This window comes from Paraburkholderia sp. RL17-383-BIF-A (assembly GCF_046028015.1).
In the GTDB taxonomy this organism is placed as follows: domain Bacteria; phylum Pseudomonadota; class Gammaproteobacteria; order Burkholderiales; family Burkholderiaceae; genus Paraburkholderia.
The window spans coordinates 1-57,671 of the sequence record NZ_JARESR010000045.1; the positions used below are offsets into that span (position 1 = coordinate 1).

At 62.6% G+C, this 57,671-nt stretch carries 51 protein-coding genes (1 of these 51 running past the window's edge); 21 read left to right on the forward strand and 30 right to left on the reverse strand.

Annotated features, from left to right (window positions below; all coding sequences use genetic code 11):
- The 3 genes from P0D71_RS32705 to P0D71_RS32715 form a co-directional block, all read right to left on the reverse strand.
- A partial coding sequence (locus P0D71_RS32705; RefSeq protein WP_408483587.1) for a DUF6531 domain-containing protein occupies window positions 1-393 on the reverse strand: 393 nt, incomplete at its 3' end.
- 805 nt (window positions 394-1,198) lie between these two features.
- Entirely contained in the window at window positions 1,199-2,077 is an 879-nt protein-coding gene (locus P0D71_RS32710; RefSeq protein WP_408298229.1) for a lipid A biosynthesis lauroyl acyltransferase, read from the reverse strand.
- Between the two features lie 405 nt (window positions 2,078-2,482).
- Complete coding sequence (locus P0D71_RS32715; protein WP_408483588.1) at window positions 2,483-4,984, reverse strand: penicillin-binding protein 1A; 2,502 nt, start codon at window positions 4,982-4,984, stop codon at window positions 2,483-2,485.
- Between the two features lie 491 nt (window positions 4,985-5,475).
- Between P0D71_RS32715 and P0D71_RS32720 the strand changes: the two genes are divergently transcribed.
- From P0D71_RS32720 to P0D71_RS32730, 3 genes are all read left to right on the forward strand, one after another.
- Window positions 5,476-6,102 (forward strand): hypothetical protein, encoded by a 627-nt coding sequence (locus tag P0D71_RS32720; RefSeq protein ID WP_408483589.1) that lies wholly within the window; start codon window positions 5,476-5,478, stop codon window positions 6,100-6,102.
- A gap of 433 nt (window positions 6,103-6,535) precedes the next feature.
- Complete coding sequence (locus P0D71_RS32725) at window positions 6,536-7,216, forward strand: PspA/IM30 family protein (protein ID WP_011488613.1); 681 nt, start codon at window positions 6,536-6,538, stop codon at window positions 7,214-7,216.
- 88 nt (window positions 7,217-7,304) lie between these two features.
- Window positions 7,305-8,495 (forward strand): tetratricopeptide repeat protein, encoded by a 1,191-nt coding sequence (locus tag P0D71_RS32730; RefSeq protein ID WP_408483590.1) that lies wholly within the window; start codon window positions 7,305-7,307, stop codon window positions 8,493-8,495.
- 129 nt (window positions 8,496-8,624) lie between these two features.
- Here the strand turns inward: P0D71_RS32730 and P0D71_RS32735 are convergent, their stop codons facing one another.
- Complete coding sequence (locus tag P0D71_RS32735) at window positions 8,625-9,314, reverse strand: TetR family transcriptional regulator (RefSeq protein ID WP_408483591.1); 690 nt, start codon at window positions 9,312-9,314, stop codon at window positions 8,625-8,627.
- Window positions 9,315-9,459: 145 nt separating this feature from the next.
- On the opposite strand from P0D71_RS32735, the gene P0D71_RS32740 reads away from it, so the two are divergent.
- From P0D71_RS32740 to P0D71_RS32750, 3 genes are all read left to right on the forward strand, one after another.
- The gene (locus tag P0D71_RS32740; RefSeq protein WP_408483592.1) at window positions 9,460-10,962 is read left to right on the forward strand and encodes a flavin-containing monooxygenase; all 1,503 of its coding nucleotides are present in this window, start codon (window positions 9,460-9,462) and stop codon (window positions 10,960-10,962) included.
- A gap of 92 nt (window positions 10,963-11,054) precedes the next feature.
- The gene (locus P0D71_RS32745) at window positions 11,055-12,041 is read left to right on the forward strand and encodes an alpha/beta fold hydrolase (RefSeq protein ID WP_408483593.1); all 987 of its coding nucleotides are present in this window, start codon (window positions 11,055-11,057) and stop codon (window positions 12,039-12,041) included.
- Window positions 12,042-12,478: 437 nt separating this feature from the next.
- Window positions 12,479-13,882, forward strand: coding sequence for a methyl-accepting chemotaxis protein (locus tag P0D71_RS32750; RefSeq protein WP_408483594.1), 1,404 nt, complete (start codon window positions 12,479-12,481; stop codon window positions 13,880-13,882).
- A 58-nt stretch (window positions 13,883-13,940) separates the two neighbouring features.
- Here the strand turns inward: P0D71_RS32750 and P0D71_RS32755 are convergent, their stop codons facing one another.
- From P0D71_RS32755 to P0D71_RS32770, 4 genes are all read right to left on the reverse strand, one after another.
- Window positions 13,941-14,759 (reverse strand): ABC transporter permease subunit, encoded by an 819-nt coding sequence (locus tag P0D71_RS32755; protein WP_408353218.1) that lies wholly within the window; start codon window positions 14,757-14,759, stop codon window positions 13,941-13,943.
- Complete coding sequence (locus P0D71_RS32760; protein WP_091793673.1) at window positions 14,759-15,688, reverse strand: ABC transporter permease subunit; 930 nt, start codon at window positions 15,686-15,688, stop codon at window positions 14,759-14,761. The genes P0D71_RS32755 and P0D71_RS32760 overlap by 1 nt, the downstream gene beginning before the upstream one ends.
- Window positions 15,685-16,851 (reverse strand): ABC transporter ATP-binding protein, encoded by a 1,167-nt coding sequence (locus P0D71_RS32765; RefSeq protein WP_408187583.1) that lies wholly within the window; start codon window positions 16,849-16,851, stop codon window positions 15,685-15,687. Before P0D71_RS32765 ends, P0D71_RS32760 begins: the two co-directional genes overlap by 4 nt.
- Before the next feature lie 92 nt (window positions 16,852-16,943).
- On the reverse strand, window positions 16,944-18,044 hold the full coding sequence (locus P0D71_RS32770; RefSeq protein ID WP_408483595.1) for a polyamine ABC transporter substrate-binding protein: 1,101 nt from the start codon (window positions 18,042-18,044) through the stop codon (window positions 16,944-16,946).
- A gap of 508 nt (window positions 18,045-18,552) precedes the next feature.
- Between P0D71_RS32770 and P0D71_RS32775 the strand changes: the two genes are divergently transcribed.
- The 3 genes from P0D71_RS32775 (at window position 18,553) to P0D71_RS32785 (ending at window position 21,823) form a co-directional block, all read left to right on the forward strand.
- Entirely contained in the window at window positions 18,553-19,857 is a 1,305-nt protein-coding gene (locus tag P0D71_RS32775; protein WP_091793669.1) for an Nramp family divalent metal transporter, read from the forward strand.
- A 276-nt stretch (window positions 19,858-20,133) separates the two neighbouring features.
- Window positions 20,134-21,462, forward strand: coding sequence for a phospholipase A (locus tag P0D71_RS32780; protein ID WP_408483596.1), 1,329 nt, complete (start codon window positions 20,134-20,136; stop codon window positions 21,460-21,462).
- Window positions 21,463-21,619: 157 nt separating this feature from the next.
- Window positions 21,620-21,823: a DUF1289 domain-containing protein gene (locus tag P0D71_RS32785; RefSeq protein ID WP_091793664.1), complete on the forward strand. Its 204-nt coding sequence runs from the start codon at window positions 21,620-21,622 to the stop codon at window positions 21,821-21,823.
- Between the two features lie 139 nt (window positions 21,824-21,962).
- Here the strand turns inward: P0D71_RS32785 and P0D71_RS32790 are convergent, their stop codons facing one another.
- The 3 genes from P0D71_RS32790 to P0D71_RS32800 form a co-directional block, all read right to left on the reverse strand.
- Complete coding sequence (locus P0D71_RS32790; RefSeq protein WP_091793662.1) at window positions 21,963-22,619, reverse strand: OmpW/AlkL family protein; 657 nt, start codon at window positions 22,617-22,619, stop codon at window positions 21,963-21,965.
- Between the two features lie 70 nt (window positions 22,620-22,689).
- Window positions 22,690-23,880: an NAD(P)H-dependent flavin oxidoreductase gene (locus tag P0D71_RS32795; protein ID WP_408483597.1), complete on the reverse strand. Its 1,191-nt coding sequence runs from the start codon at window positions 23,878-23,880 to the stop codon at window positions 22,690-22,692.
- Window positions 23,881-24,014: 134 nt separating this feature from the next.
- Window positions 24,015-25,439 carry an aldehyde dehydrogenase family protein gene (locus P0D71_RS32800; protein ID WP_408483598.1) on the reverse strand — a complete coding sequence of 475 codons (1,425 nt, stop codon included), beginning with the start codon at window positions 25,437-25,439 and terminating at the stop codon, window positions 24,015-24,017.
- A gap of 174 nt (window positions 25,440-25,613) precedes the next feature.
- Between P0D71_RS32800 and P0D71_RS32805 the strand changes: the two genes are divergently transcribed.
- Complete coding sequence (locus tag P0D71_RS32805) at window positions 25,614-26,810, forward strand: acyltransferase family protein (protein WP_408483599.1); 1,197 nt, start codon at window positions 25,614-25,616, stop codon at window positions 26,808-26,810.
- Window positions 26,811-27,287: 477 nt separating this feature from the next.
- Here the strand turns inward: P0D71_RS32805 and P0D71_RS32810 are convergent, their stop codons facing one another.
- Window positions 27,288-28,880, reverse strand: a complete 1,593-nt coding sequence (locus P0D71_RS32810) for an ABC-F family ATPase (protein ID WP_091793656.1) — start codon at window positions 28,878-28,880, stop codon at window positions 27,288-27,290.
- Window positions 28,881-28,963: 83 nt separating this feature from the next.
- Complete coding sequence (locus P0D71_RS32815) at window positions 28,964-30,049, reverse strand: NAD(P)-dependent oxidoreductase (protein ID WP_408483600.1); 1,086 nt, start codon at window positions 30,047-30,049, stop codon at window positions 28,964-28,966.
- A gap of 173 nt (window positions 30,050-30,222) precedes the next feature.
- Here P0D71_RS32815 and P0D71_RS32820 point away from each other — a divergent pair, with 173 nt between their 5' ends.
- Window positions 30,223-30,429 carry a dodecin gene (locus tag P0D71_RS32820; protein ID WP_091793652.1) on the forward strand — a complete coding sequence of 69 codons (207 nt, stop codon included), beginning with the start codon at window positions 30,223-30,225 and terminating at the stop codon, window positions 30,427-30,429.
- 161 nt (window positions 30,430-30,590) lie between these two features.
- Here the strand turns inward: P0D71_RS32820 and P0D71_RS32825 are convergent, their stop codons facing one another.
- The 4 genes from P0D71_RS32825 to P0D71_RS32840 all read right to left on the reverse strand — a co-directional run bounded on the left by P0D71_RS32825 (window position 30,591) and on the right by P0D71_RS32840 (window position 35,513).
- Window positions 30,591-31,685: a BMP family ABC transporter substrate-binding protein gene (locus P0D71_RS32825; RefSeq protein ID WP_408483601.1), complete on the reverse strand. Its 1,095-nt coding sequence runs from the start codon at window positions 31,683-31,685 to the stop codon at window positions 30,591-30,593.
- 53 nt (window positions 31,686-31,738) lie between these two features.
- Window positions 31,739-32,668 (reverse strand): ABC transporter permease, encoded by a 930-nt coding sequence (locus tag P0D71_RS32830; protein ID WP_091793648.1) that lies wholly within the window; start codon window positions 32,666-32,668, stop codon window positions 31,739-31,741.
- 51 nt (window positions 32,669-32,719) lie between these two features.
- The gene (locus tag P0D71_RS32835) at window positions 32,720-33,826 is read right to left on the reverse strand and encodes an ABC transporter permease (protein WP_091793646.1); all 1,107 of its coding nucleotides are present in this window, start codon (window positions 33,824-33,826) and stop codon (window positions 32,720-32,722) included.
- Between the two features lie 85 nt (window positions 33,827-33,911).
- Window positions 33,912-35,513, reverse strand: coding sequence for an ABC transporter ATP-binding protein (locus tag P0D71_RS32840; RefSeq protein WP_408483602.1), 1,602 nt, complete (start codon window positions 35,511-35,513; stop codon window positions 33,912-33,914).
- A 250-nt stretch (window positions 35,514-35,763) separates the two neighbouring features.
- Here P0D71_RS32840 and P0D71_RS32845 point away from each other — a divergent pair, with 250 nt between their 5' ends.
- The gene (locus P0D71_RS32845) at window positions 35,764-36,696 is read left to right on the forward strand and encodes a LysR substrate-binding domain-containing protein (RefSeq protein WP_074764203.1); all 933 of its coding nucleotides are present in this window, start codon (window positions 35,764-35,766) and stop codon (window positions 36,694-36,696) included.
- Between the two features lie 89 nt (window positions 36,697-36,785).
- Here P0D71_RS32845 and P0D71_RS32850 read toward each other — a convergent pair whose 3' ends face one another.
- Entirely contained in the window at window positions 36,786-38,183 is a 1,398-nt protein-coding gene (locus tag P0D71_RS32850; protein ID WP_408483603.1) for an 8-oxoguanine deaminase, read from the reverse strand.
- Window positions 38,184-38,720: 537 nt separating this feature from the next.
- On the opposite strand from P0D71_RS32850, the gene uraH reads away from it, so the two are divergent.
- From uraH to P0D71_RS32865, 3 genes are all read left to right on the forward strand, one after another.
- Window positions 38,721-39,074: a hydroxyisourate hydrolase gene (gene uraH, locus P0D71_RS32855; RefSeq protein WP_012433320.1), complete on the forward strand. Its 354-nt coding sequence runs from the start codon at window positions 38,721-38,723 to the stop codon at window positions 39,072-39,074.
- A gap of 355 nt (window positions 39,075-39,429) precedes the next feature.
- Window positions 39,430-40,623 carry a urate hydroxylase PuuD gene (locus P0D71_RS32860; RefSeq protein WP_408483604.1) on the forward strand — a complete coding sequence of 398 codons (1,194 nt, stop codon included), beginning with the start codon at window positions 39,430-39,432 and terminating at the stop codon, window positions 40,621-40,623.
- Between the two features lie 46 nt (window positions 40,624-40,669).
- Window positions 40,670-40,948 carry a hypothetical protein gene (locus tag P0D71_RS32865; protein ID WP_408483605.1) on the forward strand — a complete coding sequence of 93 codons (279 nt, stop codon included), beginning with the start codon at window positions 40,670-40,672 and terminating at the stop codon, window positions 40,946-40,948.
- 276 nt (window positions 40,949-41,224) lie between these two features.
- On the opposite strand, the gene P0D71_RS32870 is transcribed toward P0D71_RS32865, so the two are convergent.
- The 12 genes from P0D71_RS32870 to P0D71_RS32925 form a co-directional block, all read right to left on the reverse strand.
- Complete coding sequence (locus tag P0D71_RS32870; RefSeq protein WP_408483606.1) at window positions 41,225-41,737, reverse strand: ureidoglycolate lyase; 513 nt, start codon at window positions 41,735-41,737, stop codon at window positions 41,225-41,227.
- On the reverse strand, window positions 41,734-42,747 hold the full coding sequence (gene alc / locus P0D71_RS32875) for an allantoicase (protein ID WP_408187232.1): 1,014 nt from the start codon (window positions 42,745-42,747) through the stop codon (window positions 41,734-41,736). The genes P0D71_RS32870 and alc overlap by 4 nt, the downstream gene beginning before the upstream one ends.
- Window positions 42,748-42,819: 72 nt before the next feature.
- Window positions 42,820-43,341 carry a 2-oxo-4-hydroxy-4-carboxy-5-ureidoimidazoline decarboxylase gene (uraD, locus tag P0D71_RS32880; protein ID WP_091793633.1) on the reverse strand — a complete coding sequence of 174 codons (522 nt, stop codon included), beginning with the start codon at window positions 43,339-43,341 and terminating at the stop codon, window positions 42,820-42,822.
- Window positions 43,338-44,288 (reverse strand): allantoinase PuuE, encoded by a 951-nt coding sequence (gene puuE, locus P0D71_RS32885; protein WP_091793631.1) that lies wholly within the window; start codon window positions 44,286-44,288, stop codon window positions 43,338-43,340. Before puuE ends, uraD begins: the two co-directional genes overlap by 4 nt.
- A 198-nt stretch (window positions 44,289-44,486) precedes the next feature.
- Window positions 44,487-45,353 carry an aspartate/glutamate racemase family protein gene (locus P0D71_RS32890; protein WP_408483607.1) on the reverse strand — a complete coding sequence of 289 codons (867 nt, stop codon included), beginning with the start codon at window positions 45,351-45,353 and terminating at the stop codon, window positions 44,487-44,489.
- 38 nt (window positions 45,354-45,391) lie between these two features.
- Window positions 45,392-46,873: an NCS1 family nucleobase:cation symporter-1 gene (locus P0D71_RS32895; RefSeq protein ID WP_408353184.1), complete on the reverse strand. Its 1,482-nt coding sequence runs from the start codon at window positions 46,871-46,873 to the stop codon at window positions 45,392-45,394.
- A gap of 362 nt (window positions 46,874-47,235) precedes the next feature.
- Window positions 47,236-47,949 carry a GntR family transcriptional regulator gene (locus P0D71_RS32900; RefSeq protein ID WP_408187228.1) on the reverse strand — a complete coding sequence of 238 codons (714 nt, stop codon included), beginning with the start codon at window positions 47,947-47,949 and terminating at the stop codon, window positions 47,236-47,238.
- Window positions 47,950-48,264: 315 nt separating this feature from the next.
- Window positions 48,265-49,191 carry a muramoyltetrapeptide carboxypeptidase gene (gene ldcA / locus P0D71_RS32905; protein ID WP_091793621.1) on the reverse strand — a complete coding sequence of 309 codons (927 nt, stop codon included), beginning with the start codon at window positions 49,189-49,191 and terminating at the stop codon, window positions 48,265-48,267.
- 28 nt (window positions 49,192-49,219) lie between these two features.
- The gene (tadA, locus tag P0D71_RS32910) at window positions 49,220-49,957 is read right to left on the reverse strand and encodes a tRNA adenosine(34) deaminase TadA (RefSeq protein ID WP_408483608.1); all 738 of its coding nucleotides are present in this window, start codon (window positions 49,955-49,957) and stop codon (window positions 49,220-49,222) included.
- Window positions 49,958-50,025: 68 nt separating this feature from the next.
- Window positions 50,026-50,427, reverse strand: a complete 402-nt coding sequence (locus P0D71_RS32915) for a DnaJ family domain-containing protein (protein ID WP_408483609.1) — start codon at window positions 50,425-50,427, stop codon at window positions 50,026-50,028.
- Between the two features lie 523 nt (window positions 50,428-50,950).
- On the reverse strand, window positions 50,951-51,556 hold the full coding sequence (locus P0D71_RS32920; protein WP_408187226.1) for a 2'-5' RNA ligase family protein: 606 nt from the start codon (window positions 51,554-51,556) through the stop codon (window positions 50,951-50,953).
- Between the two features lie 411 nt (window positions 51,557-51,967).
- Window positions 51,968-52,159, reverse strand: a complete 192-nt coding sequence (locus tag P0D71_RS32925; protein WP_408483610.1) for a hypothetical protein — start codon at window positions 52,157-52,159, stop codon at window positions 51,968-51,970.
- Between the two features lie 6 nt (window positions 52,160-52,165).
- Between P0D71_RS32925 and P0D71_RS36160 the strand changes: the two genes are divergently transcribed.
- From P0D71_RS36160 to P0D71_RS32955, 6 genes are all read left to right on the forward strand, one after another.
- Entirely contained in the window at window positions 52,166-52,408 is a 243-nt protein-coding gene (locus P0D71_RS36160; RefSeq protein WP_459252304.1) for a hypothetical protein, read from the forward strand.
- Window positions 52,409-52,637: 229 nt separating this feature from the next.
- Complete coding sequence (locus tag P0D71_RS32935; RefSeq protein ID WP_408483612.1) at window positions 52,638-53,627, forward strand: HlyD family secretion protein; 990 nt, start codon at window positions 52,638-52,640, stop codon at window positions 53,625-53,627.
- Window positions 53,624-54,568, forward strand: a complete 945-nt coding sequence (locus tag P0D71_RS32940) for an ABC transporter ATP-binding protein (protein ID WP_408353176.1) — start codon at window positions 53,624-53,626, stop codon at window positions 54,566-54,568. The genes P0D71_RS32935 and P0D71_RS32940 overlap by 4 nt, the downstream gene beginning before the upstream one ends.
- Window positions 54,565-55,515, forward strand: a complete 951-nt coding sequence (locus tag P0D71_RS32945; protein ID WP_408483613.1) for an ABC transporter ATP-binding protein — start codon at window positions 54,565-54,567, stop codon at window positions 55,513-55,515. Before P0D71_RS32940 ends, P0D71_RS32945 begins: the two co-directional genes overlap by 4 nt.
- Entirely contained in the window at window positions 55,512-56,648 is a 1,137-nt protein-coding gene (locus tag P0D71_RS32950; protein WP_408187221.1) for an ABC transporter permease, read from the forward strand. Before P0D71_RS32945 ends, P0D71_RS32950 begins: the two co-directional genes overlap by 4 nt.
- A gap of 6 nt (window positions 56,649-56,654) precedes the next feature.
- Window positions 56,655-57,671: the 5' portion of an ABC transporter permease gene (locus tag P0D71_RS32955; protein ID WP_408483614.1), read on the forward strand. It continues 114 nt past the right edge of the window; the window shows 1,017 of its 1,131 coding nt (coding positions 1-1,017); its start codon is at window positions 56,655-56,657; the stop codon falls past the right edge of the window.

A 57,671-nucleotide genomic window follows, 5' to 3' on the forward strand; every position in this document is an offset into this window, starting at 1 on the left:
TTTGTCGAACGGCTTCGACAGGTAGCTACGACTGAACACAAGCGGCGACGTATCGCCGCTTGCAAAGTCAGTTTCAGAGAGAGTCACAATCCCGTTGGCGGGAAACACCGGGTCCGCCACCGGGCAAGTATCGTCAGGCGGGGTTTCGGTTGAGTTGCACCACTGATCAATTAGTGCGAGGTCGTTAATACACGCGTAGTTGCCCATACCACCCGGCGTGTTGCTCGTCACGTCGAGCTTGCAGGTCTTGGAGCCCGGTGTGGCGCCGGACTTCGCGTACAGTGAGAAGCAGTCGTCTGCATTTGCGCTGAACGCAAGTATCAGCAACACGAACGCAGCCATTAGACGGCCCGAAAATCCGGCCGCCTCCCCGTACAGTCTTTGTCTTTTCATTTTTATCCCTATTGGCTTGCTTTGTACTTGTTTGACGCACAAGCAACCTATAGGGACCAAGATGACCGGAAAATCCGACAACTCTTAAAATTACGCGCGACTTGCGTTCACACAAACCCGGACCAGGGAATGCCGACGCAAGCTGTAGGAACCCATAACAAAAATTGTCAGATATCGTTGAGCCAAAGCAAAAGAATGGCGAACCCAAGGCATCCGATTCAGCCATATTCCCCGAGGCAACGAAGAAAAATTTTTGGAGCCCCGAGGACGATTACGACGTTTTGATAGATGCAGAACTGGCGCGCCGCCTTCACTTCAGCAAATAAGCTCGGCATTCTCGCCGTAGAGATCAAGCGCAGATATCAAACTCTAGTGCTGCGCCCGCAGGAAGCGGTCTATAGGAGTGTGTTCGTGCTGTGGTCGAGCGTTCCCGCTGCGAGGGCCGCGCACGGCTCGGTTGATCTTGCGACGAGCGCCACGCGCGATCATGCACCAAGTGGCATTTCGCGCGACTCGCCATCGAAACGGTAGCGGAAGTGGACACTGGTTCCCTTCGCACCAGTATGAACGTGGCCGGGGAAGCGGGTGCCGTCGTCCGAGTGCGGCCATGATCGAAGACCTTGTGCATCGCACGACACTTTATCCACAGTTTGTGTTGACAGACCTGTTGATAACATCCGGAGATACCAGCTAAGTCCTTGGCCGCGCACCACATTCTGCCGCCGACGCGTTTAGCGACGCCGCGCGCTCACCCAAGGGTGAGCGCAGCGACGCGCGCATTGCCGCAGCCCGTCACCGAACAGCATCAATAAACACTCGCCTCACCCGCCGGCCGGTTCTTGAACCGCTTATGCACCCAATAATATTGATCAGGAATCCGTCTAACCTGCGTCTCGAGAAACGCGGTGAGACGCCGCGCGTCGACCGCTACGTCGTCGGACGGAAAATCGCTCAGCGCTTCGAAGATATTCAGCTTGTATCCGCGGTAGTCCGGCAACACCTCCGTGACGAACGGCACTACCCGCGCATTCGCCGCACGCGCCATCCGCGAGACGGAGGTCAGCGTGCAGGCCGGCACGCCGAAGAACGGCACGAACACCGAATCGCGCAAGCCGAAATCCATATCGGCGGCCAGCATTACGGGCTTGCCTTCGCGCAACGTGCGCAACGCGCGCCGCACGCTGTCGCTGCGCGGAATCATCTCGGTGCCGAAACGACCGCGCTGGCGCTTGGCCATCGCGTCGAAAAGAAGGTTCGACATCGGCGTATAGAGCGAGGCGACCGGATGCCGCGTCGAATACATCATGCAGCCCGCCTCGATGCCGACGAAATGGAAGCCGACGAAAATCGTCGGCTGACCCGTCATATCCGAGAGATCGATTGCGCTCTCCACCTCGACGAGGCGTGCGAGCGCCTGCGCATTACCGAACCACTGCGGCCCACGCTCGACATAGCTGCGGATAACGTGACAAAAGTGCGCACGCGCCAGACGTTCGCGCGCCTCGTCGCTCATATCCGGAAAACACAGCTTCAGGTTGGTATGTACGACGCGCCGGCGCGTGCTCGGAATGCGGTAGAGCAACGCGCCGATACCCGTGCCGATTCGTGCGACCACGCTATACGGCAGAAACGCAAACGCGCGCAGCAGACCTGTCATCAGACAGATCAGAATTCGATTTTTCACGAGGCGGGACCCGGTGGATGCTGGATGGCAAACACGCCGCCCGCCGCAACCTCAACATTGCCAACGGACGAAGTGACTGGCGCGCGCGTCATACCGGGTCTCGCGCGGCGCGGAGTTCGAGAATGGACATCCCGCTCGCGGCGAGACGCAGTGGTGCTGGAGGCCGAAACCGTCTAGGGAATAGGCGTCCTTTAGGACCCTTGATAAATACACCGCAGGCGTGATTAAAACACACTGCGCGTGCCGCGCACACAATCCGCTGGGTGGGCCACGCGGCAATCCGAGCGAAAGCCGCGCCAGGCGCCGCTTCGCTTCACTTTCAGAATCTTGCGTGCGCGGACTCCGCCGTGCTCATGCGGCCCGCACACGCCTGCTGCGCCCCACTGAACGTCCCCTTGCGGGACATCAGGGCTTGTTGGACTCGAACAGATCCATGATCTGCTTCTTCTCGTTCGACGAAACGCTAGGCGGTGGCACGACCGGCGGCGTCATGCCCGCGGGTCCCACGCCGCCGACCGCGTCGCTCACGCCCGCGGTCGGATTCGCCGAATCGAGACCGATGCTGGCCACGAAGCCATTGCCCGGCGTCATGTCCGTATAGAACAGCTCGCCGTCGACCGAAGTCACGCCGTCCGGCTGCGCCGGCTCGCTCTGCGGCACGCCGCGCAACGCGCGCTGCATGTACTCCACCCAGATCGGCAAGGCCAGTTGCGCACCGAACTCACGGCTGCCGAGCGTCTTCGGCTGGTCATAACCCATCCACGCCACCGCCACGAGCGATTGCTGATAGCCGGCGAACCAGCCGTCTTTCGCGTCGTTGGTCGTCCCGGTCTTGCCCTGCAAGTCCGAACGATGCAGCGCGTTGGTGCCGGCACCCGTGCCGGCCGTCGCCACCGAATGCAGCAGGCTGTTCATGATGTACGCGTTACGCGGTTCGAGCGTACGCGGCGCATCGCGACCGGCTGTGAGCGGTTGCGCTTTGGAGAGCGGCTCGCCGCGCGCGTCCGTCACCTCGTTGATCAGATACGGATTGATCCGGTAGCCACCGTTCGCGAACACCGAATACGCACCCGCCGACTGCAACGGCGTGACGAGGCCCGCACCGAGCGCCATTGGCAGATACGGCGGGGTCTTGTCGGCGTCGAAGCCGAACCGCTGCGTGACGAAGTCTTGCGCGTACTTGGTGCCGATGAACGACAGAATGCGGATCGACACCAGGTTCTTCGACTTCTGCAACGCAAGACGCAACGGCATCGGACCGTCGGGCTGGTCGTCGTCCTTCGGCTCCCACGCGTCGCCGCCCGGCGTGCTCGACGGGAAATAGAGCGGCGCGTCGTTGATGATCGTGGCCGGTCCGAGACCCTTGTCGAGCGCCGCCGAATAGATGAACGGCTTGAAGCTCGAACCCGGCTGACGCCACGCCTGCGTGACGTGGTTGAACTTGTTCTTGTTGAAGTCGAAGCCGCCCACCAGCGCGCGAATCGCGCCGTCCTGCGGCGTGAGCGACACCAGCGCGCCCTCCACTTGCGGCAGTTGCGTGATCTGCCAGTTGCCCTTGTCGTCGGCGAGCACGCGCACGATCGAGCCGACCTTGATCTTCGTGGCGGCCGTGGCGCGCGCGCTCAATGCGCCGGCGACGAAACGCAGACCGTCGCCGCTGATCGCGAGCTGCGTGCCGTCCACCAGTTGCGCCTTGACCTGCTTCGGATTCACGTCCGTCACCACGGCGGCGATGATCTCGCCGTTATCGGGATGATCGGTGAGCGCGTCGTCGATCGTCTGATCGCGGTCGTCACCCGGCGCGGGCAGTTGCACGAAGCCTTCCGGCCCGCGATAACCATGGCGCCGCTCGTAATCCATCACGCCCTTGCGCACCGCGCGATAGGCGGCGTCCTGGTCGGCGGAGTCGATCGTGGTGGTGACGTTCAGGCCGCGCGTATAGGTTTCGTCCTTGTACTGCGCGTACATCATCTGCCGGACCATTTCGGCGATGTACTCGGCATGCACGCTATATTCGTTGCCCGGATTCTTGGTGTGGATCTCTTCCTTCACCGCCTGGTCGTATTGCTCCTGGCTGATGTATTTCAGCTCGAGCATGCGCCGCAGAATGTACTCCTGACGGATCTTCGCGCGCTTCGGATTGACCACCGGGTTATACGCGGACGGCGCCTTCGGCAAACCGGCCAGCATCGCCGATTCCGCCAGCGTGATGTCTTTCAGGTCCTTACCGAAGTACACGCGCGCGGCAGCGGCAAAACCGTATGCGCGCTCGCCCAGATAAATCTGGTTCATGTACAGCTCGAGAATCTGATCCTTGGTCAGCGCGCGTTCGATCTTGTACGCGAGCAGCATTTCGTAGATCTTGCGCGTGTAGGTCTTCTCGCTGGAGAGGAAGAAGTTGCGCGCCACCTGCATGGTGATCGTGCTCGCGCCCTGTGAGGCGCCGCCGTGCGAAAGGTCGGACACACCTGCCCGCAGAATGCCGATGAAGTCGACGCCGCCGTGTTCGTAGAAGCGGTAGTCTTCGATCGCGAGCACCGCTTTCTTCATCTGATCGGGAATGTCCTGGAAGCGCACGAGACTGCGCCGCTCCTCGCCGAATTCGCCGATCAGCACATGGTCCGCGGTGTAGACGCGCAGCGGCACCTTCGGTCGATAGTCGGTCAGCGCGTCGAGCGACGGCAGTTGCGGCCCCATCACCACCAGCGCATAGCCGATGATCAGCGCGCCCACCACCGCGATAGTCGCGATCAGGCCGGCGAACCAGATGGCGAGGGTTGCGCCGATTGAACGGCGGCCGGCCTCGGCGTCGCGCGAAGCGGCATTGCGACCTGGCGTGCGTTGGTAGAAATCCCGGTCTTCACCAGACGGAGAATTGGATGAATGCGGTCGTTTGATGATTGGCATGACTGGAATAGTGGGCGCATGACTGAACGCCTTTCTGCACGCGCTCATGGCGCGCACATGGTTCGTGATCGAGCAGCGTAGCCTGAGGCGCAAACCACCGCGCGGCCCTTTGCCCCCGGCCGGCCGCACGGCATGCCCGGACCCTGTCCGGCGCAACGTAACAGCGCATTTTAAAAGAAATCGCGCGCGCTCCAAGTTAGTTTTTTTGTAAGAATTCCCTTCGCGCGAAAGGAGTCTGTAGTTCCGGGCAGTGACATGAGCGCTTTTGCGCCCCGCTGGAGTTATTCACAGAAAATGTTGAAAGGCCTGTGGACAAGCCGCCCGCAAACGCTACAACTCGTTGATGTCACGGGATTTTCACGTCGCGCCCGTTCCGCATCGGAGCAACTCGTCATATGATGGACTCCGCGCGCGCTAACACGTGCGCGCGCCGCGGCGTCCGCCAAATGCCCGCTTTGAACCGCCCATGCCAACAAGTATGCGAGCCGACCATGAACAAGCCCAGCGAACGCATCGTCGTATTCGTCACCACCGCGCAGAAACGCGCGATCACCTCCACCGCGGAGAATCTGGGCATCAGCGTCAGCGAGCTGATGCGGCGCGCGGTGCTGAGCTTCGGCGCGACTAGTGAACAGGTGAAGGCGGCGAGCATCGTCGACCGGTTGCGCGCGCCACGCGCGCCGGACGCGCTCGACGCCGCGCTGCAACGGGTCGCGCGCGGCCCGCGGCATGCACGCGCCCCGCTGCCGCCGGCCCTGCAACCGCGCGTCGATGGCGCGACCGGCGGGTCCGCGCATGGCGACGCAGGCTCCGCTGCGGCAAGGCCGGCCGCGAGTGAGTTGCCGCCCGCGCCAGGCGAAGGCGAACCCGCGCCTTTGCTCCCGGCGGGCGTCGCCGCCGCCCTCGCCGCCGAAATCGACGAGGAAGCCGCGGCAACCGCGGAGGCGGTCGCGCGCGTGGCAGCGGCCAAGGCGGCTTCGGTGCAAGGCTCCGCGCCTGAATCGGCCGACTCGGAAGCGCAATTGTGCAGCGTGCTCAAACGCCCTCGCCTCGACAGCGCGCACGAAGACGACGATCCGCTCGGTGATCCGAGCACGAAGGGCGGCCGCTTCGCCTGATCCTCTGGTGCGATGCCTGTCGCGCCATGCCAGTCGGCACGTTACCGTTGCATATCGTTACATGTCCGTTCGTTCGAATGCGCGAGCTTTCGGCAAATCCTTTCAGCAAGCCCTTTCGGCAATACACATGTGCCAAGGTTGGCGAATCTGTCATCGCTCCCTTTAAGGCGGTTTTAAGAGAGCACGTGGTGTAATATCCGCGAGCGTCGGATTGACGCGCCGCGCGATTTAACGATTGAACAACTCGCCGCTCGATATTCGAATCGGACAATCGAACGGGACAATTTACGCCGCCGCTATTGCAATCGGTGCGGGTGCCCCGAACTCCGGTCCGAACGTTGCGCAGCTTCGCGCGCGGCGGCGTAAAGTAGCAGTTGAATGCAGTTGGGCGCGCGGGGTTATTCAGCGCCGTTTACATTCTTTGGAGGTTTTCATGTCGCTTTTTGACAGCATTTCGCGCACGCTCAAAGGTCTCCTGAACGACGCAGCCGATTCCGTGCAGGATCCGTCGCGCGACTCGCGCCAGATCGTGCGCGAACTCGACGAGAGCATCGCCAAAGCCGAGAACTCGCTGATCGAGATTCAGGCACAAGTGGCCACGCAGCAAAGCAAGCGCGATGTTGCAGCGGACAAGGCGAAGAAGTACGAAGACGGCGCCAAACGCGCGCTGCAATCCGGCGACGAAGCGCTCGCGCGTGAAGCCCTCGGCGCGCAAGCCACGGCCGAAGCCGAACGCGATGCGCTGGCGAAGGAGTTGACCACGCTGGAGCCGTCGGTGGCACAGCTGAAGAGTCAGATCGAAGACATGCGTACCCGTCGCAACGACCTGAACGCACGCTCGAACATTTTGCAAGCCAAGCAGCAGATCGCTCAGGCAAAAGATGTCGCGGCTACGGCGTTGGGCGGCATCGGCGGCAAGAATCTGTCCGAGGACTTCCAGAAGCTGGAAGACAAGGTTGCGCTGTCGAATGCGCGTTCGGACGCGCGCCTGAATTCGGCCGACGTGAAGAGCGGCAAGGCCCTCGACGACAAGCTCGCGGATCTGAACCGCGGTCCGTCCGTCGAAGATCGTCTCGAAGCGTTGAAGAAGCAGATCAACACGCCGGCCCAGTAATTGCGTCGGCAGCAGTACATACCGGCGGCCCTTGTGTGAGCCGCCGGAAACGACTGAAGGAGACGGGCGCAGCGCGCCCGGTCCGTAAATGAAAAAATTCCTCGCAACCGCGTTTGCCTCACTGCTGTTCGTGTCGGCTGCGGCGTTCGCCGTGCCGACGGTTCAGCAGATCGAATCGGCCATGTCGCAAGGCAACTGGCAGCAAGCCGACGCCGGCCTGAGCGAAGTGCTGCAGGCGCATCCGAACAATGCGCGCGCGCATTATCTGTACGCCCAGGTGCTCGACCGTGAAGGCCGTTCCGCCGACGCCCTCGCGCAGGTGCAACAGGCCAAGACCCTCGACCCGCAAATCCGCTTCACCGACCCGACCCGTTTCGCGCAAACCGAAGCGCGCATTCGCAAGGACGCGGAACGCGCGGGCGCGGCCGCCGGCAACACCACGAGCCACGCGGCCAACCCGTTCGTGCAGCAGACCGCGCCGGCCGTGCAGCAGCAATCGGCCATGATGTCGCAAGCGCCGCAACGGCATGGTCCGGGCATGGGCATGTGGATCGGCATCCTTGTCCTCGTCGGCGTGATCGCGCTCGTGCTGCGCTGGACCTTGCGTCGCGCCCGTACGCAGGGCGATACGCGCGCCGACGACGATCGTCGCGTGCAACTCAAGCGCGCCACTGAAATGCTCAACACCGTGCGTTCGCTCAAGCTCGACGTGAAGCTCTCCACGGTGCAAGGGCATGAGGCGCTGGAGAAGGAAGTCGAAGCGACCGAAGACCAGTTGCGCGGCCTCGTCGAATCCCTGTCGAACAGCAAGAGTCCGGTGCCGCCGTATCAACTCGACGAACTCGAACAACGCCTCGGCAGTCTGCGCGCACGGGTGGATGGCAAGCCCGATCCGTATGCCGCGCCGGCCGCCGGCACGCAACAGTCGCCGTATGCGCAGGAAGCCGAACGTTTCGGCAATCCGCCGCAAGCGCCCTATCCGCAGCAAGGACCGTATCAGCAACAACCGCAGGTCATCGTGCAGCAAGGCGGCGGCGGTTTTGGCGGCGGCATGGGCGGCCTGCTGACTGGCGTGCTGCTCGGTGAAGCGCTGAATTCCGGGCGTGAGCGCGTGGTGGAGCGTGACGTGGTCGTCGACGACGAAGCGCGCCGCCGTGGCAATGACGGCGGCAATGGCGGTGGCCTCGACTTTGGCCAGGGCTCGAACGACTGGAGCGACAACAGCGGCGGCGTCGATATGGGCAGCAACGACGACTCCGGCGGCTGGAACGACACCTGAGCCCAGTCGCGGCTGAGATTCAATCAGTCGCGCAGGCATGCGTGGATGAAAACAGGCTCCTTCATGGAGCCTGTTTCCGTTATGGCGCTGCGGTTCAGATTTCAGGCTTCGGGCTTCAAACCTCCGCCTTCATGCGCGCATCGAGAAAGGCGCCCTGCCCGCCTCATGCTGCGCCAGCAACACCGAACCCGCGAACAACCTCACGATAAAGCGCTCCGCATACGCGACCAGCGCATCGCGGCGTGCGCTGTCCGCATGAATGTACTCCGCCGACAGATGGAACAGTTGCAGCACGGTCTGCGTGCAGACCTCGTCGACGGTTTCGCGCGAGAGCGTCGGCATCAGGTCCAGTTGCACGACGTCGTCGGCCATTTCCGCCGACACCTCGTGCAGGTTCGCACGCACGGCCTCGCGCAACGCCCTCGACGTGCCATGATATTCGGCCAGCGCGCTTAGAAACGCCTCGCGGTTCTCCAGCGCGAACGCAAAGAACGCGACGCAGGCACGGCGCGGCACGCTATGCGGTTCGTCGTGCGCAGCGAGCCAGCGCTCGCGACGCAGCATCGGCCGCAAACGGCGGCTCACCGATTCGACGGCTTCGCGCGCCAGATCGTCGAGCGTGTTGAAATGGCGATAGAACGTGTTGGGGTTGAGTCCGGCCTCGCGCGCCAGTTCGCGCAAACCCAGGCTCGCAAAACCGCGGCCGCCCGCGGTCAGGCGCAATGCGGCTTCGATCAGTTTGCGCTTGCCTGGCGGCAATTCCTGCCCCGCGGCAATGCCATGCTCGGCGATGGACGCCGCTTCGGGTACGGATGTCATGTGGATTCAATCGAGGCGCGTCACGCGCGTTTAATAGCAACACTCTAAACGATCTTGACGCGAGGTGCACAGTTGTCTACCCTGCGCGATAAGCTGGAGTAGACATCTGTATACGCCTGCAATTCGCCCCATGCCGGAGACCGCCGTGACGCCTGCCTCATCCGCCCCGCCTGCCGCCCCACCTGCCGCGCCACGTATCGCGATTGTCGGAAGCGGCTTTGCCGGCATCGGCATGGCGATTCGCCTGCAACGCATGGGCATCACCTCGTTCACGATTTACGAGGCTGCCGGCGATATCGGTGGTACGTGGCGCGACAACACCTATCCCGGCGCGGCCTGCGACGTGCCCTCGCATCTCTATTCGTTTTCGTTCGAGCCGAATCCGGCGTGGTCGCGTGCGTTCGGCGGCCAGGTCGAGATCTTCGCTTATCTGAAGCATTGCGCCCGCAAATACGGTGTGGACCGCTACGTGCGCTACAACGCGCGCGTGAGCGCGGCGCGTTTCGACGAAGCGCGCCAGGTCTGGTGCGTCGAACTCGATGTGAATGGCGTGCGTGAAAGCATCGAAGCCGACGTCGTGATCGCCGCGAGCGGCCCGCTGTCGCGCCCGGCCATGCCGCGAATCGCGGGGCTCGAACGCTTCGAAGGCAAGCTGTTTCATTCGGCGCGCTGGGACCACGCGTATCCGCTCGACGGCAAACGCGTCGCGGTAATCGGCACCGGCGCAAGCGCGATCCAGTTCGTGCCGCAAATCCAGCCGCGCGTCGCGCACCTCGATCTGTTCCAGCGCACCGCGCCATGGGTCATGCCCAAACCCGACAAGCCGATCGACGCGCGCGCCCAGTGGCTGTTCCGGCATCTGCCGTTCACGCAGCGCTTCGTGCGCAGCGCGATCTACTGGCAACTCGAATCGCGCGCTATCGCGTTCGTGGTCAATCCGAAACTGATGAAAGTGCCGATGAAGTTCGGCCTGAGCTATCTCGAACGGCGCGTCAAGGACCCCGCACTGCGCGCCAAGGTCACGCCGAACTACCGCCTCGGCTGCAAGCGCGTGCTGCTTTCGAGCGACTACTATCCCGCGCTCAGCCAGCCGAACGTGGACGTAGTGACAAGCGGCATTCGCGAGATCGTCGCCGACGGTATCGTGACCGAAGATGGCGCGCATCATCGCGCCGACGCGCTCATCTGCGGCACGGGCTTTCAGGTCAACGACGTCGGCGCGCCCTTCGACGTGACCGGCCTCGACGGTGCGGATCTCGGCGCCCTGTGGCTGCGCGACGGACCGGAGGCCTACCTCGGCGTCAGCATTGCGAACTTCCCGAACTTCTTCATGATCGTCGGCCCGAATACCGGGCTCGGCCACAACTCGATGATCTACATGATCGAGTCGCAAGTGCAGTACATCGCCGATTGCCTGCGCGTACTGCGCCGCCGCAAGGCACGCACGATGACTCTGCGGCCCGACGTGCAGCGCGAGTTCAACGCGCGTTTGCAGAAGGACATGCAGCACTCCGTATGGGTGAGCGGCTGTCACAGCTGGTATCAGACCCGAAGCGGCAAGGTCACCGCGTTGTGGCCCGGCTTCACTTTCAGCTTTCGCAAACGCACGCGGCGCGTGCGTCCGCGCGACTATCGCTTCGCGCCCTGACGACATGAGCGGTGGCTGATGGACTGGGAGAGTGAGACGCCGCCGATGCAATCCGATTCGAAGCCAATCGAACCAAAAGGGAGACAACAACCATGGCAAGCATCGACTCCAGCACGTCCGCCTCCACCCCGTTGCCGTCGCGCTCGCTCGCCGAGCGCCTCGGCATCACCAGCGTGCCGCGCGAAGAACTGCGGCGGCGCTACACGCAAAGCGGCTCCAGATTCGTGAAGATCATGGGCGCCGACGTGCATTACGTCGACGAAGGCAGCGGCGACATCATCGTGATGATCCACGGCTTCGCGTCTTCGCTGCACACGTGGAATCGGGTCGCCGACGAACTCAAGCGCGAGTATCGCGTGATCCGCCTTGATCTGCCGCCGTTCGGCGTGACAGGACCGTTGCGCTCCAGCAGCGGCGCAATCGAAACGATGAATCTGCCGACCTATCGTCGCTTTATCGACACGTTCCTGCAGGCACTCGGCGTCTCGCGCGCGACCTTCATTGGCAATTCACTCGGCGGGCTCATCTCGTGGGACTACGCGGTTCGACATCGCGAAGCCGTTGAACGGCTCGTGCTGATCGACTCGGCCGGCTTCCCGATGAAGCTGCCGATTTACATCGGCCTGTTCAATAGCGCGCTGGTGCGGGTCAGTTCGCCGTGGTGGCTGCCCGAGGCCATCATCAAAAGCGCGGTGCGCAATGTCTATGGCGATCCGCGCAAGATCGACGCGGTGACGCTGCGCCGCTACGTCGAGTTCTTCCACGGCCAAGGCACGCGCGAAGCAATCGGCAAGATGGTGCCCACGCTCGACTTCAAGGAAGTCGACACGGACGTGCTGAAGACCCTGGACGTGCCGGCGCTGGTGCTATGGGGTGCGAAGGATCGCTGGATTCCGACGGCGCATGCGGCTGAATTCGCGAGCCGCATTCCGCGCGCAAAATCGGTCATGTATGCGGGGCTCGGCCACATTCCCATGGAAGAAGCGCCGGAGCGCGTCATGGCCGATCTGCGCGCGTTTCTCGGCACGCCTCGCGCGGGTCTTCCGGTTGACGAAGGCACGTATCGCGCGCCGGTATGATCCGACGCTTTTTCAGTTCCGCAGTTTTTCCCCGCTGACTCCTTCAATCGATGATTCGCGCGCGGCCGTAGCGCGCGAATTTAGCACGCCTTTTTCGCACGCCGTTCGCTTGCGCCGCGCCGGCGCGCTCAGCCACCGCCGAGCAGAAGCAGCAGCCCCCACAGAAATTTGCAGAGCATGACGATCAGCTCCCACAGATGAGAGAGCTGTTGCCAGCCCGAAACGCGCGCGAAGGAGTCGATCATGGTTGCTGGTAAGAGAAAGAAAGATCTGCGGTGAAGCTGCGGATCGCGATTTGACCGCACATGATAGCGACTGCGGGATACCCCGTATCAAGTCGACTGAAAGTCTGCCGTAGATGCATCAGGAAGACGCTGCATCCGTATTGGATGATTGTGTCGATTGAATGCGCCAAGCACACCATCCAGGAGACGACCATGACGCGTTTCAGCTTTTGCCGACCGGCCCGTTCGCAGACGGTTGTCGGCGATATTGCCGCGCAAGCCGGCAAGCTGGGCATCGAGATCTGCGACGTATCGGGCCACGTCGACGAAGTGGCCGCGCGCGTGCAGCGCCAGGCGCACGTATGCCGGGCGCTACGCGAGTCGGCAGCGCAGACGCTCGCGGGCAATCATCGCATTGCCGAAGCCGCGCGGAAAATGAGCCATGTATCCGCCGAAGCCGCGACCGGCGTGCAGGATTCGCAGCAGACGCTCGAAGCGTCGCTGGCCGACATCCATGGACTCGTGGAAGGCGTAACGGTGATCGAAAGCCAGATCGGCGCGCTGCGCAGCGCGCTGGCGCATGTGAGCCGCGTATCCGAAGAGATTTCGCTGATCGCCCGCCAGACGCATCTGCTCGCGCTGAATGCCGCGATCGAAGCCGCGCGCGCCGGCGATTCCGGCAAGAGCTTCGCCGTGGTGGCGGCCGAGGTGAAGAACCTCTCGGCGAAAACCGCGCAGGCCACGGGACAGATCGAGACGACGCTCGCCCAACTCACGCAGCAGACCGAGCAGTTGATCACGGAGGGTTCCGCCAACACCGAGCGAGCACACCGCGTGCGGGAAGGCACGCGGAAGATCGGCGACGTCGTGCATGCAACCGGCGACGCAATCGCGCATCTGAACAACGAGGCGGGACAGATCGCCGTGTTGACCGGCGAGATTGAAACGCAATGCGACGGGCTCGAGGCGCAGGTGTTGGAAATCGCGAGCGGCGTGGAGGATTCGAGCGAAAACTTCGTGCAGGCGAAGGACCGTTTGGGGAATCTGCTCGGCGTATCCGAGACCTTGATCGAACTGACTGCCGCGACGGGTGTGGAAACGGCGGATACGCGGTTTATCGAAGTCGTGCAGAAGGCGGCGGCCGCCGTGAGCAAGGCATTCGAAACAGCCGTGGCGCGCGGTGAAGTGTCGATCGAGGATCTGTTCGATCAGCGCTATGTGCCGGTGGCCGGGAGCAATCCGCCGCAGTTTTTAACGCGGTTTACCGCATTCACCGACCGCGTGCTGCCGGCTATTCAGGAGCCTTTGCTCGATCTCGATCCGCGAGTGGCGTTTTGTGCGGCGATCGATTTGCGCGGTTATCTGCCAACGCACAATCTCAAGTTCTCTTTGCCGCAGCGTGATGACGTGGTCTGGAATATGGCGAATTGCCGTAACCGGCGCATGTTCGATGATCGAACCGGGATCGCCGCCGCCTCACATACGAAGCCGTTCTTGCTGCAAACCTATCGGCGCGATATGGGCGGCGGGGAGTTCGTGCTGATGAAGGACGCCTCCGCGCCGGTTTTTGTCGGAGGCCGGCATTGGGGCGGGGTTCGGATCGGCTATAAGGTTTGAGGTTACCGGTTGGGTGGCCGGTCCGTTGCGGACACACACCCAACCACCACCCTAAGCTCTAAACCGCCATGACTGCCCGCTTCCTCTCGGCCCGCTGCATGAAATAGTTGGCGAGCACCACCCCAACTGTCACCACCGCAATAAACAGCGTAGCCAACGCATTCATCTCCGGATTCAGCCCCAACCGGACGCGCGAAAAAACGACCAGTGGCAAGGTCGTCGAACCAGGCCCGGACAGGAACGCCGACAGCACCAGATCGTCAATCGACAAAGTGAACGACAACAACCAACCGGACACAAGCGCCTGGGAAATCAACGGCAACGTGATGAAGAAAAACACCCGCAACGGCGTAGCCCCAAGGTCTAACGCCGCCTCTTCAAGCGAAGGATGCAACTCCTTCACCCTCGACTGCACGATGATCGCCACATAGGAAATACACAGCATGACATGCCCGATCCAGATCGTGAAAATGCCACGTCCGGCCGGCCATCCCAACCACTTGGCCATTTCGATAAAGAGGAGCAGCAACGAAATCCCCTGAATCACCTCGGGAATCACCAACGGCGCGTTGATCATGCCCGTATACAGCGTGAAGCCGCGAAACCGCCCCATGCGCGCAAGCACGAACCCCGCCCACGTACCGATGATCACCGACGCAAACGCCGTCAACAAAGCCACCCGCAACGACAGCCACGCGGCCGCGATCAGCTCGTCATCCTGCAACAACGCCGCATACCAGCGCGTCGAAAAGCGCGTCCATACCGTGACCAGTTGCGATTCGTTGAACGAATACACAATCAGACTGACGATCGGTATGTAAAGAAACAGAAACCCAATCCCCAAGGCAACGAACTGCAAAATCCGGTTCGGCTTCATCAGCGCCTTTCCTCCATCGCCTTCGCCTGCGCGTACTGGAAAAACGCCATCGGCACCAATAACAACAACACCATCGCGCACGTCACGGCTGACGCCATCGGCCAATCGGCATTGTCGAAGAACTCATTCCACATCACGCGGCCGATCATCAACGTATTCGCGCCGCCGAGCAATTCGGGAATCACGTACTCGCCCACCGCCGGAATGAACACCAGCAAACAACCGGCGATAATGCCGTTCTTCGAGAGCGGCAAGGTGATCTGCCAGAACGCCTTCCACGGCCTCGCGCCGAGGTCGTAGGCGGCCTCCAGTAACGTCATGTCCATCTTCACCAGATGCGCATACAGCGGCATGACGAGAAACGGCAGATACGAATAGACCATGCCGATATAAACGGCAGTGTTCGTGTGATACAGCTCGATCGGCGAGTGAATCAACCCGACCGACATCAGGAAGTTGTTCAGCAAGCCGTTGTTCTTCAGGATGCCGATCCACGCATACACGCGAATCAGGAAGGAAGTCCAGAACGGCAGCATCACGGCCATCATCAGCAGATTGCGGCTGGCGGGATTCGAACGCGCGATGTAATACGCCATCGGATAGCCGATCAGCAGACACAGCAGCGTCGAAATCGCGGCCACCACCACGGAATTCACGTAGGTCGCGAAATAGAGGCTGTCGGTCAGCAAAAACGCGTAATGCGACAGGTCGAGCGTGATGTGGACCGCGCCGTCCGCGAATTTGGTCAACTCCGTATACGGCGGAATGCCGAGCTGCAAATCGGCGAAGCTGATCTTGACGACCAGCAGGAACGGCACGAGGAAAAACAGCAGCAGCCAGATGAACGGCCCGGCCACCACCGCCGTGCGGCCGGTCAGGTTGAAGCGCCGCACCGGCCAGGTGGCGAAGGAATTGAACGAGCGCTTCATGACGTCAACACCACACCGGCCGAGGCGCTCCAGCGCACGTACACTTCGTCGCCCCAGGTAGGCGGATCGATCTCGGTCAGCGCGAGGCTCGTCACATTCGCGATTACCGTTTTGCCGGCGTCGAGCTTCACGTGATAGAGCGAATAGCCCCCCATGTAAGCGATATTCGTGACGACGCCCTTGCCCCAGTTGTACGCACCCTCCGGCGGTTTGCGCGTGAGCGCGATGCGCTCGGGGCGCACCGAAATCGTCACCGGCATGCCGAGCGGACCGGTGATGCCGTGGCTCACATACAGGCGGCACGGCAGATCGGGCGTTTCGATGAACACGTGATCGGGCTCGTCTTCGACCGTATGGCCTTCGAACAGATTCGTCGAGCCGATGAATTCGGCCGAAAAGCGGCTATTCGGATACTCGTAGACTTCGTGCGGCGTGCCGAGCTGAATGATCTCGCCTTCGCTCATCACCGCGAGGCGGCCCGCCATGGTCATCGCCTCTTCCTGATCGTGCGTGACCATCACGCAGGTCACGCCGACCTTGTCGAGAATGTTCACCAGTTCGATCTGGGTGCGCTGACGGATCTGCTTGTCGAGCGCGGACATCGGCTCGTCGAGCAGCAACAGCTTGGGCCGCTTGACCAGCGAACGCGCCAACGCCACGCGCTGCTGCTGGCCGCCGGAAAGCTGATTCGGCTTGCGCTTCGCGAAGCGGCCCATCTGCACGAGTTCGAGCGCGGTCTGCACGCGCTCCTTCAGTTCGGCCTTGGGCACGCCTTCCTGCTTCAGACCGAAGGCGACGTTGCCCTCCACGGTCATGTGCGGAAACAGCGCATACGACTGGAACATCATGTTGACCGGCCGGCGGTACGGCGGCAATTGCGCGAGGTCTTCACCGTCGATCAGGATCTTGCCCGAGGTCACGCTTTCGAGCCCGGCCATCATGCGCAACAAGGTCGACTTGCCGCAACCGGAGCTGCCGAGCAGCGCGAACAGTTCGCCCTTCTTTACCGACAGGTTGACGCCCTTGACCGCCACGGTCTCACCGAACTTCTTCACGACGTCGACGATCTGGACGAAGTTGTCCGTGGCGTCGCCCGTAACGGCGTTCAGGCTCGGGGACGGCGCGGCGGCCCCTGCCAGCGCGCCCGACTGGTCACTACTCATCACAATGCTTTACTCCGGCGTTTGACGAACAAAGCCCCCGGTGAACACCGAGGGCTTCATGATGATGCTTACCCGTTCACACTGGCCGCGGGTCAGCGGCCGGACTTGAATTCAGTCCACAGCCGCGTTTGCAGCCGCTGGATTTCCGGCGGCAACGGCTTGAGCAGGAACAGGGTCTTGATGACTTCAGGCGACGGATAGACAGCCGGGTCGTTCGCCACGTCCTTGTCCACGTACTTGCGCGCTTCGAGGTTGGCGCTCGGATAGTAGACGGCGTTGGTAATCGCGGCGTGAACCTGCGGCGTTTCGATGTAGTTGATCCACTCGAGCGCGGCGTCCTTGTTCTTGGCGTCTTTCGGAATCGCCATCACGTCGAACCACACCGGCGCGCCGCCCTTCGGAATGTAATACTCGACCTTATAGGGCTTCTTCGCCTCGACCGCGCGATGCTTGGCGATCACGACGTCGCCCGACCAGCCGTACGCAAAGCACACGTCGCCACCCACCAGGTCGTTGATGTAGCCCGACGAGTTGAACTGCGTGATGTACGGGCGGATCTTCTTCATCATGTCGAGCGCGGCGCGATAGTCGGCCGGGTTCGTGCTCATCGGATCCTTGCCGATATAGTGCAGCGCGGCGGCGAACATCTGGTCCGGCGCGTCGAGCACGGACACGCCACAGGCCTTCAGCTTCGAAATGTTTTCCGGCTTGAAGAGCACGTCCCAGCTGTCGAGCGGAACGCTCTTGCCAAGGATCTGCTGCGCTTTGGTGACGTTGTAGCCGAGGCCGGTCGTGCCGTAAGCCCACGGCACGGTGAATTTGTTGCCGGGATCGGCGCCGGCGACGAGCGCCATCAGCGACGGATCGAGGTACTTCAGGTTCGGCAGTTTGGATTTGTCGAGCGGTGCGAAGATGCCGGCGGCGATCTGCTTGCCCGCGTAATTGCTGGTCGGCACGACGATGTCGTAGCCGGAATTGCCGGTGAGGAGCTTGGCTTGCAGCGTGTCGTCGCTGTCGTAGTTGTCGTATTTGACCTGGACACCGGTCTGCTTGGTGAAGTTGGGAATGGTGTCCTTGGCGATGTAATCGGACCAGTTATACACGTTCAGCTGCGTGTCTTTCGCAGCGGCCGTCAACCAAGGCGTCGCGCATAAGACCAGCGCCGCCGCTTGCACCACTACCCGTCTTTTCATCCCGTTCTCCGATCCTGACCGGCCGAGCCGACCGTCTTCACCTACGCCGCGGCACAGCGCGCCGCTCCCCTGAAAAACCCGAAAAGTACCATCAATTATTGCGCGCTTCAAAAAAAATACCGGGCTGTCGCGCAAACGGCACAGCGTAAGCCGCACCGCTCTAAATTGGCCGCAATTTTAGCGGGTTATGGGCGCGTGTCTACCCGAAAAAAACACCTGTATCGGCCGCGCTCTGAGCGGGTTGCCATTCCGCTGTCATCCCGCCATCGATTCGCCGCCGTGATGGCGCGCCGCGCCCGCGCAACGGGGCGCGGCCCATGGCGGCCTGGCATGGCCCGAATACGCGTCGCCCAGGCTGCGGCAAGCGCGAGCCGACTGGCGTTCGACGGAGCACAATAGTCCTCAATGGCCGGTGACAGCGCGCCGCCAATCGCGCGGCGATGTCACCACCCCACGCCCGCCGGGCACGCGGCTTGCAAAAGGATGCAGTCTTGAACCTCAGGCATCGATGAACACCAATCCGTCCGCATTGCGACCCCACCGCCGCCGGCGTCTGCCGGGCAGTGGACCTGCACGTCCGGCGCACTGGTTTTCATTCGTCGGCGCGGGGGCGCTCATCGCGGTCGGCTATATCGATCCGGGCAACTGGGCGACCGCACTCGGCGCCGGCGCGGGCTACGGCTACCGCCTGCTCGGCATCGTGCTGCTGGCAAGCCTGATGGCAATGTTGCTGCAATGGCTGTCGTCGCGCCTTGGCGTAGTGACCGGGCGTGACCTCGCGCAGATCTGCCGCGAACGCACGGGCCGCCGCGGCACCCTCTTCCTGTGGCTGACGAGCGAGGTCGCGATCATCGCGTGCGACGTCGCCGAGGTGGTCGGCAGCGCCGTCGCATTGCAATTGCTACTCGGCGTGTCGCTCACGGTAGGCGTGTTGATGTCGGCGGTGTGCACCTTCGCGCTGCTCGCGCTCCAGCACAAAGGCGGGCGCAGGCTCGAAGCGGTGATCGCCGCGCTGATCGGCTTCGTCGGCCTATGCTTCGTGGTCCAGCTGGCGCTGGCGCGGCCGGACTGGCACGCGGCGCTCGCCGGCACCGTGCCGAGCGTCGAATTGCTGCGCAATGCGGGCATGGTGTGGCTCGCGGCGGGCATCGTGGGCGCGACGGTGATGCCGCACAACCTCTATCTGCACTCGGCGCTCGTCAAGCACCACGCGCCGGACGGCAGCGACGCGCAGATCAAGGCCGCGCTGCACGTCGTCAATCTCGATACCTTCGGCTCGCTTTCGTTTGCGTTCGTGATCAACGCGGCCCTGCTGATCGTGGCCGCGGCGGTGTTCTATGTGAGCGGCCATCGTGACGTGACCGATCTCGCGGACGCCCACCGGCTGATCGCGCCGCTCGTCGGCACGCACTGGGCCGGCATTCTGTTCGCGGCGGCGCTGCTCGCCTGCGGACTGAGTGCGACTGTGACCGGCACACTGGCCGGCCAGGCGGTCATGGAGGGCTTTCTGCGCATCCGCCTGCCGCGCTGGCAGCGCGCCCTGCTGACCCGCGCACTGGCGATCGGCCCCGCGCTCTTCGCGGTCGCGCTGTTCGGGCAGCACGGTTCCAATCAATTGCTGGTGGCAAGTCAGGTGGTGCTGAGCCTGCAGTTGCCGCTCGCCGTCGTGCCGTTGATCCGCTACACGTCGGACGCCGGGCTGATGCGCGGCTGGCGCGTGCGCGGCCTGCCGCTCGCACTCGCGTGGCTGTCCGCCGCGTTCATTGTCCTGCTCAACGGCGCGTTGTTGTGGCAACTGGCGTTCGGGGGCTGAAGAACGTTTTCTTGACCAGGCAGAAGATGAAGTGATTTTGTAAGTATTTTTCTGAGCATCTCAACATGACCGGCGACGCTGCCCATTAGTACGGCGCGCCGGCCGTGCGGCCCGTTTCACCTCGGCTGCCGGGTTTCTTGCGGCGGCCGTTTTTTTGCCCATTTTTTGCGCCGCTTTGGCGCTTCCGCGCGATCGACCGGATGCGCGTTGCATGTGTCGCCGTCTGACGCCTGCTGCACCCGTTTCGCTCGCTGCCCTGCTCCTGGACGACAGCCTATGCGCTTTGACGCTTCAATCGACCGCGTTGCCCGCAATGCCCTCTCTCACGCGCGCCAACCCATTGCGCGCCTTTCCCGCACGGCGCTAGTCGCTGCCTTCCTCACCGGCGCTGTCGTGTCCGGCGAAGCCCGCGCGACGGTCGCGATGCTGCAGCCGCCTCGCGTGGCCGCGGCCAACGAGCCGCTGCAGATCACAATGCTCTACTCCGCCGACGACGCCAAGTCCTTGACCCTCACCGTCCCGCCGACCATTCGCGTGAGTTTGAGTGCAGGCGAGCAGTCGCCGCAGCCACTCGATTTACAGCGCGAGCCAGGCGTGCCCAACACGCTGCATCTGCGGCCAGGCCAATTCCGCAAGGTGCGTTTCTCGGCGCCCTGGCCGGAGTCGGCGCGCGGCGAGGTACGCATCGACCCGGTGGGATTCGACGCCTCGCCCGCGCTCGTCGTGATCAATCGCGGGCCGCAGCAGGACGCGATTGCGCAGGCGGAACGCGCGGAAAGCCAGGCGACCACGCCTGCTCAGGCCGCGGCGACGGCGGCCGTGGTCGGCGGCCCGACCGGCGACGCCATCTCGCCGCCCGGCGACTCGCTCGCGACGACGGGGCGCGGCGTGTTCTCTCACCTTTCCTTTTACGAACCGATGTACATCGGCGCCGGCCACAACGGCGACACGAACGCCCGCCTGCAGTTGAGCTTCAAATACCGCATCCGGATACCGGACGATCTGCGTTCGAAGGCTTTTCTCGACAACCTGTACTTCGCGTATACGCAGACCTCCATCTGGGATCTGTCCGCCGATTCGCGCCCGTTCCGCGACACGACCTACTCGCCGCAACTGTTCTACTACGTGCCGGACACCGGCTGGACGAGCCCATTCTTCACCCGCATGGGTTTTGCGGCGGGCATCGCGCACGAATCGAACGGCAGAGCCGGCGACGCGTCGCGCAGCATCAACATGCCGTTTATCCGGCCGACCTGGGAGTTCGGCGATCTGACGGCTAACCATCTGACCGTGTCGCCGAAAATCTATTACTACGTCGGCACGAGCAGCAACCCCGATATCGCCGACTATCGGGGCTACGTCGATCTGCTGGTCAAATACGGCAGCCCGGACGGCTGGCAACTGGCGACCACGCTGCGCAAAGGCACCAAGCACTGGTACGGCAGCGTGGATACGCAATTCACCTACCCGCTCGCCAAAGTGCTGGGCAGCGCGTGGGGCGGCTATATCTGGGTGGGCTACTTCAACGGCTATGGCGAGGACCTGCTCGACTACAACAACCGTCAACACTGGATGGCGCGGATCGGCTACAGCATTGCGCGCTGAGACGAGCGAGCCGTATCGCTGCGGAACATGCAACGAAACATGCGGCGCAAGCGGCCAACCGTGCGGGAATGGCGGCCACGCCGTTCGCGCACGGCCCGGCGTAGGTCGCGCATCGATTAACATAGCGGAACTTCGCTTCTTCGCCCCAAGGTTTCCGATGGCTTCGAATCTCCACGATCTTCCCGACAGCCCGTGCATCGGCGTCTGTTCCACGCTGTTCGACGAGGTATGCAAAGGCTGCGGCCGCACCGCCACCGAAGTGTCGAACTGGGTTTTCCTGAGCGACGAGGAAAAGCGCGCCGTGTGGGTCCGCATCGAGCAGGAAGGCACGGCCATGCGGTTCGCGAACGACAAGCTATAGGCTGGTCGGACGCTTCCCGCCGCTAGCCTGCGGCAAAGTCGCGTCCAGCTCGAAGCCCCAATGAAAACGCCGGGATATCCCGGCGTTTTTTTGCATGGCGCTTGCGCTCGACGCTTCGCGGACGGGCCGCGAGCGCGCGTCAGAACCGCATCCCGACACCCAGCCCGACCACCACCGGATCGATGCTCAAGCGGCCGAGCGCCTGACCGCCGAGCGTCGCATCCGTGTGCATCCAGATCTTCTTGATGTCCGCGTTGACGAACAGCGACTTGGTCACCTGAACATCGACGCCGGCTTGCAACGCCGGGCCCCAACTGTGGTTGGTGACTCCGATCGACTGACCGCCCGCGTTCAGGCCGTTGTTATAGAACAGCGTGTAGTTCACACCCGCGCCGACATACGGACGAATGCGTCCCGCGTGATTGAAGTGATACTGCAGCAGCAGCGTGGGCGGCAACACGTTCACGCCACCGAGATTGCCTAGGCTCGAGGTCAGTTGATGCCGCGACGTGGCAAGAATCAGCTCGACGCCGAGGTAATCGCGAATCATGTACGTGAAGTCCAGCTCGGGCACGATGGCGTTGTTCACACCCACGTTGAGCGCCGACAGCGTTCCGGTCGTGCTCGAGTTCGGCATGATGCTGATGGCGCGCAGACGCACCAGTACGTCGCCGGCGTGAATGCCGCTCATCGTGTCGTCGCCCGCGGCATGCACCTGCGGCGCGAAAGCGCTTGCACATAGCAGGCTCGAAGCGATCGCGGCGGCCTTGAGTCGGTTCCTCAACGAGTAGTTCATGTGTTTCCCCAAGTAGTTGTTTGCGTGTGGGGATTGTCGAAGCTCTCGGCGCGCGACATGTTGACTCGTATCAAGCCAGCGAGAATGCCAATCGCCCTGCGACAGCCGGTCGCGCCGCGCCCGTGAGCAGCAGTTCGAGCAGATCGTGCACGCTGCGAATGGCCGTGCCGAACGGCAATGCTTCGCGGCCGCGGAAGAACAGACCGTTCGCCACGTCCCCGCGCAAAGCCGCCGCGAGCCGCGTATCGATGCAGAAGTGGCCGAACTTCTCGATACCGTCGCGCCAGCCGCACGCGCTGAGACATTCGAGCGCGGTTGGGCAAGCGTGTTTGAGCGCGCCGACTTTCTCGCGGATTTTCGTTTCGTGGCGCAGATAACGCGCCAGCCACGGCGTCTTTACGGCACGCGCCGGCAATCCCGTCACGCTGACGAATTCGACGATGTCCTCGGGCGTCGCTTCGGCCAGCACGCGCTTGAAGTTCGGATGCGCGTCGCCTTCTTCGGTGACGGCGAACGGCGTACCGAGTTGCACGCCGCTTGCGCCCGCGTTCAGCAGCGCGCGCACCGCTTCGTGACTATTGATGCCACCCGCGACAATCAGCGGTACAGCCTGGCGGTTCAGGCCGAGCGAAGTGAAGACCGTGTCGAGTTCTTCGAGAATGCGGAAGAAATCGAAGCGTTGATCGTGTTGATCGGCCAGGTTGTTGACACCGAGATGACCCCCAGCGTGCGCCGGATGTTCGATCACGACGGCGTCGGGCAGCCGGCCTTTTTTCATCCACTTCTTCAACACGAGTGCGACGCCGCGGCTGTCCGACAGAATCGGAATCAGCGCGATGTCGTGACCTTGAGTCATGTCCGGCAAATCGAGCGGCAGCCCTGCGCCCATGACGATCGCATCGGCACCGTTCTCGCATGCGACGCGCACGTAGTCGGCTTGCGCGCTGACCGCTTTCATCACGTTCACGGCAATCATGCCGCGGCCTTCGCTCAATGCCCTCGCTGAATGGATCTCGCGGGCCAGCGCGGTGAGGTTGGCCTGTTCGAGCGTGGCGCGCTCGGGCGACTCGCGGCAGCGTTCGACCAGGTCGCGATGATGATGCCGCAGGTCGATGCTGGCGACCGTGCCCACTGCGCCTTCGCGGGCGACGCTGCCGGCGAGCCGGTGCGCCGAGATGCCGACGCCCATGCCGCCTTGCACGATCGGCAGTAACGAGCGGCCGCGGATGACGAGCGGCGGGAAAGAATGAGAGTTGAGCATGACTGGCCCAATGACGGATTATCGAAGCGGTGATAATCGTCGGTCGGGCGCAGCCTGCGTTGTTTCAGGTCAATGAGTCGGCACAAGACTGAATCGTATGTGCCGCTCTGTTGATGCCGGTCATCTGAATCGAATCACGCCTTGAATTGCATGGACTTGAGTTCGAGATACTCTTCGAGTCCATAGACCCCGTTTTCGCGCCCGAATCCCGATTGCTTGAAACCGCCGAACGGCGCGGCCATATTCCATGTTCCGCCATTGATATCCACCTGGCCGGTTCGAATCCGCCGCGCAATGCCCGCGGCACGCTCGTCGCTGCCGGCCCAGACCGCGCCGCCGAGACCGTATGGCGAATCGTTGGCAATCCGAACGGCTTCTTCTTCGTCCTTATAGGTCAGAATCGACAGGACCGGGCCGAAGATCTCCTCCTGAGCGATCGTCGCCTTGGGGTGCACGCGGCCAAACACGGTAGGCTTGACGAAGAAGCCCGTCGACACCCCGTCAGGCAAGCCCGCACCGCCTGTCACCAGCTCGGCGCCCTCCTCGATCCCCTTCGCGATGTATTGCTGTACGCGTGCCTGCTGCGCCGCCGACGCCAGCGGGCCCAAGCGGGTCGTCTCGTTGCGCGGATCACCGGCAACATATTTCTCGGCAGCCTGCTTCGCCAGCGTGCGCGCTTCGTCGTAGCGGGCCTCGGGCACCAGCATGCGCGTGTGAGCGGAGCATGTTTGTCCGGAATTCAGAAAGCACGCGCTGACCGTGCCCTTGACCGCCGCGGCGAAATCCGCGTCGTCGAGAATGACCGAGGCCGACTTGCCGCCGAGTTCGAGCGCCACGCGCTTGACCGTCGCCGCGGCCAGCTCGGACACCCGCTTGCCGGCGCGGGTCGAGCCGGTAAACGACACCATGTCGACCGACGGATGGCTCGCCAGCACTTCGCCCACCACCGGCCCATAACCGCTCACCAGGTTGAACACGCCGGCCGGCAGCCCGGCCTCGTGAATCGCCTCGGCAAGCACGAACGCGTTCAGCGGCGCGATCTCCGAAGGTTTCAGCACGACTGTGCAACCAGCGGCGAGCGCGGCCGCGACCTTCAGCGTGACCTGATTGAGTGGATAGTTCCACGGCGTGATCGCGGCCACCACGCCGACCGGCTCGCGCACCACGAGCGAATTGCCGACACGCTCTTCATATTGGAACTCGCTCGCGAGCTTCGCATACGCGCCCCAGTTGTAGACGGGGCCGCCCACCTGAATCGCGCGAGCCAGCTTTAGCGGCATGCCGACTTCGCCGGCGATCAGTCCGGCCAGTTCGTCGGTGCGCGCTTTCAGGTTCGCCGCGATCTTGTACAGATACTCGCCGCGCTCGGCGGCAGGCGTCGCGGCCCAGGCGTCGAAGGCCACGCGCGCGGCGGCGATCGCGCTTTCGGCATCGGCCTCGATGCCTTCGGGGATACGGCCCATGATCTCTTCCGTCCCCGAGTCGATCACGTCGATCGTGCCGGTGCCGCACGGCGCGATCCACTTGCCGCCGATATAGAGTTGGTTGTAGGTCTTCATGGTGGTCGGTCCCTGTCTTTGTCTCCGGAATGGTCTTCTATTCTAACTAGCAGGCCTAGGGAAGGCTGATGCGCGGCGCGTTCGCCAGGAAATAACCGAGACCGGATGTAGTACGATTCGGCATTGACAATGCGAAGTGTCCGCTCGGAAGCCCCATCCAGGGGAACAATTATTATGAATATACTTTCGATATGGCCGACCTTGGTCATTCTCGGCATCACCATCCTCGTCCTGTCGGCGAAACGGGTTTTTTCGTGTCTCGATACCGCTCCTGTTGCACATCAACATCGACTGGATTCAATTGACGGATTGCGTGGCATCCTTGCTTCAGCGGTTGTATTCCATCATTTTGTAATGACCGCCTACAACTTGAAGAATGGGACATCCGGGTTGCCGCCATCGCCCTTTTATTCGTTTATCGGGCCAGGCGCGGTGGCCGTATTCTTCATGATCACGGGATATTTATTTTGGGGTCGCCTGATCGATCGGCAGGGCGATATCAAATGGCTTGAGTTGTATGTCAACCGCGTATTCCGGATTTACCCGCTCTACCTGTTTCTTATCATCGCGTACTTCATATTTGTCATTCGTCATGTCGGCCTTCCGGCAACTCAGACGATGGGTCAAACGGTCGCGCAACTGTCGCAATGGCTTTTTTTCGGAATCGTCAACCAGCCCACGCCGTTCCTGAATCGTCCCGAGTATCTGGGGCTGGTCGGGCAAACCTGGAGCCTTCATTATGAGTGGCTCTTCTACATGGCGCTTCCGCTGCTAGCCAGCTTCGCGCGCGAGAAGGCTACGGTTGCGATCACGGGTTCAGCCTTGATGTTTATGCTGTTCGCTAACAGTGTGATCACCGATCTGACTGTGGTCTTCATTGAACACTTCCTGATCGGCATGCTCACGGCGAGCCTGCTTCGGTCATACCCCAAACTGAAGGGGAATGGCGTCATTCGTTCGTGTATTGCGATTGTTGCGGGTGCATTGGCGATCCAGGTATCGGGAGGTCCCTATACGAATCAGGCAACCGTCCTTCTCGGCATAGCCTTCTTTTGCGTGGCTTCAGGCGCTTCGGCCTTTGGCATATTGACCGCGGCAGGCACGAAACGGCTCGGCAATATCAGCTACAGCATCTACCTGTTGCACGGGCTGATTATCAATCTGCTGATGCAATTCCCCCGCTACAACGCCAATCTCGTCTTCACCACCCAAAGATTCTGGCTCGTCACATTGCTGACATACGCCTGCATCATCGCCGTCTCGATTGCGACTTATTATGTGATCGAGCGAGGTGGCATTAACCTCGGGCGCCGGGTCATTCAAAATCTTCCAGCTAACGCCACGAGATCGAGTAGCGCGCTGGCGGAATAGAAGCGGTTCCGCCCGGCTATCAGGCTACTTAGTCATACTCTCGCGTCGATTCTTGAGCGTAAGCGCGCTTAGTCTGATAGCCCCGCTCCGGTTGATGATTTACACTGAATCCTCACTACGATCTACCGGTCTACGAACGATAACGGGGAGAACGATGACGCCAGCAGAGAGGCACGACCTTTATCAGAGCACGCTTGAGAATTTGGTGCGCGCCAACGCGGCTACGGCGGCGATTCTTCGAGAGGAGACGGAGCGGCGATACGCTGAAACAGAACGCAGGCGCAACGCAGGCCCACTTAGGCGGCTGACCTGGAATCCATTTGCCCAAGCCGCAGCGTTTATCGCGCTCCCGATCCTGGCGGCCCGGTTCCTATCGTTGTGGTAATAGGTGATCTTTAGAACTTGCGACCGGTCATACCCACCGGGAAAACCGATGGGTATGGCCGAGTACATCAGCAATGGCCACAAAGACAGCGCTTACTGCACGCCCTGGCTCAACAAAAAGTCTTCGTAATTACCGCCAAAGTCGTTCAGCGTGCCATCCGTCTTCACCTCGATGATCCGGTTCGCGAGGCCGCTCACGAACTCACGGTCGTGCGAGACGAAAATCAGCGTGCCTTCGAACTTGTCGAGCGCGATCTGCAGCGACTCGATCGACTCCATGTCCATGTGGTTGGTCGGCTCGTCCATCAGCAGCACGTTGTGGCGGCCCAACATGAGCTTGCCCCAGATCATGCGGCCCTTCTCACCGCCGGAGAGCACCTTGACCGACTTGCGGATGTCGTCGGCATTGAACAACAGCCGGCCGAGCGTGCCGCGCACCATCTGTTCGTCGTCGCCTTCCTGGCGATAGCCGTCGATCCACTCCATCAACGTGATGTCGTCCGGAAATTCTTCGTACGTGTCCTGCGGCATGTAGCCGATGTTCGCATTCTCCGCCCACTTCACCGTGCCGTGATCGAGTTGCAGCTTGCCGAGCAGCGAACGCAGCAGCGTGGTCTTGCCCGCGCCGTTCTCGCCGATGATCGCGATACGCTCGCCCGGCTGCACGCTGATGCTGAAGTCGTTGAAGATGGTGCGCTCGTACTTCTTCGAGATCTTCTCGGCCACCACCGCGATGTTATGCAGCTTCTTCTCGTACTCGAAGCGAATGAACGGATTCTGCCGCGACGACGGCTTGAATTCCTCGATCTTGATCTTGTCGATCATCTTCAAACGGCTGGTGGCCTGACGCGCCTTCGACTTGTTCGCCGAGAAGCGGCGCACGAAGTCCTGCAGGTCGGCGACACGTTCCTTCGCCTTCGCGTTGGCATTCTGCTGACGCTCGCGCGCCTGCGTGCTCGCCAGCATGTAGTCGTCGTAATTGCCCGGATAAACCTTCAGCGTGCCGAAGTCCATGTCGGCCATGTGCGTGCAGACCTGGTTCAGGAAGTGGCGATCGTGCGAGATGATGATCATCGTCGAGTTGTACTGGTTGAGCACGTCTTCCAGCCAACGGATCGAGTTGATGTCCAGGTTGTTGGTCGGCTCGTCCAGCAGCAGCACGTCCGGCTTCGAGAACAGCGCCTGTGCGAGCAGCACGCGCAGTTTCCAACCCGGCGCCACGTTGCTCATCGGGCCGTTGTGGTCCTCGATCGCGATGCCGATGCCCAGCAGCAATTCGCCCGCGCGCGCTTCGGCGGTGTAGCCGTCGTACTCGGCGAACTTCGCTTCGAGTTCGGCGGCGTGCATGTAGTCGTCGTCCGTCGCGTCGGGGTTCGCGTAGATCGCGTCGCGCTCGGTCATGGCGGCCCACATTTCGGCGTGGCCCATCATCACCACGTCGAGCACGCGCACGTCTTCGTACGCGAACTGATCCTGGCGCAATTTACCGAGGCGGATGTTCGGTTCGAGCATGACGTTGCCCGAACTCGGCTCCAGGTCGCTGCCCAGAATCTTCATGAACGTGGACTTGCCGCAGCCGTTCGCACCAATCAGGCCATAGCGGTTCCCTCCCCCGAATTTGACCGAGATATTCTCGAAGAGGGGCTTTGGCCCGAATTGCATGGTGATATTGGCGGTAGACAGCACGGCGCGTCCCTTTGAATGTGATATCGGCGAAAAACCCAATATTTTAGCAGGTTATCGCGATTTCAACCCGCGCGCGTGTCGCGCTACTGGCTTTGGATACCGCGCGGCGTCTGCAAAACGTCGATGAAGGCCGACAGGTCGGCCTCGCCGAGACCCATCGCCGCTCCCAGCCGCAGCAATTGCTGGACCGTCGACGAGACCGGCATCGGCGTGCCAGTCTCGTACGCGGTCGCCGCCACCGTGTCGATGTCCTTTTGAAAGGTCCGGAACGCGCCGATCGGTGCGAGGCCGCTTTGCGTCATGCGCGGCACGAAAATCTGCAGCAGCACCGAATCGGCCCAGCCGCCGGCGAGACCTTCGGTCAGCCGGGAGGCGTCGAGCCCGCTGCGCTGCGCGAGGCTGACCGCCTCGGCGATCGCCGCCAGCGTTGCCGTGACGATGGTCTGATTGCACAGTTTGGCGGTCTGGCCGGCGCCGACTTCGCCCATATGCGTGACACGCGACGCGTAGGCGCCGAGCAGCGGTTTGACGGCCTCGATGTCCGCCGCGGCGCCGCCTGCCATGATGGCCAGCGTGCCGGCGGTGGCGCCGGCCACGCCGCCTGAAACCGGCGCGTCGATCCAGCCGATGCTGCCGGCCGCCGCACTTTCGACCGCGTTCGGGTTCGCGCCGGCGCCGGTGTTCTCGCGAGCGCCTGTGCGTGGGTCTGCACCTGCACGTGCGCCTGTACCGGCGTCCCTTGCTCCACGTGCGCCGTCGCCCACACCCGCGTCCTCGCCCATACCTGCGCCCCCGTCCACACTTCCGGCCGTGCGAACCGCCGTCAGCGCCGCCGCACGCTGCGCGAGAGCGCGCGTCGCGGCCGGCGGAATGCTGGAGTGATCGACGATCCAGCGCAAACGGCCCGCTACCGGCGCATCCCCGCTCAAAAGGCCCGACGCGCCGAAAACGGTTTCTTCGACCGCGGCCGCGTCAGCGACACACAGCAGCACCGCCTCACACCGTGCCGCGAGTTCGCGCGGCGTGTCGACCACCCGAGCGCCGTCCGCCAGCAGCGCTTCCGCCTTGGCACGCGTGCGATTCCAGACATGCACGGTATGCCCCGCGCGCAGCAGATGCCGGATCATCGGCGCGCCCATCAAACCGGGACCGCAAAAACCAATTTCCACTTTCGAACCTCGTCGGATTTCAGATTGAGTTGCGCGGACATGATAACGGCCGCGTCTGGCCGCGGTATAGCGGGCACGGCATGTGCGGATTGACTTGCTCGAGCGAGGGCCGTTCGCGGCGCTGGCGTTGCCTATACTTTTTGAACACCAACGAAGATCAAAGGAGGAAGTTCATGTCAGAACACGTCTACAAACAGATCGAACTGACCGGCTCGTCGACCAAATCGATCGACGACGCCATCAGCACAGCCATTGCCAAAGCGTCGAAAACGCTGCGCAATCTGCACTGGTTCGAAGTGACGGAGACTCGGGGCCAGATCGAAAACGACAAGGTGGCTTACTGGCAGGTGACGATCAAGGTCGGCTTGCGCATCGACTGACGTAAGGCCGGCGAGAGCCGGCAATGTCCGGCGGGAAAAATCCGAAGTAAAAAAAAGCTGCGTCCGAACCGGACGCAGCGCTCTAGAGCAGCGGTTGCTGAGACCGCCGCCTGGTCGACCTTCTGGCGCCGCTTGCTGACGCCGCTACGCCACGAACGCAGTTACTTCGGCAGCGACCCGTCCACGCCTTCGACGTACCAGTTCAGGCGTTGCAGTTCCGGATCGGTCAGCGTCTTGCCGGCCGGCACCTTCACCGCGCCGGACTGGTCCTTGATCGGGCCGGTGAACACGTCCCACTTGCCGCCCGCCAGTTCGTCGCGCTTGGCCGAAACCTGCTTCTGCGCGTCAGCCGGAATCGCGGACGTGTTCAGATCTTCGAGGTTGACGGCCTTCTGCGGAATGCCCCACCATACTGGATCGTTCTTCCACTTGCCGTCCAGCACCTGCTGGATCGCCGCGTTGTAGTACACGCCCCAGTGCGCGACCACCGAACCGAGGTGCGCGTCGGGACCGAACTTCTTCATATCCGAATCCCAGCCGAACGCGTGCACGTGCTTGGCCGACGCCGTGGCGAGCGTGGCGCTCGAATCGGTGTTTTGCAGCAGCACGTCGGCGCCCTGGCCGATCAGCGTTTCAGCCGCCTGCTTTTCCTTGCCCGGATCGAACCAGCTGTTGATCCAGATGACCTTGGTATGCACCTTCGGGTTCACCGAACGCGCGCCGAGCGTGTACGCGTTGATGTTGCGGATCACTTCCGGAATCGGCACCGAAGCCACGAAGCCGAGCGTGTTGGTCTTCGTCACGTAACCCGCGGCGACGCCCGCGAGGTAAGCGCCCTGGTACATGCGCACGTCATAGGTGCCGAAGTTCGGCGCCTTCTTGTAGCCGGTTGCGTGCAGGAAAACGGTGTCCGGAAAGTCCTTCGCGACCTTCAGTTCAAAGTCCTGATAGCCGAAGCTCGAACCGATGATGATCTTGTTGCCCTTATTCGCCAGATCGCGGAACACGCGCTCGGAGTCGGCCGACTCAGGCACGTTTTCAATGCGCGTGATCTTGACCTTGCTGCCGAACTTCGCTTCCGCTTCCTTCGAGCCCTGGTCGTGCGCGAAGGTCCAGCCGGCATCGCCCGGATTGCCGAGGTAGACGAACGCGACGCCCGGCGCATCGGTGGCCTGCGCGCTTTGCGCGAGCGGCGCGGCGAGCGCGAGCGAGGCCGCGCCCCATGCGAAAGCGGTCAGCAGATTTCTTCTCTTCATGTTTTCTCCTGTCGTGTTTGTCGAATGATGTGAAACGTCGGGTCGATGGTCGGTCAGCCCGCCGAGAAAAACGGTTTGCCCAGCGATGCGGGCGCATTCAGACGAATCGTGTTCGGATTGCGCGAGATCAGCACCAGCACGACGACCGTCGCGACGTAAGGCAGCATCGCGAGGAATTGCGTCGGCACCGGCACGCCGATCGCCTGGGCGTAGAACTGCAGGCCGGTCACGGCGCCGAACAACAGCGCGCCGATCAGCAGGCGCCCCGGGCGCCACGTCGCGAACACGACCAATGCGAGCGCGATCCAGCCGCGGCCCGAAGTGAGCTGCTCCTGCCACAGGTGCAGATTGACGATCGAATAATAGCCGCCCGCGAGCCCGGCCATGCCGCCGCCGAAAGCCACCGCGCCGTAGCGCACGCCGACCACTGGAAAGCCCACCGAGTGCGCAACTTGCGGCGACTCGCCGACCGAGCGCAGCACGAGACCCGCGCGGGTACGGTACAGGAACCAGCCGATCACCGCGAACATCAGGAACGCGAGGTAATCGAGCGGCGTGAGGCTGAAGAACGCGGGCCCGAGCACCGGAATCTTCGAGAGGCCGGGAATGGTCCACGTGTCGATGGTCGCGCGCACCGCGGCCGACGTGTAGGGCTTACCGACATACGCCGAAAGACCAATGCCGAAGATGGTCAGCGAGAGGCCGGTGGCGACCTGGTTGGCGAGCATGGTGAGCGTGAGAAAGGCGAACAGCAGCGACATCGCGAGACCGGCGCCGATCGCGGCGAGCACGCCGAGCCACGGGTTGCCGGTGATCGCGGTGACCGCGTAGCCGGTCACCGCGCCCATCAGCATCATGCCTTCGACGCCGAGGTTGAGGACGCCCGATTTTTCGGTGACGAGTTCGCCCGCGCCCGCGAACATCAGCGGAATCGCGGCGGTGACGGCGCTCGAAGTGAGCGAGCTGGCTTGTTGAATGTCCATGGAGATCCGGCGCAAAAATCAGTGAGCAATGAGCGAATATTGGCGAACCGGTCAGTGAACCTGGGCGGCCAGGGAGCGGCGGCGCACACGGTAGTTCACGAACAGGTCGGCACCCAGCAGGCAGAACAGCAACAGCCCTTGGAACACGCCGGAAAGCGCCTGCGGCAGTTGCATCGAGGTCTGCACCGCTTCGCCGCCGAGATACAGCAACGCCATCAGCAGGCTCGCGAGCACGATGCCGAGCGGATGCAACCGTCCCACGAACACGACGATGATCGCCGTGAAGCCGTAACCCGGCGACCACGTGGCCTGCAATTGTCCGATCGGGCCGGCGATCTCCCCCATGCCGGCGAGGCCCGCGAGGCCGCCGCTGATCAGCAGCGAAGTCCAGATGGTTTTCTTGTCGGAGAAGCCGGCGTAGCGCGCGGCGAGCGGCGCGAGACCGCCGACGTTCATGCGGTAGCCCGCGAAGCTTTTGCGCATGAAGACCCACACGAGCGGAATCGCGATCAGCGTGACGAATACCGAGGCGTTCAGGCGCGTGCCGCGCAGCCATTTGATGTGCCAGTCGCCGGAGAAAGTCGGATAGAGCGCGTCGCCGCTGAACATCTCCGAGAGCGGGAAGTTCATGCCTTGCGGGTCGCGCCACGGGCCGCTCACCAGATAGATCAGCAGTTGCGTGGCCACATAGGTGAGCATCAGGCTGACGAGAATCTCGTTGGTGTTGAAGCGGCTCTTGAGCAGCGCCGGAATCGCCGCCCACGCCATGCCGCCGAGCACGCCGGCGATCATCATCGTCGGCAAAATCCACCAGCCGGTGGCCTGATCGAAATAGATTGCGACGCCGCTCGCGGCGATGCCGCCGAGCAACATCTGCCCTTCGGCGCCGATGTTCCACACATTGGCGCGATAGCCGATGGCAAGCCCGAGGCCGATCAGGCACAGCGGCGACGCCTTGAGCAGCAGCTCGGACCAGCCGTTCACGCTGGAGAGCGGCTCGATGAAAAACGCGTGCATGGCCTGCAACGGATCACGGCCGACGAGGCTGAAGATCAGAAAGCCGATCGCGAGCGTGAGCAACGCGGCGATCAGCGGCACGGCGAGCTGCATGGTGCGCGAGGGCGTCGTGCGTGCTTCGAGTCGATACGGAAGGATCATGGGTAGCGTGTGCTTATCTGGGTTCTGCTTATGGTTCTGGTTCTCATGCCAGGCGACCTGCCGCGCGTGCGCGGCAGACGTCGGATCAGGCGTGCGCCGGCTGTTCCGCGGATGGCGCCGCGCCTTCGCGGTCGCCGAACAGGCCCGCCATCCAGCGGCCGATTTCCTCGGCATTGGTCGCCCCCGTGGCGCGCACCGGCGAGAGTCTGCCGCCGGCGAGCACCGCAATGCGATCGCAGATGTCGAACAACTCTTCCAACTCCTCCGAGATCACCAGGATCGCCACGCCGCGCGCCGACAGGTCGAGCAGTTGCTGGCGAATGAACGCCGCCGCGCCGACGTCGACGCCCCACGTCGGTTGCGCGACCACTAGCACCTTGGGCGCCTGCAGAATCTCGCGGCCCATGATGTACTTCTGCAGGTTGCCGCCAGAAAGACTTTGCGCGAGCGCTTCGGAGCCGCCGCAGCGCACGTCGAACGCCTCGATGCAGCGTTTCGCAAACGCCCGCATCGCGCCCGCCTTGATCCAGCCCGAGCTCACCATCTGCTGACGATGCGCGGTGAGCAGCGCGTTTTCCGACAGCGTCATGGCCGGCACCGCGCCGCGGCCGAGGCGCTCTTCCGGCACGAAGCCGAAGCCGAGCGCGCGCCGCCCGCCCGCGCCGAGGCGCCCTGCCGCCTTGCCGCAAATCGTGACGGCGTCGGCGCGCACGCCCCGCTTTTCGCCCGACAGGGCCGATAGCAATTCCGCCTGTCCGTTGCCCGAGACGCCGGCGATGCCGAATATTTCGCCCGCATGCACGCTGAACGACACCTCACGCAGCGAGGTGCCGAACGGGTCGTCGCTTTCCACCGAGAGCTGCTTCACGTCGAGCAGCACCGCGCCCGGATTGTGCTCGCGACGCGTGTAATCCGGCAGCGAATGACCGACCATCAATTGCGCGAGCGACGCGTGGGTTTCGCCCTTCGGCTTCACATGACCGGTCACGCGGCCGCCGCGCATCACCGTCGCGGTGTCGCACAGTTCCTGGATTTCGTCGAGCTTGTGGCTGATGTACAGGATGCTGCAGCCTTCGGCGGCGAGGCGTCGCAGCGTCTCGAACAGCTTGCGGACCGCTTGCGGTGTCAGCACCGAAGTCGGTTCGTCCATGATCAGCAGACGCGGGTTCTGCAGCAGGCAGCGCACGATCTCGACGCGTTGCCGCTCGCCCACGGTCAGGCTATGCACGTGACGCTGCGGGTCGATATCGAGGCCGTAGTCGGCGGAGACTTCGCGGATACGCTTCGAGAGCGTCTTCAGATCGAAGGGTTCGTCGAGTGCGAGCGCGATGTTTTCGCCGACCGTGAGCGTCTCGAACAGCGAAAAGTGCTGGAACACCATGCCGACACCCAGCTTGCGCGCCGCTGCCGGACTGCCAATCTCCACCACCTGGCCTTCCCAGCGGATCTCGCCGGCGTCGGGCCGCACCGCGCCGTAGATGATTTTCATCAGCGTGCTTTTGCCGGCGCCATTCTCGCCGAGCACAGCATGGATTTCGCCCGGCGCGACGATCAACGTGACGTCGTCGTTGGCTCGCACGGCCGGATATTGTTTGGTGATGCCCTGGAGCACCAACCGGGGCGCCGTCTGTTCCGGCCTGTGTGCCGGCTGCGCGGCGGCGCCGTCGCTATAAGAAGAGTCGCTCATGTGATTCCGTAGTACGTCAGTGACTGCCGGTTTCAGCGCATCCGCCCACCGTGCCGGCAGACGATCCGTCACCACAACCGGATGACAATACCTAATTCGACCCAGTCAGTCGAGCCATCAAAATTCCCGCAAACCCGCGCCGCAGCGTGCTCTGCGGGTATCCCACTCTTGACGCGGCTTTGTGTTCATATTAAAAGTCATATACCCCCACGCCAGCTCGATCAGCCAGAACATATATTTCGGAGAAGTCATGAGTCAGCAACGCGAGGCGATCGATACATATCTATTACGCGTCTTGCATACCCTGTTGATGGAACGCAGCGTCACGCGCGCGGCCGTCAAACTGAATCAATCGCAACCCGCCATCAGCGCGGCGCTGCGCCGTTTGCGCGACATCACCGGCGACCCGCTGCTGGTACGCGGCAAATCCGGCATGGTGCCGACGGAATACGGTCTGCGCCTGCTCGAACCGGTGCAGAACGCGCTGCGCGAGATCGAACGCATCAAGTTCCAGCAGCACAACTTCGATCCGGCCACTTCCATCCGCTGCTACCGGATCGGCTGCCCGGACTACCTGAACGTGCTGTTCGTGCCCACGGTGGTCGAACGCTTTCGCCAGGCCGCGCCGAACGCGACGCTCGAGTTTCATTCGCTCGGGCCGGCCTTCGACTACGAACTCGCGCTCGAAGACGGCAAGCTCGACATCGTGGTCGGCAACTGGCCGGAGCCGCCGGAGCAGTTGCACCTGTCGAACCTGTTCGTCGATCAGATCGTCTGCCTGATGAGCAACACGCATCCCTTCGCCAAACGCGGCGGGCTCACGCTCGACCAGTACCTGAACGCTCCGCATCTCGCGCCTACTCCTTATTCGGTGGGCCAGCGCGGCGCGATCGACGTGCACCTCGCGCGCGAGCGGTTAAAGCGTCATGTGGTCGTGACCTTGCCGTACTTCAATCTGGCGCCGTACGTGCTGATCAAGTCCGACCTGATCTTTACGACGACGCGCCTCTTTGCCGATTACTACGCCAAGTTCCTGCCGCTCACCGTCGTGCCCGCACCGCTCGATTTCCCGCCGATGCAGTATTACCAGCTGTGGCACGAGCGCGTGCATTACTCCGACGAAGTGCGCTGGCTGCGCAGTCTGGTCGCCGAAGCGACCAAGACGTTGATCGACAAGCCTTAATCAGTTGTTTTGCCGGTTACCGGCGGCCGCGTGTGTCGCCGCCGGCAGCCTTGCCTTCATGGTGCTTGCTTCTTCGTTCTCTCTTCTCGTTACGCCGCCGCTTCGTAAAGCGTCTTCGCCAACCGGTTGTGCTGCTCGATGACCGGCCCGAGTTCCAGCGTCGTCAATTGCCCTTCCTTCACGACCACCTTGCCGCCGATCACGCTGTAGCTCACCTGCGACGGCGCGCAGAACACCAGCGCCGCGACCGGGTCATGCAACGCGCCCGCAAAGAGCGGCTGGCGCAGGTCGAACGATACGAAGTCCGCCGCCATGCCTGGCGCCAGCGCGCCGATATCGTCGCGGTTGAGCACCTTCGCGCCGCCGAGCGTCGCAATCTCCAAGGCTTCACGCGCGGTCATCGCATCCGGCCCGAAGCCGACCCGCTGCAGCAGCAGCGCCTGACGCACTTCGGCGACCATCTGCGCACCGTCGTTCGACGCTGAACCGTCGACACCCAGGCCCACCGGCACGCCCGCCAAACGCATGCGCTTGACCGGCGCGATGCCCGACGCGAGCCGCATGTTCGAACACGGACAATGCGCGACGCCAGTGCCGGTGCGCGCGAACAGTTCGATGCCCGCGTCGTCGAGTTGCACGCAGTGCGCGTGCCACACATCGTGACCGACCCAGCCGAGGTCTTCCGCATACTCCGCCGGCGTCATACCGAACTTCTCGCGGCTATACGCGATGTCGTTGACGTTCTCCGCCAGGTGCGTATGCATCGACACGCCGTACTGCCGCGCCATGACCGCCGATTCGCGCATCAGATCGCGGCTCACCGAGAACGGCGAGCACGGCGCGACCACCACACGCAACATCGCGTAACGGCCTTCGTCGTGGTACGTCTCGATCAGACGCTGCGTATCCTTCAGAATGTCCGCTTCACGTTCCACCACCGAATCCGGCGGCAGTCCGCCGTCTTTCTGCCCCACGCTCATGCTGCCGCGCGCCGCGTGAAAACGCATACCGATCCGGCGCGCTGCGGCGATGCTGTCGTCGAGCCGGCTGCCGTTCGGATAGATATACAAATGGTCGCTCGAAGTCGTGCAACCGGACAGCAACAGCTCGGCCATGGCTGTGAGCGTCGAGACTTCGATCATCTCCGGCGTGAGGTTCGCCCACACCTTGTAGAGGTTGGTCAGCCAGCCGAACAACTCGGCGTTCTGCGCGGCAGGAATCGCGCGCGTCAGACTTTGATACATGTGGTGGTGCGTGTTCACCAGACCCGGAATCACCAGATGCCCGCGCATATCCAGCACTTCGTCGGCGGCTTGCGGCAGTTCCGCCGTCGGGCCGACCGCGACGATGCGGTTGTCTTCGATATACAGGCCGCCGTCGCGCAGTTCGCGCCGGTCGCCGTCCATCGTAACCAGCACGTCTGCGTGCTTGACCAGCATCGTTTTCTTCGGCTTATTCGTTTGATTGGCCGTCTGTTCCATCGTCATTCGTTTCTCCGCTTCATTGCTTCCGTGCAAAGCCGTTCGAACGCGATGTGACGGCACGCCACCGTGCCGCCGCGTCCCGTCGAACGCCGTTGGCCCGGTTACCCAGCGTGTTTCCGCCGTCTTCGGGGTGCGTTGCGGCTGGTTCGTCATCGATTCCTGTTTGCTGCAACGCACAGACGTAACCTTCGACGGCCAAAATAATGCTGACAACTCACGCCAATGCGATACCCAACCTCACGCTGCCGATATAGTGGGCCTTTTTTGGCGCCGGTACGATCCGCCGGTAAGACAAATGCAGCGTAAAGGTCGGGAAAACCCGCTCGTTATGGCTTTCAGCAGGCTGTCTGTCATGCGCCAGCTATTATCTTTCCTATCTCGCGCGCGCTGAACGGAACAACCTTTTTACAATGGCTGCCACGGCGCTCGCTTCAATTCGCCGACGGGTATGTAGCCACTGACGTGGAGCCTCGATCCGCCGCAAACGTATCTGGATCGGGCTGCCGCCGAAACCTCGCATTCACATAAGGAAAATTGCGAATGGGAAAGCTCACTACCCATGTGCTCGACACCGCGAACGGCCGTCCCGGCGCGGGCATCAAGGTCGAACTCTTCGCGCTCTCAGGCGATACGCGCCGCGCGCTCAAAACCACCACCACCAATGACGACGGTCGTTGCGACCAGCCGCTGCTCGAAGGCGACGCGCTAGTCGCGGGCGAATACGAACTCGTGTTCGGCGCCGGCGACTACTTCGCGTCGATCGGCACGAAGGTTCCGGAGCCGCGTTTCGTCGATCGTGTCGTGCTGCGCTTCGGCGTGGCCGATGCCGGCGCGCACTATCACGTGCCGTTGCTGGTGTCGCCGTGGTCGTACAGCACCTATCGCGGCAGCTAAGGAGATATCTGCCACGAGGTGTTGGGAAATCGAGGTCGAGTTCGCGCCACCTGCCGATCGCGCTCGATTGCATTGCGCAGATGCTCGCACAGACTCACGCGAGTACCCGCGAAACGCAATCGAACACATGCGGTTCCAGCGAACCCGATCCGACCCGACGAGCCAATAAAAAACGGCGCGTGCGAACTGAGCGCACCGCGTCTTTCGTCCTCAGGGCCTGGCACCGAAAGATGGCCCCTTGTGGGCACCCCGCAGTCTGCGCAGCGACGTTTTGTCTGCCGACAACCCGCTCGCCGGGTTCAGAAAGGCACCCAACGTCGTTGCGTGTACAACGAATCAGAAGTGGAGGAGTTTCATGGAAGGCTTTATCACAGACTGGTTGAATCTGGCGATTCGCTGGTTCCACGTCATCGCCGCGATTGCATGGATCGGCGAATCGTTCTATTTCGTCGCGCTCGACAACAGCCTGAAACCGCCAACGGACCCGAACCAGCGCAAACGCGGCGTGTTCGGCGAGTTGTGGCACGTGCACGGCGGCGGCTTCTACAACATGCAGAAGTACACCGTCGCGCCGCCGGAAATGCCCGACGATCTGCACTGGTCGAAGTGGCCCTCGTACACCACGTGGCTGTCGGGCTTTGGTCTTTTCACCGTGCTGTATCTGTTCTCGCCGAGCACTTACCTGATCGACAAGAACGTGCTGGATATGGGCCCGGTGGTCGCTGTGGCCGCGGCGCTCGGCTTCCTCGCCGCCGGCTGGATCGTGTACGACTCGCTGTGCCGCATCCTCGGTAACAGGGATAAGGTGCTGGGCATCTGCGTCGGCGTGTATGTGCTGATCGCGGCATGGCTCGCGTGCCATATTTTCGCGGGCCGCGCGGCTTACCTGATCATGGGCGCGATGCTGGCGACCATCATGTCGGCGAACGTGTTCTTCGTGATCATTCCGGGCCAGCGCAAGATGGTCGACGCCATGCTCAAGGGCGACACGCCGAACCCGATCTACGGCAAGCGCGGCAAGCAGCGCTCGGTGCACAACACGTATTTCACGTTGCCGGTGGTGTTCGCGATGCTGTCGAACCACTACGCGATGACCTACACGCATCCGTACAACTGGGCTGTGCTGCTGGTCATCATGCTGGCTGGCGCGCTGATTCGTCAGTTCTTCGTGATGCGCCACCGTGGCCAGGTGCTGTGGTATCTGCCGCTGGTGGGTATCGCGTTGATGTTCGGCGCGCTCTTCTGGACCATGCCGAAGCCGATCGTGCCGCAAGCGCAAGCCGCCAACGCGCCGACGGTGAAGGTGGCCGATATCGCACCGGTTCTGCAACAGCGCTGCGTGGCTTGCCACTCCGCGCATCCGACGATGATGGGGAGCGCTCCTGCCGGCGTGCTGCTGGATACGCCGGATGAGATCTCGCAGAACGCGCAACGGATCTATCAGCAAGCCGTGACGTTGAAGGCCATGCCGCTTGGCAACGTGACGCATATGACCGACGACGAGCGGATGAAGATCGCCGCGTGGTTTGAAGGTGGTGCGGTGAAGTAACCACTGGCCGGGCATGCTGCCCGGCGTCACGAAGAATCGAGCGACCTTGAAGCGGGCTTTTCGCGTGAGCGGAAAGCCCGCTTTTCATTGGCCGGCTGGTGTCGGTTTCTCCGTGACGAGCCGCATCGTCACGGGCTCGGACGACAACACGCCGGTTCGCGGCTTCAACGAGTTCTATTCCATGCGCGTGCTGGAGCGGCTCGGCGTCGCGCATCGAACGCTTCGACATCGACGCACTGGGAGTGCCGGCGTACGGCGTCGAGGATATATGTTGTTTATTGGGTTGCAATGGCACACCGCCGGGAAGCAGAAGCTTCACGCCTGAGTCGATGGCATGGCGTCTTTGCGCTCGCCGAAGAAGAGCCTGCAATTCGAGCGGCTTAAACCGGCTATAGGCGCCGCAGAATTTTGCGCGCCTGCCCCGGCGCAATGCGTGCGCCAAGTAATCGGGTATTCGCCGCTTCTCGCCAAACGTAGCTAAACGCGCAACGACGGCGTCGCGCTAGTGTTGTAGTTCGCCACAAAAACAAAAAACCCACAGCACTGGTAATGCTGTGGGTTCTTTCAAATCAACCTGCTCGCTACGCCGTAGCGGTAAACCTCAAACCGCCACCGCGCTCAACGCATCTTCCGTGAGCCACAACGACTCCGAGAGATCCTGCTCATTGAGATTGAGTCCATCCCCGCCGCGATCGACGACGATAAAGTCGCTCACCTCACCCAACGCGATCAGCGGATGATGCCACACGCCCTTCGCATAGTTCACGCCCTGCCAGCCGCTCGTCACGAAAGCACGAATCTTCGACACGTCCAGCTCACCTGCCGGCGCCACGACCACCAGATACGCTTTGTCGTTTAGCGGGACGAACGCCTGGCTGCCGAGCGGGTGCCGCTCGAGCATCTTCACTTCGAACGGCAGCGTGCGCGGTTGCCCGCGAAACAGGTTCACGAGCGTACGGCCGTTCTCGTCGGCGACATCCACTTTCGCGAGATCGTGATAGCGGATCGTCGTGCCGAGGTTGATCGGGATCTGCTTCGCGCCTTCGAGTTCAATCACGTCGCCGAATGCGGCGAACGCTTCTTTCGTCAACGGTTCGATCGCGAGCGTTTTCATGATGCGAGCGTGCCCCACAGGCGCAGGCGCGACACGCCACCGTCCGGAATGATATTGAAGCGCACGTGCGTCACCGGACCCAGTGCCGCGATCTCGCTTTCGAAATAGTGCTGGTTGTCCATCTTCAGTTTCTGTTCGCCGAGCAGCACCGGCCAGAACATGGCTTGCGTGATCAGCGAGCTGTCCGTGCCACCCGTGACATACGCGGCTTGAATCGAGCAGCGGTCCGGAAAGTTACCCTTGAAGTGCGCCGTATCGACTTCGATTTTCCTGATCACGCCCGGTTGCGCCAGCGCGACGATCGCCCAGTCGTTACCCGGCTCACGACGGCGGCGCGTTTCCCAGCCGTCACCCATGTTCACGCCACGGCCCGGCATCAGGATCGTCGACGCTGCGCCGAAGTGCTGGTTGTTCGCCGCGACGAGATAGGCGCCATTCTCCATCGCCGCCAGATCGAACTGCTCCGTGCGGCTCGCGCCGGCCCAATCGACTTGCGGCTGACCATACACCCGCAGACGCGCAATGCCGCCGTCCGGATAAATGTTCACGCGCAGGTGGGTGTAAGCGTTCGTGTCGCTGACTTCGTGATAGTGATGGCTATTGCCTTGCAACGTGGTCGACGGCACGATTTCGGTCCATTGCGTCGACTGGTTCGGCGCGCCGTCCACCACGCGCGCGGCTTCCACCGACGCCGCCGGCGGGAAATTACCCGTGAAGTGGCTGGTGTCGAGATCCAACCCCTTGATCACGCCCGGACGAGCCAGCTTCACGACGCACCAGTCATAGCCGTTGGCGCGCTTGCGGCGGGTTTCCCAGCCGTCCATCCACTTGCCGTTGTCGTCGTATTTGCCCGGAATGAAAACGGCCGGCTCCGGATTCAGCATGCGCTCCTTCGGTGCGAAGAAATCGTCGCTGGCCTCGAGCGCCTGCGCGCCCAGACGCGGGTCCGCCAGGTTCACATAGCGGCGCGTGAATTCCGGTGCGTTGGGGTCGAGAATCGGGAGTGCCATTTTTGTCTTCCTTGATATTTGCCAGTGCTGAAAAAACGTTTCGGTTCGAGGTCCGCGACGCGTGGTTAAGCCTTATGCGTCGATCAGGTCGTCGAGCCTGAAACGTGCGATGCGGTAGATCTGATCGAGGCTCGCGCGCAGTTCTTCGGCGCGGCTATTGTTCACGCGCGCTTCGAAGTTCGCGATGATGCCGTGACGGTCATAACCGCGCACGGCGAGGATGAATGGAAAACCGAACTTCTCGCGATAAGCGGCGTTCAGCGCGAGCAGCTTGTCGAACTCTTCCTGCGTGCATTGCGCGAGGCCGGCGCCGCTCTGCTCGCGCGTGGATTCGGCGGTCAGTTCGCCGCGCACCGCGGCCTTGCCGGCGAGTTCCGGGTGAGCATTGATCAGCGCCAGTTGCTTCTCTTCACCGGCCGTTTCGACGATGTTCGACATCTTGCGATGCAACTCGTCGATACTGGCGAAAGGCCGTTGCTGCGCGGCGATTTCCGCGACCCACGGCGAGTGCTCGAAAATACCCGACAGCGTTGCCACGAACGCTTCGGTCGAGATGCTGTTGAGTTGGTCCAGAGTGTATTGCATCGCCTTCATGCCGCTGCCCCGCGGTTGTCTTGTTGGTAAGGGTGATGTTCGCGCCAGTGGCGCGCAATATCGACGCGCCGCGTCACCCACACGCGATCGTGCTGTTCGATATGGTCGAGAAAACGTTGCAGCGCGCGAAAACGCCCAGGGCGCCCGAGCAGACGGCAATGCATGCCGATGGAAAGCATCTTCGGCGCTTCGTCGCCCTCTTCGTAGAGCACGTCGAATGCATCGCGCAGGTACGTGAAGAAGTGGTCTGCGGTGTTGAAGCCTTGCGGGCTTGCAAAGCGCATGTCGTTGGTGTCGAGCGTGTACGGCACGATCAATTGCGGCACTGTCGTGCCACCGGTAACGTCCACGTCCATCCAGAACGGCAGGTCGTCGCCATAGTAATCGGAGTCGTACAGGAATCCGCCGTATTCGGCGACCAGACGATGCGTATTGGGACTGTCACGGCCGGTGTACCAGCCAAGCGGACGCTCGCCCGTCACGCGTTCGATCGCTTCCATGCCGAGACGCATGTGCTCCGCTTCTTTCTCCGGCGACACGTCCTGATAGTGAATCCAGCGATAGCCGTGGCAGGCAATCTCATGACCGAGTTCCACGAACGCGCGCGCCAGTTCCGGATGCCGTTCGATCGCCATGCCAACGCCGAACACCGTGAGCGGCAGGCCGCGCTTTTCGAATTCGCGCAGAATGCGCCAGACGCCCGCGCGCGAGCCGTATTCGTAGATCGACTCCATGCTCATGTGGCGAGCCGGATAAGCCGCGGCGCCGACGATTTCCGACAGGAACTGCTCCGAGCCAGGATCGCCGTGCAGCACGCAGTTTTCACCGCCCTCTTCGTAATTCAGAACGAATTGCACCGCGACACGCGCTCGCCCCGGCCAGTTGGCCTGCACCGGGTGGCGGCCGTAGCCGATCAGATCGCGTGGGTAGTTCGGGTCGAGTGGCATGGTTTGACGAATGCGTGGTGACGTTACGTAAAATTCGCGTGGAACTCACGTGTATGCACGTGGGGTGGGCGCGGCCGAATAAACACCGGAAACAGCGCCTGAAGCAACACAAAAAACCTTTCAGGCACCCCGCGCCGAGTTGGACCAGTGTAGCGAAAACGCCCCGGTGCGCCCATACACCGGGGCAGATAGTGCGTGTCACACTGAATGTATGTGCCGGCCCGGTTCCGTAGTGTTTACCCGCACCAAATCGGACGTTCCTGCATTTTCCGGCGCATTTGCCAAGGAAACTTCGGTAGATCCGCGCGGCGCACGCGGGTTCGGATCGGAGTCGACCGGACTGAACGATGCCAGCGCGCCGTCGTAGCGCTTGGCCAGCGGCCGCGCATAGTCGCCGCGTTTGGCGGTCGAAAGACGCAGCGAGACCAGCGCCTCGGTCCATTTCACCGCTGCTGTCACGCCTTCGATCACCGGCGCGCCGAGCGCGTCCTCGATCTCCGCGCACAGTTCGGCCATACCCGCGCAGCCGAGCACGATCGCGTCCGAGCCGTCCTCGGCAAGCGCGCGCCGGCATTCGTCGAGAATGATGCGGCGCGCCGCCGAGCCAGGCTTGTCGAGGTCGAGGACGGCGACGTCGGTGGCGCGAACGTTGCGGCAAAACCGCTTCATGCCGTAGCGCTCGGCGAGGTGCCACGCCATGCCGCAGGTGCGCGCCAGCGTGGTCACCACGGAGAAGCCAGGCGCCAGCACGCTGGCCGCGTGCATCGCCGCCTCGGCGATGCCGATCACCGGACCCCGCGCCAACTCGCGTGCCGCGTAGAGACCCGGATCGCCGAAGCAGGCAATCACGTAACCGTCGCAGCCTTCGCGCTCGCCGGCCGCAACCTCGGCCAGCAGGCCTGGCGTCGCCAGCGCTTCGTCGTAATAGCCTTCGATCGACGGCGGCCCCATGGTCGGATTCACCGCGATGACTTCAGTGCCCGGCGCGGCGACTTCGCGCGCGCAGCGGCCCATTGCTTCCGTCATGCGCTGGGTCGTATTCGGGTTGATCAGTTTGATGCGCATATCCACTCCTGTTGCATCTGCACAATTCAGCGTGCGATTCAGCGTGCAATCACGCGATAGAACAGCGCGGCGAGGCCGGCGCCAATGAACCACGAGAAATTCGCCATGCCGTCGAGCGCGGGCACCATCACACAGATCACGGCGATCACGGCAGCCGGCAGCAACGCAGCGACTGCCCGATAGTTCACGCCGTTGCGATACCAGTACGAACCGGTGGGCGCAACCGTGTACAGATCGTCGAGCACGATTTTCTGACGCTTCACGAGATAGTAATCGACGATCAGGACACCGTACAAAGGTCCGATGAAGCTGCCGAGAACATCGAGGGTGTAGTGGATCACGGCGGGGTTGTTGAACAGATTCCACGGCGTAATGAAAATCGACGCCACCGCTGCGAGCATGCCGCCCGCGCGCCAGCTGATCAGCCGCGGCGCGACGTTGGAGAAGTCGAATGCCGGCGAGACGAAATTGGCGACGATGTTGATGCCGATCGTCGCGATCGTGAAGGTCAGCGCGCCGAGAATCACCGCGGTCGGATAATCGATGCGGCCCACGGTTTCAACCGGGTCCGTGATCAGCTGGCCGAATACCGGCAGCGTGGCAGCGGTCGTGATCACCGTCACCAGCGAGAAGGCCAGAAAGTTGACCGGCAGCCCCCAGAAGTTGCCACGCTGCACGCTGCGAAAGCTCTTGCCGTAGCGCGAAAAGTCGCCGAAGTTAAGCATCGGTCCGGAGAAGTACGACACCACCAGCGAAGTCGCCGTGATCATCACCGGCACGACTTCCATGCCGTGATATTTGACGCCGCCCAGGTTGATGCCGATGTTGCGCCATCCCGCGCGATACACCATGTAGCCCGCGAGAATGAACATCACCACGTAGACGGCCGGGCCGGCGAAGTCGATGAACTTCTTGATGGTCTCCATGCCGTGCCAGAACACGAGTGCCTGCAGGACCCACAGCAGCATGAAACCGGCCCAGCCGAGCGTCGACAGGCCCATGAAGCCGTGATGATGGACATCGGCATACGGCAGCAATTGGGGAACGAACTTCAACACCACGATCACCAGCGCGCTCGACGCCAGATAAGTCTGAATGCCGTACCACGCGACCGCGATCAGGCCGCGAATCACCGCGGGAATATTCGCGCCGAGCACGCCGAAGGTCGCACGGCACGCGACCGGATAAGGCACGCCGTTCGCCTGGCTAGGCTTGGCGATCAGGTTGCACAACAGGTTCACGATCGTAATGCCGACCAGCAACGCGATCAGCACCTGCCAGCTCGTCAGCCCGAGCGCGAACAGGCTGCCCGCGAACACATAGCCGCCGACGCTGTGCACGTCGGACATCCAGAACGCAAAAATGTTGTACGCGCCCCAGGTTTGGTGGCGCAACGGCGCGAGGTCTTCGTTATAGAGCCGTTCGCTGTAGCCTGCGGGCATTGACGGATCGCCGGTTGCGCCGCCGTCTGCGTAAGTGGGAATTGCGGGATTGCCGGGCGCTGCACTGAACTGAGCCATGATTCCTCCTTGGGATAGGGACCATCGATAGCGAATCGAAGGACGATGCATCGGCCATGCCAGTCGCGCGCGCTTTGCCCGTTTGGGACAGAGCACAGGCGAGCCGCCTGGTTTGCCGTGCCGCGGATATCTCCGTACTGAAGTACTTGTGGTTATCGCACCGTCAGCAGCCGCGGAGCGCCGGCGTTGCGTTGCTGCTACTCGATGTCCGTCGCCCGACGGACACGCGTGCGCAAGCCGGCAGCGCTCACGTCGAGCCGCCTTGCAACACTTGATTCGTTCAGTTCAATTCAGTGCGGCGCGCACCAGTCAGGCGCGCACGCCGGCCGCCTGCCTCAGCATGGCGCGGACATTGTCGCGGGTCATTCTCTGGGCGCACCGTTGAGGGCGCCGAACACTTCCCGCAGATCGGCCGCACCACGCGCCGGGCGGTCCAGCATCTTCAGTTCGACGCTTTGCAAATGGCGCGACATGAGTGCCGCCGCCTCTTTTGCATCGCCGGCGTCGAGCGCGGCGAGTATGGCTTCGTGGTCCTCGAACGAGCATGGGCTGCGTCCGAGCGACTCATACAACGCGGAAATCAGCGTGGAGCGCGCCACCAGCCCGTTCAGGCAATCGCACAACACCGTGTTGCCGGTCAGTCCTGCCAATTCGGTGTGAAACTCGCCCGACAGGCGAATCCACGCCGGAAAATCACGTGTTTCGAACGCTTTGCGTTCCCGGCCGATCATGCTGCCAATGCTCTTCAAGCGCCGCATGCCGTGACCGCTGCAAATCTTTTCCACCACCGCCAGTTCGATGATGCGGCGCATCTCGAACACCTCATGCACTTCCTGTAGCGAGGGGCTCGCCACGAACGCGCCGCGATTCGGTTCGAGATCGACGAGGTGGTCCGTCGCGAGTTGCGTCAGCGCCTGCCGGATCGGGCCGCGCTTCACGCCGAATACTTCGCACAACTGCGCTTCGGTCAGCTTGGCGCCCGGCGCAAGCCGATGCTCGAGGATCGCGGCGCGGATGCGCTCGGCGATCACTTCAGGTTTCGAACTATTGGCGGCGGTAGGGTCTGCGTCGGACATGATGTGCGTCTCGGTATGTTGGTCATCTTAGGATGGACATAAAGATTGTCAACAATTTTTGATTTTAATTTTGACAATTTTCACGGCAAGGGAAGGCTGACGGGCTTCCGGGTCGGTGCAAAAGCCTTGATACAGGCTATGTATAAGTTTAATTAGACTGAAAGGACGCCGTCTGTTGAGGGCGGGTTTTGTCAACAAAACCGATGGACCTTCACGGGTCGTTCCGCTCGTGGTCGATTCCAAAACACAGGCCGTTAGTTGCGTTACTGGAGTAGAAATAAAGCGGGCAATGGCCCGCTTCGCTCGCACGTCCGCTCACGCGAGATACGGATAGCCCGACAAGCTCAGTTCGAATCCCTGTGCGTTGGCAACGAGATGCGCGTCCGCGCCCACCGGCAGCGTCAGCATGTTGCGAACATGGCCGAATTGCAGCCCTGTCACGATCGGAATGCCGATCACCGACCTCGCCTGCTCGATCACCGAGTGCAAGTCGTAACCATTGTCGTAGTCGTAGGATTTGGCGCCGGAGAAATCGCCAAGCACGAGTGCCTGCTGCTGCGCGAGGATGCCGGACAGGTGCAACTGATAAATCATCCGCTCGACCCGGAACGGTTGTTCGTTGACGTCTTCGATAAACAGGATTCCGCCACTCACCGGCGGCATGTACGGCGTGCCGATCAGCGACACGAGCACCGCCAGGTTGCCGCCCCACAACATGCCCGAGACATCTACTGGCTGTGCCTGCGGCGTGTTGCTCGAGACCGTCATGGTCGGCTTCGTCAACGCGGACCAGAAGTGCTGCATGGTGAACTCGCTGAGTTCCTCCGCCCCGAAATCACTCATCACCATCGGACCGCCGAAAGTTTTCACTCCTGCACGCGCCAGCAACGCAAGCTGGATCGCGGTGAAATCGCTATGCCCCACGAGGGCAACCGGCTGATCGGTCAGCCGCCGTTGCAGCCCTTCGTAGTCGAGTCCGTGCAGAATGCGCACCGCACCGTAGCCGCCGCGCACGGCCAGCACGATATCCGGCAACTCACGCGACGGGTCGGCGAGCCGGTTCAGATCGGCAGCGCGCTGGCCGTCGGTGCCGGCGAAGCGCAGGTAGCGACGCCGCGCCGCTTCCGCGCCCTCGATGCGATGGCCCTGGGCATGAAAACGCTGCAGCGCGCGATGCAGCACCTCCGGATCATGCGGATACCCGGACGGCGCGATCAGTTCGATGGTGCGATGGACGCTCATGAGCAAGACCTTGTTTGACGTTGTAGTTTCAGAGCGCCTCGGCCGGGCCCGCTTCGTTGCCCGCTTCGTTGCCCGCTTCGTTGCCCGCTTCGTTGCCCGCTTCGTTGCCCGCTTCGTGGCCCGATGAGTTGCCCGATTTGCTGTCCGATTCATTGCCCGCTTCGCCACGTGCCGAAGCGCGCGCTTCGCGGCTGGCGCGCCGCCGCTCGGCAAAGAACGATTTGAGCGCGGCGCCGCATTCGCTTTCGAGCACGCCGCCGGTCACCGTGGTGTGATGATTCAACTGCGGATTAGCGAAAGCATCCACGACACTACCGCACGCGCCGGTTTTCGGATCGCGCGCGCCGAAGACGACACGAGCGATGCGCGCGTGCATGATCGCGCCGGCGCACATCAGGCAAGGTTCGAGCGTCACGTAAAGCTCGCAACCCGGCAGACGGTAGTTTTCGACGGCCTGCGCCGCCGCACGCAGCGCGGCCATTTCCGCATGCGCCGACGGGTCGTGCGCACCGATTGGGTGATTGAAACCTTTGGCGATGACTTCGTCGCCTCGCACGAGCACTGCGCCGACGGGCACTTCACCGGCAGCACGCGCCTCTTCGGCGGCAGCCTGGGCGAGCGCCATGAAGCGGCGATCGCGCTCGGAGACAACGGGAGTTGCGGGTGAATCGCCGGGCGAGAGCTCAGCATCCGGCAATACGGCGGCAGAGCCAGAATCCGTCGCGGCCGATCCGGCGACACCACCCGCCAAGGCTTGAGAACTCATCGTATTCGGCACTTCGTGAGAATGGAAAGAATCCGCATCCGGCACGATGGAATGAGCTAGCGGCTCGCTCACGGCGAACCCGCATCTGCCGCATTCAGGCTGCCGACGCGTTCGGACAGCCGTTCGGCAATACGCCGGCAGTATTCGCGCGGCAAAACCAGCGGGCCGCCGCGCAGCGATTCAAGCGCCATGTCGAGCGCAAGCATGCGCGCCTGCAGACGGCAGCGGGTAGCCTGGTCGCTCACGGCATTCAACTCCGCTTGCAGGTCGCGCAACGCGCGCAACTGCTCGACAGCGGGCGGCACAAAGCCCGCATTCTTCAAAATCCGGTTGGCGACGCGTACCTCTTCAGGAACCAGAGCGTCGTCGCCCAAGGATAGCGGCGCACCCGCGCCGGGTGACTCGTCGAACTCCCCGCGCGCGGCGGCGGCGGCAATACGCTGTTCGACTAATGCATCAAGCAATCTCATCTGCGATCCACTACGTTGCGGCCCAAGCATTCTATCAGGCAGCGCACGCTCGTTCCGGCTCCGCAACCGACGAAACCCCCTACGTTTTCAGATTTTTCGTCATTCGAGAGCACACGGCCGGACGCTAGGCTCAAGGGTTCGCCGCCACGCCGCGTGCCGCCCGCTCCCGCGCTAAAACCTGACAGAAAACTTTCAACGGACCGCGCAGTTCGCGCCTTTGCTCGTGGCCTCTCAAAACCACCGCCGATATGCAATCCGGAATGACTTACCCAAGCCGAAACCACGCCGCCATCACGTTCGAGACTGCCATAGCCGCACACCCTCTCCCCCTGTGCAAACGCATATCCCGGGCACCCCTGCGCGCAGCGCTGGCCGCCGTGATGATATCGCTCGTGCTATCCGGCTGCGGCGTGTTCTGCGGTGGCGCAGGCGGCAGCGGCGGCTTCGCCGGTGGCTGCACGACCGGCATGCGTTTCTGAGCCGTCGCGCCTGGACACGTCGGCATCAACTGCGGCGCCGTGCATTATGGGCGTGCATCCGCCAATGGCCATCGAGCCAGCATGACGTGCCGCGTACGCCCGAGCAAACTGTGCATCAACGCGAATTCGCGCACGTTCCAGCACAGCGGTTCAACCGGACGCGCAGCGGCCCAAGGCATGCCATACGCCAGTGTGACGTGCGGCGTATAGTCCACCGCGGCTGACATGGCATGCTCCCCGCACCCTGCGTCTTGCAACGCGCGGCATAAAGCGTCGTGCAGCCGATGCAGACCGTTCACGCCCTCGCCCCCGCCCAACACTAACGGCCCCGGTCGTGGCTTGGATGCAAAGCTCACCACCGTATCGAATTCGACGCTGAACGGCTCCATCCTGACCAACGAGGCAGCTTTCATGGCCGCCTCGACCCGCGCCTGAGGCAAACCGCCCGCGAAATTTCCGAGGTGCTGCAAGGTAACGTGCAGACGGGCCGCCGCGAGCGGTTTGCTGCGCGCGCGGCTCTCCCCGCAAAGCTGTTGTGCGAGCTTCGAAATACTCGCCGCCGTATTGGCGTCAGGAAAGACAGCGAAAAACAGGCCGTCTGTCGGTGTTGGCGGCGCCTCGAGGCCAGGCAGCCAGAGTTGTTCAGGCATGGGATTTCTGACCAGATAAAGCCGGCATGTAGATGAATCTCCGTTCATTGTGCGGGCTTGCCTGAGCGCCTGATCGACTCAGACCACTCGACTATGCGAGGTCGCACGATCGCCTTGCTAAGGCAAGCCCCGGAACTCGCAAGGTATGGCTGGGCCGCAGGCGAAAGCGTCGCCACCCGGCGCGCACGCCATTGCCGTTGAAGCGCTTTCGCTTCCCACTCAAGAATTGCTCGCCGTGACGGGCCCACGCACAAGACTGTACATCCATACAGTATGAACGGCAACGGGGGACTGGACAAAAAGTGGCAAGTATTCGCCAGCGCGGCGGAGGGTGAAACGGCGTGCGTCGGCGTATGCGGGGCTCGCCCAAACGCAACTCGAGCGGCATCGTCGAATGATTCAGCCTCACTCTCAAGCGTATGAACGGCGCTGCGCCGCCGTTGGGCGCAAGTTCAGCGCGGGATGTATATCGCGCCAGCCAAGCACTTGCACCAACTCGTTGCCGGCCTTCTTCAAAGCCAGCCCCTGACGCACCTTTTCACCATGCTCACGCGCCATCTGGATCACGTCCGGGAAATCGAGGAAGTCCAGTGCGTGCAGCATCACGACATGCAGCGCATGACTGCCGATCCATTCGCCGCGCTAGACGAGGCGGCGCAGTGCGCGAAGCTGCCCGCCGACCTCGATCCCAAAGGCATTTTCAATCGTATGCACCGAACGCATCTGGTAGGCAATCGGGCAGATGCCGCAGATGCGAGTCACGTTATCGGGCAACCCGGCCACATGCCGGCCACGCGCGACGCTCCAGACGGTAGCGCCCGCATGACGACTACAACACTAGACCAGATTTGAACGTATCGGATGCCGCGCCGACAGCACATGACGCGACCGGCGCAATGCATCAACCATGCCGTGGAGCGGCAAACCAGCCGCGACCTGGCCCCTACCGGGTTCCAACTTGACTTGAGTCAATTGGCCGGAGCGATAGCGGCTCTATCTTCAGCAGACGCACCATACACAGGCTGGCGATCTCCGGTTTTGCATCTCTTCATCCGGAAGCGTTTGAACCGAACCAAAAACCATGGCCATATCGAAACACCGGATGCAGGCCCTGCTCGCGCTAGTCGCTCTTGCCGCGGCCGGCGTAGTGGTGTGGCGTTGGCCGGTGCTGTTCGGCTCCCATCATGATACGACCCATATCATCGTGTCCGGCAACATCGAGGCTCACGAGAGTGTCCTGAGCTTCACGCAGGTCCAGGCGCCGATTGTCTACCTGCCATTCGACGAAGGCGCTTACGTCAAGCGCGGCACCGTGCTCGCGCGCGTGGACGATCGCCTGTATCGACGGCAGACGGAAATCGACCAGACCAACCTGCAAGTTGCCACGGCGCAGATCAGCGCCAATGAGAGCACCTTGGCGGCGGCACGTCACAACGTCGTCAGCGATCAATTCGATCTCAGCGAAAAACAGCTCGACCTGGGGCGAGCGGAAATCCTGGTGAAAGGCAACGCGATTCCGCGTCAGGCACGTGACCTCGCCTTCACCGCCGAACGGCAATCCGCCGCGGCCCTCGCGCACGACAAGGCGCTGGTGGAAGTCGCCGGCAACAACATCACGCTCGCGCGCGCCAATCAGGCCGCCGCCGCGGCGAAGCTCAAGCTCGACGAAGTGATGCTCTCCTACACCGAGCTGAGCGCGCCGTTCGACGGCGTCATCGCAGTACGCGAAGCGGAACTCGGGCAGCTCGCGGGATCGGGCGTCGCGATCGTTACGCTCGATGAACTCGATCACGTCTGGCTGCGCGCGTATGTGAACGAGCCCGATATCGGCAAAGTTCGCCTCAACGAAGCCGCCACCGTGACGACCGACACCTACCCCGGCAAGCGCTACCAAGGGCGCATCAGTTTCATTTCCCCGCAGGCCGAGTTCACGCCCAAAACCGTCGAGACGCACGCCGAGCGCGTGACGCTCGTCTACCGGATCCGTATCGACATCGACAACCCGACGCACGAACTGCTGCCGGGCATGCCGGCCGATGCGTCCATCGCTTTGCTGGCAGCGGGCAAATGAGCACCGACCCGGCAGCGGCGGCCATTCGCGCGCACGACCTGGCGCGCAGTTTCGGCGCCGTGCAGGCGGTGCGGGGTGTCAGCTTCGACATCGAACGCGGGGAAATCTTCGGTCTGGTCGGGCCGGACGGTGCGGGCAAGACCACCATCATGCGCATGCTGGCTGGCGTGCTGCGGCCCGACGCCGGCCAGATCTCGCTGGAAAATATCGACGTGATAGCGGCGCCGGAACGCGCAAAGGCTGCCCTCAGCTATATGCCCCAGCGTTTCGGCCTGTACGAGGACCTGACCGTCGCCGAGAACATTTTCTTCTACGGCGAACTCTTCGGGGTGTCGCGCAAAGCCAATCGGACCCGCAGCGGCGAACTTCTCGAGGCCGCCGGCCTCGTGCCATTCCGCGATCGTCTCGCCGGTCAACTGTCGGGCGGCATGAAGCAGAAACTCGGGCTGGTGTGCGCGTTGATTCACACGCCCCGCGTGCTGCTGCTGGATGAGCCGACCACGGGCGTGGACCCGGTGTCGCGGCGCGATTTCTGGGCGATCCTGTACAACCTGCGCGAAAGCGGTGTCACGATCGTGCTGTCCACCGCATATATGGACGAAGCCGAACGCTGCTCGCGGCTCGCGCTGCTGCATACCGGGCAGATCCGCCAGTGCGACACGCCGGCGCGGCTGAAGCAGGCCATGCCGGGCGCCCTGTTCGCCATCGCCGCGGCAGACCCGCGCGCGGTTCACGACGCCCTCGTGGATGCGCCCGGCGTGCTGAGCGCGTTGCTGATGGGCGACCGCGTGCACGTGCGCGTTGACGACGCCGCGCGCCGTCTGCCGGAATTGCAGGAGCGGCTTGCCACACGCGCCATTGCAAACGCAACCATCACTTCCATCGAGCCGGGCATCGAAGACGTGTTCGTCGCGCTCGTCGGGTCGGGAAGCCCGACATGAGCGCCGAGGCTCCCGTCGTCGAGGCAATCGGCCTGACCAAGCGCTTTGGCAAGTTCACGGCGGTCGACCGGCTCGACCTGTCCATCGCCAGGGGCGAAGTCGTCGGCTTCATCGGGCCGAACGGCGCGGGCAAGTCGACCACCATCCGCATGCTGTGCGGGCTGCTTTCGCCCAGCGCCGGGCGCGCTTCGGTGGCGGGCTACGACATTGGCACCCAGGCCGAGGCGCTGCGCTCGCACATTGGCTATATGTCGCAGAAGTTCTCGCTGTACGGCGACCTGACCTGCTACGAGAACCTGCGCTTTTTCTGTGGCATCTACCGGGTTCCGCGACACGACATCGCCGAGCGTATCCGGCTCGCCATTTCGACCGCGGGACTCGAAGGGCGTGAAAATATTCTCGTGCGAACGCTCGCGGGCGGCTGGAAGCAGCGGCTCGCACTCGGCTGTGCGAATCTGCACCGTCCGCCCGTGCTGTTTCTCGACGAACCGACGTCCGGCGTCGAGCCCGAGGCGCGCCGCCGGTTCTGGGATCTGATTCACGGCCTCGCCGCGGGCGGCGTGACGGTGCTGGTCTCCACGCACTACATGGACGAGGCGGAATACTGCCACCGCATCGCACTGATCGACGCGGGCCATCTGGTGGCGATCGGCAGCCCGAATGAGCTGCGCGAACACAATCTCGGCGGCAATCTGTTCGAACTGGTGTGCGCGCCGCCTGGCGCGGCTCTCGCCGCGCTGCGCGAGGCGCCCGAAGTGATCGACGCCGCGATCTTTGGCGACCGGCTGCACGTGCTGATGCACCCGGGCGTGCCTGAAACCGTGCTTCAGCCGTTTCTTGCAGGACGGCATATCGAGTTTATCGCCGTACGCGCCATCCGGCCCAGCCTCGAAGATGTGTTCGTTCAACTGGTCACGCACGCGGATAAGGGAGTGCACTCACCATGAGCCTGCGGCGGCTGCTGGCGATGGCCTTCAAGGAAACGCTGCAGATCTGGCGCGATCCGCGCAGTCTCGCCATTGCGCTGCTGATGCCGCTGTTGCAGATGGTGCTGCTCGGCTACGGCGTCAGCCTCGATATCCGGCAGGTGCCGCTATGTATCAACGACGAGGAACACAGCCAGCTAAGCCGTGAACTGGTGCAGGACTTCGTGTCGTCGCACTGGTTCCTCGCGGTTCGGAACGTGACCAACGAGCGCGCATTGCGCGATGCGATGGATCGCGGCACGTGTGCCGGCGTCGTCACGATTCCCGTCGACTTCTCGCGCGTGTTCACCACGACGGGTACCGCCACGGTGCAAACCGTGTTCGATGCGACCGACGCCAATACGACCAACATTGCAATCGGCTACGCCCAGAACGTTATTGCGCGTATTACGGCCGAATTCCAGTTGCGCTGGCGGCAAAACCACGGCATACGGCCGCAAACCGTCGGCGTGGTCGATCTCGAACCGCGGGTCTGGTTCAACGAGACGCTCGACAGCCGTAACTTCATTATCCCGGGCGTCGTCGCGGTCATTCTCGCGCTGGTCGGCGCGCAGCTGACGTCGTTGACCATCTCGCGCGAGTGGGAGCGCGGCACGATGGAGCAACTCATCTCCACGCCGGTCACCGCGCTCGAAGTCATGCTCGGCAAACTGCTTCCGTACTTCGTGATCGGACTCGTCAATGCCGCATTCTGTCTGCTCAGCACGGTTTACTGGTTTCACGTGCCGTTGCGCGGCAGCGTCGGCACCCTGATCGTCACGACCGCGCTGTTTACGCTGGTCGTGCTTGGCATCGGCTATCTGGTGTCGGTTCACATTCGCAGCCAGCTCGGCGCAAGCCAGGTTGCGCTGCTGCTGACGATGCTGCCGACCAGCATGCTGTCAGGCTACACCTTCGCCATCGACCAGATGCCCGCGCCCATTCGCCTTGCCACGCTGCTCGTCTACGCCCGCTATTACATCACCATCCTGCGGGCCGTATTCCTCAAAGGCAGCACCCTTTCCGATCTCGCCGTGCCGATTCTCGCTCTGGCCGTGTATGCGCTCGCCATCATCTGGATCGCCGCCCGGGCGTTCCGCAAACATCTGGACTAGCCCATCATGTTCGACCGTCTGCAGGTCATGTTGATGAAGGAGTTTCTCGAACTCAAGCGCGACCGGTGGGCGATGTTCCGGCTGGTCGTGCCGCTGTTGCTGCAGGTGATCATCTACGGCTACGCCGCGACTTTCACCGTCAATCATGTGAGCCTTGCCGTGCTCGACCTGGACCGCAGCCAGGCGAGCCGCAACCTCGTCTCGCACTTCGTCGCCACCGGTAAATTCGACGTGGTCGATAACGCCGGCACGCAGCGCGATATCACGCATGACATCGATAGCGACAAGGCGACGATGGCGCTCGTCATCCATGCCGGATTCGCGCAGCATCTCGGCAACGGCCAGAGCGCGCCGCTGCAGGTCGTCGTGGACGGCACCAACTCCAACACCGCGCTCATCGCGCTGGGCTACGTCAGCCAGATCGTCACGCAGTTCCAGAACGATCAGATGAGCAACCAATGGTCGGACTATTCGGGCCCCGCCCGCACCGAGGTCGCCGTGACGCTGCGTGAGCGCCCCTGGTACAACGACACGATCGACGATCGCTGGTTCTTCATTCCAGGCGTGGTCGGCACGCTCACGCTGATGCAGGTGGTCAGCCTCACGGCGTTTGCCGTGGTTCGCGAACGCGAGATCGGCACGTTGGAGCAGATCATGGTCAGCCCGATCAGGCCGGTCGAGTTCATCCTCGGCAAAACCGTGCCGTTCTTTCTGATCGGTCTTGTCGACGTTGCTCTCGTGACGGCGGTAGGCATAGGGTGGTTTAGGGTTCCGTTCGTCGGCAACCCGCTCGTCATGCTGGTCGGCGCATCGCTATTTCTGCTCGCCGCATTGGGTCTCGGCTTGCTGCTGTCCACCTTCTCGCGCACGCAGCAACAGGCGTTCGCGCTCAATTTCTTTCTGATCAATCCGCTTTTCATTCTGTCGGGGTTTGCGTTTCCTATCGCCGCGATGCCCAAAGTCCTGCAATGGATTACGTTGATCAACCCATTGCGTTACTTTCTCGTCGTGCTGCGCTCGGTT

Bases quoted from the DNA above. Each gene is read 5' to 3' on its own strand.
- P0D71_RS32715 (WP_408483588.1), bottom strand. From the start codon at position 4,984: ATGCCAATCATCAAACGACCGCATTCATCCAATTCTCCGTCTGGTGAA.
- P0D71_RS32720 (WP_408483589.1), top strand. From the start codon at position 5,476: ATGAACAAGCCCAGCGAACGCATCGTCGTATTCGTCACCACCGCGCAG.
- P0D71_RS32725 (WP_011488613.1), top strand. From the start codon at position 6,536: ATGTCGCTTTTTGACAGCATTTCGCGCACGCTCAAAGGTCTCCTGAAC.
- P0D71_RS32730 (WP_408483590.1), top strand. From the start codon at position 7,305: ATGAAAAAATTCCTCGCAACCGCGTTTGCCTCACTGCTGTTCGTGTCG.
- P0D71_RS32735 (WP_408483591.1), bottom strand. From the start codon at position 9,314: ATGACATCCGTACCCGAAGCGGCGTCCATCGCCGAGCATGGCATTGCC.
- P0D71_RS32745 (WP_408483593.1), top strand. From the start codon at position 11,055: ATGGCAAGCATCGACTCCAGCACGTCCGCCTCCACCCCGTTGCCGTCG.
- P0D71_RS32750 (WP_408483594.1), top strand. From the start codon at position 12,479: ATGACGCGTTTCAGCTTTTGCCGACCGGCCCGTTCGCAGACGGTTGTC.
- P0D71_RS32755 (WP_408353218.1), bottom strand. From the start codon at position 14,759: ATGAAGCCGAACCGGATTTTGCAGTTCGTTGCCTTGGGGATTGGGTTT.
- P0D71_RS32760 (WP_091793673.1), bottom strand. From the start codon at position 15,688: ATGAAGCGCTCGTTCAATTCCTTCGCCACCTGGCCGGTGCGGCGCTTC.
- P0D71_RS32765 (WP_408187583.1), bottom strand. From the start codon at position 16,851: ATGAGTAGTGACCAGTCGGGCGCGCTGGCAGGGGCCGCCGCGCCGTCC.
- P0D71_RS32770 (WP_408483595.1), bottom strand. From the start codon at position 18,044: ATGAAAAGACGGGTAGTGGTGCAAGCGGCGGCGCTGGTCTTATGCGCG.
- P0D71_RS32775 (WP_091793669.1), top strand. From the start codon at position 18,553: ATGAACACCAATCCGTCCGCATTGCGACCCCACCGCCGCCGGCGTCTG.
- P0D71_RS32780 (WP_408483596.1), top strand. From the start codon at position 20,134: ATGCGCTTTGACGCTTCAATCGACCGCGTTGCCCGCAATGCCCTCTCT.
- P0D71_RS32785 (WP_091793664.1), top strand. From the start codon at position 21,620: ATGGCTTCGAATCTCCACGATCTTCCCGACAGCCCGTGCATCGGCGTC.
- P0D71_RS32790 (WP_091793662.1), bottom strand. From the start codon at position 22,619: ATGAACTACTCGTTGAGGAACCGACTCAAGGCCGCCGCGATCGCTTCG.
- P0D71_RS32795 (WP_408483597.1), bottom strand. From the start codon at position 23,880: ATGCTCAACTCTCATTCTTTCCCGCCGCTCGTCATCCGCGGCCGCTCG.
- P0D71_RS32800 (WP_408483598.1), bottom strand. From the start codon at position 25,439: ATGAAGACCTACAACCAACTCTATATCGGCGGCAAGTGGATCGCGCCG.
- P0D71_RS32805 (WP_408483599.1), top strand. From the start codon at position 25,614: ATGAATATACTTTCGATATGGCCGACCTTGGTCATTCTCGGCATCACC.
- P0D71_RS32820 (WP_091793652.1), top strand. From the start codon at position 30,223: ATGTCAGAACACGTCTACAAACAGATCGAACTGACCGGCTCGTCGACC.
- P0D71_RS32825 (WP_408483601.1), bottom strand. From the start codon at position 31,685: ATGAAGAGAAGAAATCTGCTGACCGCTTTCGCATGGGGCGCGGCCTCG.
- P0D71_RS32830 (WP_091793648.1), bottom strand. From the start codon at position 32,668: ATGGACATTCAACAAGCCAGCTCGCTCACTTCGAGCGCCGTCACCGCC.
- P0D71_RS32835 (WP_091793646.1), bottom strand. From the start codon at position 33,826: ATGATCCTTCCGTATCGACTCGAAGCACGCACGACGCCCTCGCGCACC.
- P0D71_RS32840 (WP_408483602.1), bottom strand. From the start codon at position 35,513: ATGAGCGACTCTTCTTATAGCGACGGCGCCGCCGCGCAGCCGGCACAC.
- P0D71_RS32845 (WP_074764203.1), top strand. From the start codon at position 35,764: ATGAGTCAGCAACGCGAGGCGATCGATACATATCTATTACGCGTCTTG.
- P0D71_RS32850 (WP_408483603.1), bottom strand. From the start codon at position 38,183: ATGACGATGGAACAGACGGCCAATCAAACGAATAAGCCGAAGAAAACG.
- uraH (WP_012433320.1), top strand. From the start codon at position 38,721: ATGGGAAAGCTCACTACCCATGTGCTCGACACCGCGAACGGCCGTCCC.
- P0D71_RS32860 (WP_408483604.1), top strand. From the start codon at position 39,430: ATGGAAGGCTTTATCACAGACTGGTTGAATCTGGCGATTCGCTGGTTC.
- P0D71_RS32870 (WP_408483606.1), bottom strand. From the start codon at position 41,737: ATGAAAACGCTCGCGATCGAACCGTTGACGAAAGAAGCGTTCGCCGCA.
- alc (WP_408187232.1), bottom strand. From the start codon at position 42,747: ATGGCACTCCCGATTCTCGACCCCAACGCACCGGAATTCACGCGCCGC.
- uraD (WP_091793633.1), bottom strand. From the start codon at position 43,341: ATGAAGGCGATGCAATACACTCTGGACCAACTCAACAGCATCTCGACC.
- puuE (WP_091793631.1), bottom strand. From the start codon at position 44,288: ATGCCACTCGACCCGAACTACCCACGCGATCTGATCGGCTACGGCCGC.
- P0D71_RS32890 (WP_408483607.1), bottom strand. From the start codon at position 45,353: ATGCGCATCAAACTGATCAACCCGAATACGACCCAGCGCATGACGGAA.
- P0D71_RS32895 (WP_408353184.1), bottom strand. From the start codon at position 46,873: ATGGCTCAGTTCAGTGCAGCGCCCGGCAATCCCGCAATTCCCACTTAC.
- P0D71_RS32900 (WP_408187228.1), bottom strand. From the start codon at position 47,949: ATGTCCGACGCAGACCCTACCGCCGCCAATAGTTCGAAACCTGAAGTG.
- ldcA (WP_091793621.1), bottom strand. From the start codon at position 49,191: ATGAGCGTCCATCGCACCATCGAACTGATCGCGCCGTCCGGGTATCCG.
- tadA (WP_408483608.1), bottom strand. From the start codon at position 49,957: ATGAGTTCTCAAGCCTTGGCGGGTGGTGTCGCCGGATCGGCCGCGACG.
- P0D71_RS32915 (WP_408483609.1), bottom strand. From the start codon at position 50,427: ATGAGATTGCTTGATGCATTAGTCGAACAGCGTATTGCCGCCGCCGCC.
- P0D71_RS32920 (WP_408187226.1), bottom strand. From the start codon at position 51,556: ATGCCTGAACAACTCTGGCTGCCTGGCCTCGAGGCGCCGCCAACACCG.
- P0D71_RS32925 (WP_408483610.1), bottom strand. From the start codon at position 52,159: ATGCTGCACGCACTGGACTTCCTCGATTTCCCGGACGTGATCCAGATG.
- P0D71_RS36160 (WP_459252304.1), top strand. From the start codon at position 52,166: ATGCAGCGCATGACTGCCGATCCATTCGCCGCGCTAGACGAGGCGGCG.
- P0D71_RS32935 (WP_408483612.1), top strand. From the start codon at position 52,638: ATGGCCATATCGAAACACCGGATGCAGGCCCTGCTCGCGCTAGTCGCT.
- P0D71_RS32940 (WP_408353176.1), top strand. From the start codon at position 53,624: ATGAGCACCGACCCGGCAGCGGCGGCCATTCGCGCGCACGACCTGGCG.
- P0D71_RS32945 (WP_408483613.1), top strand. From the start codon at position 54,565: ATGAGCGCCGAGGCTCCCGTCGTCGAGGCAATCGGCCTGACCAAGCGC.
- P0D71_RS32950 (WP_408187221.1), top strand. From the start codon at position 55,512: ATGAGCCTGCGGCGGCTGCTGGCGATGGCCTTCAAGGAAACGCTGCAG.